Consider the following 57,671-nt stretch of genomic DNA (forward strand, 5'->3'; position numbering starts at 1 on the left):
AAGACTGACGAAGTCAGTTACATATATCTACGGCAAGGTGAAGCTGACGTGGCTTGAAGAGATTTTCGAAGAGTATTAGCGACTAGTTAGCTGGGAAAGGAAGATATTTGTGACAAATAATAAACTGTATTCGTTGATAGAATTTAGAAATAAAATATATGAAGAATTAGAACTTTCCAGAAGTGATTTAGCGATTTTACTATGTGCCATGCTTATCGCCTCTATCGGATTAAATATGGATTCGACTCCCGTGATTATTGGAGCCATGTTAATCTCTCCTTTGATGACACCTATTCTGGGAGTGGGGCTCTCTCTAGCTATATTTGATTTTAAATTGTTAAGAAAATCTTTTAAAATATTAGCTATTCAAATTCTTGCCAGTCTAATAGCTTCAACACTTTATTTTTATCTTTCTCCCATTTCGTATGCTAGTTCGGAGATTGTTGCTAGAACCTCTCCGACTATTTGGGATGTTCTCATTGCTTTTGTAGGAGGGATAGCAGGTATTATTGGTGCTAGGAAAAAAGAGACCAATAATATTGTTCCTGGTGTTGCTATTGCAACCGCCTTGATGCCTCCTCTTTGTACAGTAGGTTATGCTATTGCTTCTGCTAATCTAAAATTTATCATAGGCTCCTCTTACCTATTCCTCATCAATTGTAGCTTTATTGTCATTGCGACTTATATAGGTGTTAGGTTGATGATGGTTAAGAAACATTATTTTAAAGATAATGAAGAAGACTCTAAAATGCGCAGGATTTTGCTTCTAGTTGCTGTTTTGCTGATGATTCCGAGTTTTATCTCTGCAACGACTTTAGTGAGAGAAACGTTGAAAAAAGAGTCCCTTAAGAAATTTATATCAGAGCAATTTCAGGGGCATAATATTTTGAAAAAAATCTATTCTAAAAAGACTCATACCCTAAAGCTAACCATTTCAGGAAATTATTTGACAGAAGAAGAACTCGATATGATTTCAAGTAAGAGAGGTGACTATGGTTTAAGTGATGTTTCTGTTCAAGTTTCCCAATTGTCTGATTCAGAACAACTTAGTAAGGAAGAACTGGTAGAATATTTCTTCCAGTATATCAAGGATAAGGAAGCAAAAGAAAAGGAAAAAGCCAATAAATTTGATACAGAGTCTGAGGAACAATAATTTCTTGAGAATAGCTGGTTTTTCTCGTGAGTCTTCTATGTATATCAAAGGAAGACTGAGGTCTTAAGTATAAAACTTTTCTTCTATTATAGTAGCTAAGTCTTGACAGGGTTCAAAAAATGGTTTACACTTTATAAAGTTTATTACTTTGAAAAGGTGTGATACTGTGGCTACGGCAACAAAAAAGAAAAAATCAACAGTTAAAAAAAATCTAGTCATCGTGGAGTCGCCTGCTAAGGCCAAGACGATTGAAAAATATCTAGGCAGAAACTACAAGGTTTTAGCCAGTGTCGGGCATATCCGTGATTTGAAGAAATCCAGTATGTCCGTCGATATTGAAAATAATTATGAACCGCAATATATCAATATCCGAGGAAAAGGCCCTCTTATCAATGACTTGAAAAAAGAAGCTAAAAAAGCTAATAAAGTTTTTCTGGCGAGTGACCCGGACCGTGAAGGAGAAGCGATTTCTTGGCATTTGGCCCATATTCTCAACTTGGATGAAAATGATGCTAACCGTGTGGTCTTCAATGAAATCACCAAAGATGCTGTCAAAAATGCTTTTAAAGAACCTCGTAAGATTGATATGGACTTGGTCGATGCCCAACAGGCTCGTCGTGTCCTAGACCGCTTGGTAGGCTATTCGATTTCGCCTATTTTGTGGAAGAAGGTCAAGAAGGGCTTGTCAGCAGGTCGCGTTCAGTCTATTGCGCTTAAACTCATCATTGATCGTGAGAATGAAATCAATGCCTTCCAGCCAGAAGAATACTGGACAATTGATGCTGTCTTTAAAAAGGGAACCAAGCAATTTCAGGCTTCCTTCTATGGAGTAGACGGCAAAAAGTTGAAACTGACTAGCAATGATGAGGTCAAGGAAGTCTTGTCTCGTCTGACTAGCAAAGATTTTTCAGTGGATCAGGTAGATAAGAAAGAGCGCAAGCGCAATGCTCCATTACCCTATACCACTTCATCTATGCAGATGGATGCTGCCAATAAAATTAACTTCCGTACTCGAAAAACCATGATGGTTGCCCAACAGCTCTATGAAGGGATCAATATCGGTTCTGGTGTGCAAGGTTTGATTACCTATATGCGTACTGATTCGACTCGTATCAGTCCAGTGGCACAGAACGAAGCAGCAAGTTTCATTACAGACCGTTTTGGTAGCAAGTATTCTAAGCATGGTAGCAAGGTCAAAAATGCATCAGGTGCTCAGGATGCCCATGAGGCTATTCGTCCGTCAAGTGTCTTTAACACACCGGAAAGTATTGCTAAGTATCTGGATAAGGATCAGCTCAAGCTTTATACTCTTATTTGGAATCGTTTTGTAGCGAGTCAGATGACAGCTGCTGTCTTTGATACCATGGCTGTTAAATTGTCGCAAAATGGTGTTCAATTTGCTGCTAATGGTAGTCAGGTTAAGTTTGATGGTTATCTTGCCATTTATAATGATTCTGACAAGAATAAAATGTTACCAGATATGGCTGTTGGAGATGTGGTTAAGCAGGTGAATAGCAAACCAGAGCAACATTTCACTCAACCGCCTGCTCGTTATTCTGAAGCGACATTGATTAAGACCTTGGAGGAAAATGGTGTTGGACGTCCGTCAACCTACGCACCGACCATTGAAACTATTCAGAAACGTTATTATGTTCGCCTTGCAGCCAAACGCTTTGAACCGACAGAGTTGGGAGAAATTGTTAACAAGCTCATCGTTGAATATTTCCCAGATATCGTAAACGTGACCTTCACAGCTGAAATGGAAGGCAAGCTGGATGATGTCGAAGTCGGAAAAGAGCAGTGGCAACGTGTTATTGATGCCTTTTACAAACCATTCTCTAAAGAAGTGGCCAAGGCTGAAGAAGAAATGGAAAAAATCCAGATTAAGGATGAACCAGCTGGATTTGACTGTGAAGTGTGTGGCAGTCCAATGGTCATTAAACTTGGTCGATTTAGTAAGTTCTACGCTTGTAGCAATTTCCCAGATTGCCGCCATACCCAAGCAATTGTGAAAGAGATTGGTGTTGAGTGTCCAAGTTGTCATCAGGGACAAATCATTGAGCGTAAAACCAAACGCAATCGCCTTTTCTATGGTTGCAATCGCTATCCAGAATGTGAATTTACCTCTTGGGACAAGCCTGTTGGTCGTGACTGTCCAAAATGTGGAAACTTCCTCATGGAGAAAAAAGTCCGTGGTGGTGGCAAGCAGGTTGTTTGTAGCAAGGGTGACTACGAAGAAGAAAAGATTAAATAAGAAGAGAGTCCTGAAAGTGAATTTCAGGCTCTTTTTGGTTAGAACTTGACAAAATTCATCATTGTATGCGAAACTAGAAGAAGATTATTTTAATTAGGAGTAGTTATGCGTCTTATCTATCTGATAATTGGTTTTTTATCACTGGCCTTGGCAATTGTTGGGGTTGTTTTACCCTTGTTGCCTACAACGCCTTTTCTTTTGTTGTCTATTGCTTGTTTCTCCAGAAGTTCCAAGCGCTTCGAAGATTGGTTGTATCATACCAAGCTCTATCAAGCATATGTTGCTGATTTTCGCGAGACTAAGTCTATTGCGCGTGAACGTAAAAAAGAGATTATTGTCTCTATCTACATCTTGATGGGAATTTCCATTTATTTTGCACCTCTTTTACCTGTCAAAATCGGTCTGGGAGCCTTGACCATCTTTATCACCTATTATCTCTTTAAGGTTATTCCAGACAAAGAATAGTTAAAATAGTAGTTATTTGCCTTGATAAAAATAAAAACATATTCACAACAATATGATATAATAAATTCAAAGTAATCTTCAAGGAGAATCAAATGATTTACGAATTTTGTGCTGAAAATGTGACCTTGCTTGAAAAAGCGATGGAGGCTGGAGCTCGTCGAATCGAACTCTGTGATAATCTTGCAGTTGGTGGGACAACACCCAGCTATGGAGTGACTAAGGCAGCAGTTGAACTGGCAGCTAACTACAATACAACCATCATGACCATGATTCGTCCACGTGGTGGCGACTTTGTCTATAATGATATGGAAATTGCTATTATGCTAGAAGACATTCGCTTGACTGCTCAGGCTGGAAGTCAAGGGGTTGTATTTGGTACCTTAACTGCTGATAAAAAGTTGGATAAGCCTAATCTGGAGAAGCTAATTGAGGCTTCAAAAGGAATGGAAATTGTCTTTCATATGGCCTTTGATGAATTGAGCGAAGAAGACCAGTTAGAAGCTATTGACTGGCTTAGTCAAGCTGGAGTCACTCGTATCCTAACTCGTGCTGGTGTATCTGGCGACTCTCTAGACAAACGTTTTGCTCATTATCACAAAATTTTGGAACATGCTAAAGGTAAAATTGAAATTCTACCAGGTGGAGGGATTGACCTTGACAACCGTCAAACCTTTATTGACCAGCTGGGGATAACACAATTGCATGGAACCAAGGTTGTCTTTTAAAAAATAGAAAGGAACTGCTAGCTTTTGATAGCAGTTTTCACTTATGTTTGAAATTTTTAAATCCTATCAATTTAATAAAGAAAAGGCTCATGCTTATGGTTTTGTAGAAAATAGTGGAGTCTGGACCTATAGTTGCCAGATTTTGCAGGGTGACTTTGTCATGACTGTGTCCATTACTGCTGATAATGTGAACTTTCAGGTCTTTGACCAGGAAACCGGTGACCTCTATCCTCAAGTTCATATGGAAAGTATGCGTGGGAGTTTTGTAGGAAGTGTCCGTGAGGCTTGTTTGGAGATTCTTTACCAGATTCGGAAGGCTTGTTTTGATGTGCAAGATTTTATCTTTCCTCAGACTAAGCGTATCATGGTTCAGGTTCAGGAAAAGTATGGAAACCAGTTGGAGTATCTGTGGGAGAAATCGCCTGATACGGCAGTATTAAGACATGAAGGAAATCAAAAGTGGTATGCCGTCTTGATGAAAATCTCTTGGGATAAGCTGGAAAAGGGCAGAGAAGGACAAGTGGAAGCAGTCAATCTCAAACATGATCAAGTAGTGGACCTGCTTTCACAAAAGGGCATTTATCCAGCTTTTCATATGAACAAACGCTACTGGATTAGTGTGGCGCTTGATGATACGTTGTCAGATGAAATGGTACTGGAATTGATAGAAAAAAGTTGGAACTTAACCTCTAAAAAATGAAACATTTCAAGGATTTTCAAGAACTTTCAATTAGCTAAATATTCTCTACTGAAGAAATTTTCAGAAAATATTTGATTTTTTCTTGACAAGTGCTTTTGCCTATGCTAAAATACTTAACAAGATATCAAACGAAGGAGAAAGTCAAACATGAAAACAGCTAAGTTTAATCAATTCGCTTTGTTGTTGAGGTACTCGGGCTAGTGCAAAAAGCATTAGTCCTGTTTGGCTTACCAAGCGGGAGTAAATCAACATCTCGCTTGGGTTTCTGAGCGAGATGTTTTTTTTAAAATCACATTTGGAAAAGGGGAAATCTTATGCGAACAGTTGAATTTCTAGATACCAGCCTTCGGGATGGAGAGCAGACACCCGGTGTTAACTTTTCAATCAAAGAAAAAATTGCCATAGCAAGGCAGCTTGAGAAATGGGGTATTTCAGCCATTGAAGCTGGTTTTCCGGCGGCGAGTCCTGATTCATTCACAGCAGTGCAGGAGATTGCTAAGGCCTTGAAGAAAACGGCGGTAACTGGTCTGGCCCGCTCTGTCAAGTCTGATATTGATGCTTGTTACGAGGCCCTAAAGGACGCCAAGTATCCACAAGTTCACGTCTTTATCGCTACCAGTCCCATTCATCGTAAGTATAAGCTCAATAAGAGCAAGGAAGAGATTTTGGAAGCTATTAAGGAGCATGTTTCTTATGCCCGTTCTAAGTTTGAAGTGGTCGAATTCTCTCCTGAGGATGCGACTAGAACAGAGTTGGATTTCCTCTTACAAGTTGTTCAAACAGCGGTTGATGCAGGGGCGTCTTATATCAATATCCCTGATACGGTTGGATTTACCACGCCAGAGGAGTACGGTGCTATCTTCAAATACTTGATTGAGAATGTCAAGACGGATCGTCAGATTATCTATTCGCCTCACTGCCACGATGACCTTGGAATGGCAGTGGCAAATAGCCTTGCTGCCGTCAAGAATGGGGCAGGACGTGTTGAAGGAACCATCAATGGTATTGGTGAGAGAGCTGGAAATGCTGCTTTGGAAGAAATAGCAGTAGCCCTCAATATTCGCCAAGATTACTACCAAGCAGAAACCAGTATTGTCCTAAATGAGACCATCAATACGTCAGAAATGGTTTCTCGCTTCTCAGGTATCCCAGTTCCTAAAAACAAGGCCGTCGTTGGTGGTAATGCCTTTTCTCACGAATCTGGTATTCACCAAGACGGAGTCCTTAAAAATCCTCTTACCTATGAAATCATCACCCCTGAATTAGTCGGTGTTAAGAGTAATAGCCTCCCACTTGGAAAATTGTCTGGTCGCCATGCCTTTGTCGAGAAACTGAGAGAATTGGCCCTAGATTTTACAGAAGAGGATATCAAACCACTCTTTGCTAAGTTCAAGGCGCTAGCAGACAAGAAGCAAGAAATCACGGATGCAGATATTCGTGCGCTGGTAGCTGGAACTATGGTTGAAAATCCAGAAGGCTTCCACTTTGATGATTTACAACTGCAAACCCATGCAGATAATGACATTGAAGCACTCGTTAGTCTGGCTAATATGGATGGTGAGAAGGTCGAATTTAATGCAACAGGGCAAGGTTCCGTTGAAGCGATTTTTAACGCTATCGACAAATTCTTTAACCAATCCGTCCGCTTGGTGTCCTATACCATTGATGCTGTGACAGATGGAATTGATGCCCAGGCTCGGGTCTTGGTCACTGTTGAAAACAGAGATACAGAAACCATCTTTAACGCAGCAGGCCTTGATTTCGATGTGTTGAAGGCTTCAGCTATTGCCTATATAAACGCTAATACCTTTGTTCAAAAAGAGAATGCTGGTGAGATGGGACCTAGCGTTTCCTATCGCGATATGCCTAGTGTGTAAAGGAGAAGGCTATGACAAAGAAAATAGTAGCTTTAGCAGGGGACGGAATTGGCCCAGAAATCATGGAGGCTGGTTTAGAGGTCCTGGAGGCTCTAGCTAAAAAAACAGGCTTTGTCTATGAAATAGACAAACGACCTTTTGGAGGTGCAGGTATTGATGCTGCAGGGCATCCCTTACCTGATGAAACCCTCAAGGTATGTCGTGAAGCAGATGCCATTCTCCTAGCGGCTATCGGTAGTCCCCAGTATGATAGTGAAACGGTTCGGCCTGAACAAGGCTTGCTAGCTCTCCGTAAGGAACTCAATCTTTACGCTAATATTCGCCCTGCAAAAATCTTTGACAGTCTCAAGCATTTGTCACCACTAAAATCAGAACGAATTGCTGGGGTGGACTTTGTCGTTGTGCGGGAGTTGACAGGCGGGATTTACTTTGGGGATCATATCCTTGAAGAAAGAAAAGCGCGTGATATCAACGACTATAGCTATGAGGAAGTGGAGCGGATTGTTCGCAAAGCCTTTGAAATTGCAAGAAATCGCAGAAAAATCGTTACCAGCATCGATAAACAAAATGTTTTGGCAACATCAAAACTCTGGAGAAAAGTGGCTGAGGAAGTTGCGCATGATTTTCCAGATGTGACCTTGGAACACCAGTTAGTGGACTCAGCTGCCATGCTTATGATTACCAATCCTGCTAAGTTTGATGTCATCGTGACGGAGAATCTTTTCGGAGATATTCTCTCGGATGAATCAAGTGTTCTATCTGGCACACTTGGGGTTATGCCATCAGCCAGTCACTCTGAAAAGGGTCCAAGTCTCTATGAACCTATTCACGGTTCAGCTCCTGATATTGCTGGTCAAGGCATTGCAAATCCTATCTCCATGATTTTATCAGTGGCCATGATGTTGAGAGATAGTTTTGGTCGTTATGAGGATGCAGAGCGTATTGAGCGTGCTGTTGAAGCAAGTTTGGCGGCTGGTGTTTTAACAAGAGATATAGGGGGACAGGCTTCTACCAGGGAAATGACAGAAGCTATTATTGCAAGGTTATGAAGTTAGACGAAAAAATTACTCTAGTCCTTTTAATTTGGAATGTCATGGTTTTCTTGATTTATGGTATTGACAAATCTAAGGCAAGGAGAAGAGCTTGGCGCATCCCAGAGAAAATCTTACTCATTTTAGCCTTTACTTGTGGTGGTTTTGGTGCCTGGTTAGCAGGAATCACTTTTCACCACAAGACTCGAAAATGGTACTTTAAAACAGTTTGGTTTCTTGGGATGGTGACTACACTAGTAGCCTTATATGTTATTTGGAGGTAATAGATGGCAGGAAAATCGATTTTTGATAAATTATGGGACCGTCATGTCATCACAGGAGAAGAGGGGCAGCCCCAACTCATGTATGTGGATCAGCACTATATTCATGAAGTGACCAGCCCTCAGGCTTTTCAAGGTTTGCGAGATGCAGGGCGCAGATTGAGACGACCAGACTTGACATTTGGAACCTTTGACCACAATGTCCCGACGGTCAATATCTACGATATTCGAGATGTGATTTCTAAGGCTCAAATTGATAAGCTGGCTGAAAATGTTGAGGAGTTTGGGATTGAACATGCGGCCCATGGTTCTGAAAAACAAGGAATTGTTCACATGGTTGGTCCAGAAACAGGACGAACCCAACCAGGGAAATTCATCGTCTGTGGAGATAGCCACACAGCAACCCACGGGGCTTTCGGAGCTATCGCCTTTGGGATTGGGACCAGTGAGGTCGAACATGTCTTTGCGACACAGACCCTCTGGCAGGTCAAACCCAAGAAAATGCTGGTGGAATTTACAGGTGTTCCTCAAAAAGGAGTTTATTCCAAGGATTACATTTTAGCCTTGATTGCCAAGTACGGTGTTGCTTGCGGCGTTGGCTACGTGGTGGAATATCGTGGACAGGCGATTGATGCACTGAGCATGGAAGAGCGAATGACCATCTGCAATATGTCCATCGAGTTTGGATCCAAGATGGGAATCATGAATCCGGATCAAACTACCTATGATTATCTCAAGGGACGAGAATGTGTTCCAGAGGACTTTGAAGAGGCTGTGGCGGATTGGAAAACAATTGTCAGTGATGAGGATGCTGTTTATGATAAGGTTATCCAGATGGATGTTTCAGACTTGGCTCCTATGGTGACCTGGGGAACCAACCCTGCTATGGGGGTTGACTTTGACAGTAGCTTCCCAGAAATCAAGGATATGAATGATGAGCGCGCCTACAATTACATGGATTTGGAGCCTGGTCAAAAGCCAGCAGATATTGAACTGGGCTATATCTTTATAGGTTCATGTACTAATGCTCGTCTCAGCGACTTGCAACTGGCTGCGCGATTTGTCAAAGGAAAGAAAATTGCTCCTAATCTAACAGCTATCGTGGTTCCAGGCTCTCGTCCTGTGAAACGAGCTGCTGAGAAGTTGGGCTTGGATAAGGTCTTTCTGGATGCTGGCTTTGAGTGGAGAGACCCAGGTTGCTCCATGTGCCTAGGGATGAATCCGGACAAGGTTCCTGATGGTGTCCACTGCGCCTCAACCAGCAATCGTAACTTTGAAGATAGACAAGGCTTTGGTGCTAAGACCCATCTATGCAGTCCAGCCATGGCAGCAGCAGCAGCTATTGCAGGGCGCTTCGTAGATGTTCGGCAAATGCCAGAAGCCCAGTAAGGAGAGGATATGGAGAAATTTACAGTTTATACGGGAACGACCGTTCCTCTCATGAATGATAACATCGACACCGACCAAATCCTACCCAAGCAGTTTCTTAAGTTAATTGATAAAAAAGGCTTTGGTAAGTACCTCATGTATGCTTGGCGTTATCTGGATGATCTCTATACTGAAGATCCAGACTTTGTCTTTAACCGACCTGAATATCGGAAAGCTAGTATTCTTATCTCAGGGGATAACTTTGGGGCAGGGTCTTCGAGGGAACATGCAGCTTGGGCTCTAGCGGACTATGGTTTTAAGGTCGTGATTGCAGGGTCTTTTGGGGACATTCATTACAATAATGAACTCAATAATAGCATGTTACCTATTGTTCAGCCTAGAGAGGTTAGAGAGAAACTAGCCCAGCTAAAACCAACCGACCAGGTAACTGTGGACTTGGAACAACAGAAAATCATCTCACCAATTGGAGAATTCACTTTCGAAATCGATAGTGAGTGGAAACACAAGCTCTTAAATGGTTTGGATGATATTGGTATTACCTTGCAGTATGAAGATTTGATTGCTGCCTATGAAAAACAACGACCAGCCTACTGGCAGGATTAGAAGAAAAATAGAAAAGGAAATAGAACTATGACAAAACACATTCAATGGAAGGGAACACTTTCACAAGAAGGCTATGATATTTTAAAAGGTGAGGGCGGATGTATCGTTTGCCCTACAAAAGTTGGCTACATTATTATGACTAGCGACAAGGCAGGACTTGAGCGCAAGTTTGAAGCCAAAGAGCGTAACCGTAACAAACCAGGTGTTGTTCTCTGCGGTAGCATGGATGAGCTTCGTGCTTTAGCACAACTTAACCCAGAAATTGAAGCCTTCTACCAAAAACATTGGGATGAAGATATTCTTCTTGGTTGTATCCTTCCTTGGAAACCAGAAGCCTTTGAGAAACTCAAAGCATACGGTGATGGTCGTGAAGAACTCATGACTGACGTGCGTGGTACTAGCTGTTTCGTTATCAAATTTGGGAAAGCTGGTGAACAATTAGCTACCAAACTTTGGGAAGAAGGAAAGATGGTCTACGCCTCATCTGCAAATCCATCTGGAAAAGGAAACCGTGGTAAGGTAGAAGGAATTGGAGAACGCATCGAAGGGGCAGTTGACCTTGTTATCGAGGCAGACGACTATGTGGCATCAATCCAGCCTGACAAAACGATTGAAACACGCTACGAGCAAGGTGTGATGGTGTCTATGGTGGATAAAGACGGCAAACTCATCCCAGAACAAGGGGGAGCTCGCTCAACTTCACCAGCTCCAGTTGTAATCCGCAAAGGGCTTGATATTGATAAGATTATGATGCATCTGTCAGACACCTTTAACTCATGGGACTATCGTCAGGGCGAGTATTATTAATATTTAAAAGAAGTCTAGTGTTATGAGACATTGAAGCTCCTGACACTGGACTTTTTATTTATAATTTCTTTTCTTTTTTATATAGATGTGATATTCTATATGTGAAATGTGTGTTAAGATAGTTATTAAAAATATTTAAACTAACAAATAATATTTAGAACCTTTAATAATCATTTAATAAGCGAGGTAAAGCATTATGATATCTGAATCAACTTTTATTGATAGAATAAAAAAAGAATTCCCAGATGCAATTGAAAATCAAACAAAAAGTTATATTTCTTTTCAGGTTAAAAATATGAAAGGGAAGTTACAAAACTTTATAGAGATTAATTTTCGGAATAAAGGAATAAAGATTGCCATTCTCTCCAAAAGTCTTCGTGATTCAGATTTTTTGATATTTGATAAGAAGCCTGATTCATTTGGTTGGACACTTGATGCTGAGTATTTTATTAAGGACGAAAATTCATTAGACGAGATTTTACCTTTTATAAATAAATCTTATGAGTTTGTAAAAACTGGAACTAACTCAGAGTGTTATAAAGTCTTCAGAGAATTTTTGTCTAAATTTGTGAATCAATCAAATATCTATAATTCGAAAGATATAGAAATGAAACGTTCTCAAAAATTAGATGGAGCTGAACATATTTATCCTGCTCTAACCATCGAAGGTATTCCATACAAAGTTGAAATGCTTAACACAGGTCATTTTGGTCCAAGGAGTGGTAATGGATATATTAAATCACCTTATTTTGGTTATCGATTGAGTGACATTGATAACTCATGGATAAATATAAGATGTGGTTTTCAGAGATTTAAACTCACAGAATTTAAAATAGTAAAATGGTACAGTAATAATCAAGATGAAGATTTAGGTTATAAATACCTTGTCAAAGATTTAGAATTGGAATCAACCGCGGAACCTAATGATATTTTAAAAGAGTTTTACGACAATTTTACTAGTTTCTATGTGAAAAAAGAGAAGAAAGATGTAAACATGTTAGAAAATATCAACGAGTATAAAAATATTTTACTATCATCCAAAAACCTCATCCTCCGCGGTGCTCCTGGCACAGGAAAAACTTACCTTACTAAAGAAATTGCTAAAGAATTAACGGATGGCAACGAAGACCAAATCGGCTTTGTACAGTTTCACCCATCTTATGATTATACGGATTTTGTAGAGGGTTTGAGACCGGTATCAAATGTGGATGGATCTATTGGATTTAAGCCTCAAGACGGTATTTTTAAGAAGTTCTGTCAGAAAGCGAAAGAAGCTCAGAAAACTGGAGGACAAGATAATTTTGAAGAAACGTGGGCTAAGCTAACGGATGCTATCAATGAAAAGCAAGGACAATACTTCTTCCCTCGTAGTTCGGTTCCAGCCAGTTTAAATAGTCAAGGGAATGTGAAGTTTGATTCTCCTGTTGCTACCAAAGAAAAAGTGTATCTTTTGTACAAGGGTGAGGAGACTAAGTTAAAGTACGAAACTTATCAAAAAATCGTTTTAGATCACATGAAAGAAAGTTATGGCTTATGTGATTATGTGTTTCCAACAATTGATACAGACAAAAAATTCGTCTTTATCATTGATGAAATCAACCGTGGTGAGATTTCTAAGATTTTTGGAGAACTCTTTTTTTCTATTGACCCTGGCTATCGTGGTGAAAAGGGAAGTGTATCTACCCAGTATGCTAATTTACATGAGACTGATGAGAAATTTTATATCCCTGAAAATGTCTATATCATCGGAACCATGAATGATATTGACCGCTCAGTGGACACCTTTGATTTTGCTATGCGCCGTCGCTTCCGCTTTGTTGAAGTTACTGCCGAGAGTCAGGTTGAAATGTTGGATAAAGAGCTGAATATCCATGCAGAAGAAGCAAAAACTCGTCTAAGAAACTTGAATACTTCTATAGAAAACGTTCAGGAATTAAACAGTCATTATCATATTGGACCAAGTTATTTCCTAAAGTTGAAGGATGTAGATTTTGACTATGAATTACTCTGGTCTGATTACCTCAAACCACTTTTGGAAGATTATCTACGTGGTTCTTATGACGAGGTTGAAACTCTGGAAACTTTAAAAAAGGCATTTGATCTGACAAAGAATGAGCAAAAAGATCAGGTAGTAGCTGATGACAATGAAGGCGATGAAAACGATGATGCGGATCACTGATAATCAGCACAAGATTGTTAAAGAAGAATTTGTTGAAGAATATCCTAAACTAAGCAATCTTCTTTTAGACAGAACCTTGGAAAGTCTATCCCAATATGAACGTGTTTTCATTTTTCCAAATGATTTGACTCATACTCCTGATTTGGATAAGGACCAAAAGATTTTTGAAACAGTTAACCAGAAAATCAAGACTGGGAATGTGATTGGTTTTCTGGGGTGTGGTCAGGAAAGATTAACGATTTCCTCTCGCTTTTCTAATGAGAGTAATGACCATTTTTTGCATTATCTTTTACAAAAGGTTCTTCATATCAATCTCACTAGTTTAGATGTTGCTTTGTCTCGTGAAGAGAGGCTTTATCAACTTTTGATGTATCTCTTCCCCAAGTATCTACAAGCTGCTATTCGAAAAGGTCTTTATAAGGAATATCATCGATTTTCTCATAACGACAGTCATGTTAAGGGAGTGATTGATGTAAGAAGCAATCTCAAGAAAAATCTTCCTTTCACGGGAAATATTGCCTACACAACGAGAGAGTTCACCTATGATAATCCCCTCATGCAGTTGGTCCGTCACACTATTGAATACATTAAGAATCAGAAAAGCATTGGTCAAGGGGTACTAGATAATCTCTCAACTAGTCGTGAAAACGTATCTGAAATCGTGCGTGTAACGCCCTCTTATAAACTAGCTGATCGTGCTAAGATTATTCGGGGAAATCAATCTAAACCTATACGTCATGCATACTTTCACGAGTACAGAAAGTTACAAGAACTTTGTCTGATGATCCTAAACCAAGAAAAGCACGGTTTAGGGTATCAAGATCAAAAAATCTATGGTATTCTCTTTGATGTTGCCTGGCTTTGGGAAGAGTATGTTTACACCTTGTTGCCAAAAGGTTTCATCCATCCACGAAATAAAGATAAGACGGACGGAATTTCAGTATTTTCTAGTCGAGAACGAAAAGTTTATCCAGATTTCTATAATAGAGATTTAAAAATTATGTTAGACGCTAAATATAAAAAGCTTGAAGATACTGAAAAAGGAATTAACCGTGAGGACTTGTTCCAGTTGATTTCCTATTCTTATATTTTAAAAGCTGAGAAGGCTGGTCTTGTTTTTCCGAGCAAGGACAAGGTTGTTGATAATGAGATAGGAAAGCTAGCAGGTTATGGAGCTTTGTTGAAGAAATGGTCTATCCAAATTCCTCAGAAGTCTTCATCTTATCGTGAATTTTGTGAAATGCTGGAAAACTCCGAAGAAATATTTAAAAGTAATATTACTAAAGAACTGGGGAGATAATAATCTCTCCTTTCTTTTGTTATTTACACAATAAAAACCGAACGATATATTTTAATTTATAAAATAATTTGACAAAAACCTTACTTTGTTTTATAATTGATTAAGGAAACGTCGGAAAAGGCGTAGTGATGCGAGAGCATAGGTAGGTCATTACAAAAGAAACGAGACATCGATATGTTAAATGAATTTCCCATTTTTGATTACGAAGATATTCAATTGATTCCAAATAAATGTGTGATTAAAAGCCGTGCAGAAGCGGATACAAGTGTCACTTTAGGAAATCACACCTTTAAACTACCTGTTGTGCCAGCTAATATGCAGACGATTTTGGATGAAAATGTAGCAGAGCAACTGGCTAAAGGTGGTTACTTCTACATTATGCACCGTTTTGATGAGGCAGGACGCATTCCTTTTATTAAACGAATGCATGAGCAAGGGCTTATTGCCTCTATCTCTGTCGGTGTTAAGGACTATGAGTATGATTTTGTTAGCCAGCTCAAGGCTGATGCTCCTGAGTACATCACGATTGATATTGCCCATGGTCATGCGGATAGCGTGATTTCTATGATTCAACACATCAAGAAAGAATTACCAGATACTTTTGTTATTGCAGGAAATGTGGGAACACCAGAAGCTGTGCGTGAATTGGAAAATGCTGGTGCGGATGCCACTAAGGTCGGAATTGGTCCTGGTAAGGTTTGTATCACCAAGGTCAAGACAGGTTTTGGTACAGGTGGTTGGCAGTTGGCTGCTCTCCGTTGGTGTGCCAAGGCTGCCCGTAAACCGATTATCGCTGATGGAGGAATTCGTACTCACGGCGATATTGCCAAGTCTATCCGCTTCGGTGCTAACATGGTCATGATTGGTTCCCTCTTTGCAGGACACATCGAAAGTCCAGGGAAAACGATTGAAGTCGATGGTGAACAATTCAAAGAATACTATGGTTCAGCTTCCCAATACCAAAAAGGTGCTTACAAAAATGTGGAGGGCAAACGCATCTTGCTTCCTGCCAAAGGTCATCTGCAAGATACTTTAACGGAGATGGAACAAGACCTTCAAAGTGCCATTTCATACGCAGGTGGACGTCAGGTTGCTGACCTTAAACACGTTGATTATGTTATCGTGAAAAACTCTATCTGGAATGGGGATGCTTCCCACTAAGACGGGCCATCTGACCAGAAAAAAACTTGTTATTAGAGCAAATTTTTGTTATAATAAAACAAGTTTCCACCCTTAGTGTAATGGATATCACGTAAGATTCCGGTTCTTGAGATGGGGGTTCGATTCCCTCAGGGTGGATGTAAACATCCTAAAAAGCCTTTAATAGGGCTTTTTTCTTTATCCTGACCCAAATTTGCCGCTAAAACTGAGAATCTCTGTCTAAAGAATTCCCAAATGCTTTCCAGTCCCGTTTTAGAGTGACTCAGGGGGCTTTTTTTGATATAATAAAAAGGACTATTATCAGTTAGAAAGAGGTTGGTATGAAAGAATTACAAACTGTACTAAAGAATCATTTTGCAATCGAATTTGCAGACAAAAATTTACTGGAAACTGCCTTTACTCATACGAGTTATGCCAATGAGCACCGCCTCTTAAAAATTTCACACAATGAACGCTTGGAATTTTTAGGAGACGCTGTTCTACAGTTATTGATTTCAGAATATCTATATAAAAAATATCCTAAAAAGCCTGAAGGTGACCTATCAAAACTCCGTGCTATGATTGTCCGTGAGGAGAGTTTAGCTGGTTTTGCGCGTGATTGCCAGTTTGACCAGTTTATCAAGTTGGGTAAAGGGGAAGAAAAATCTGGTGGTCGTAATCGTGACACCATTCTTGGTGATGCTTTTGAAGCCTTTCTTGGTGCCCTTCTTTTGGATAAGGATGTGGCCAAGGTCAAGGAATTTATCTATCAAGTCATGATTCCTAAGGTTGAAGCAGGCGAATTTGAGATGATTACAGACTATAAAACCCATCTCCAAGAGTTACTTCAGGTCAATGGTGATGTGGCTATTCGTTATCAGGTGATTTCTGAAACAGGGCCTGCTCACGATAAGGTCTTTGATGTAGAAGTTCTTGTTGAAGGTAAGAGCATCGGTCAAGGCCAAGGTCGTTCTAAGAAATTAGCAGAGCAGGAAGCTGCCAAAAATGCCGTTGAGAAGGGGCTGGATTCATGTATTTAAAGGAAATCGAAATTCAGGGGTTCAAGTCTTTTGCTGATAAGACCAAGGTCGTTTTTGACCAAGGTGTGACGGCAGTTGTTGGACCCAATGGATCTGGAAAGTCCAATATTACAGAAAGTCTGCGTTGGGCCTTGGGGGAGTCAAGTGTCAAGAGTCTCCGTGGGGGCAAGATGCCGGATGTCATCTTTGCTGGGACCGAAAGTCGCAAACCGCTCAATTATGCTTCTGTAGTTGTGACTCTGGATAATCATGACGGATTTATCAAGGATGCAGGCCAAGAAATCAGGGTAGAACGTCATATCTATCGTAGTGGAGATAGCGAATACAAGATTGACGGCAAGAAAGTCCGTCTGCGTGATATTCATGATCTTTTCTTGGATACTGGATTGGGACGAGATTCCTTCTCTATCATTTCCCAAGGGAAGGTTGAGGAAATTTTCAACTCCAAGCCTGAAGAACGCAGAGCTATTTTTGAAGAGGCTGCTGGAGTTTTGAAATACAAAACTCGTAGAAAAGAGACTGAGAGCAAATTGCAACAAACTCAGGATAATCTAGACCGCTTAGAGGACATTATCTATGAGTTGGATAATCAAATCAAGCCTCTTGAGAAGCAAGCAGAAAATGCTCGTAAGTTTTTAGATTTGGAAGGTCAACGCAAGGCTATTTACTTGGATGTCCTTGTTGCTCAAATCAAGGAAAATAAGTCTGAACTAGAGTCGACAGAAGAAGAGTTGGTACAGGTTCAGGAACTCTTGACAAGCTATTACCAAAAGCGTGAAAAATTAGAAGAAGAAAATCAAACTCTTAAAAAGCAACGCCAAGATTTACAGGCTGAAATGGCTAAAGACCAAGGCAGTTTGATGGATTTGACCAGTCTGATTAGTGATTTAGAGAGAAAATTAGCCCTATCGAAATTAGAATCTGAGCAAGTAGCCCTCAATCAACAGGAAGCACAAGCTCGTTTGGCTGCTTTGGAGGATAAGAGAAATTTACTCAGCCAAGAAAAATCTGATAAAGAAAGCTCTTTAGCTCTGTTAGAGGAAAATCTAGTCCAAAATAATCAAAAACTCAATCGTTTAGAAGCTGAATTGCTAGCTTTTTCAGATGATCCTGATCAAATGATTGAGCTCTTACGCGAACGCTTTGTAGCTCTTTTACAAGAAGAAGCGGATGTCTCAAACCAACTGACCCGCATCGAGAATGAGTTGGAAAATAGTCGTCAGCTTTCTCAAAAACAAGCAGATCAATTACAAAAACTCAAAGAACAGCTGGCTACAGCTAAAGAGAAGGCTAGTCAGCAAAAGGCGGAGCTTGAAACTGCTAAGGAGCAGGTTCAAAAATTATTGGCTGACTATCAAGCTATTGCCAAGGAGCAAGAGGAGCAGAAATCTTCCTATCAAGCTCAACAAAGTCAACTATTTGACCGTCTGGATAATCTCAAAAACAAGCAGGCCAGAGCTCAAAGTTTGGAAAATATCCTTAGAAATCACAGTAACTTTTATGCAGGTGTTAAGACTGTTCTCCAAGAAAAAGTCCGCCTTGGTGGTATTATTGGTGCTGTTAGTGAGCACCTGACCTTTGATGTGCATTATCAAACTGCCTTGGAAATTGCGCTTGGAGCAAGCAGTCAGCACATCATTGTAGAAGATGAGAACGCGGCGACTAAGGCGATTGATTTCCTCAAACGAAACAGAGCAGGTCGTGCAACCTTCCTTCCTTTGACAACGATCAAGGCGCGTACGATTTCTAGTCAGAACCAAGGTGCTATCGCTGCAAGTCTGGGATTTCTGGGCATGGCAGATGAGTTGGTGACATTCGATACTAGACTGGAAGCTATTTTCAAGAATTTGCTAGCTACGACGGCTATCTTTGATACCGTAGAACATGCGCGTGCAGCAGCGCGCCAGGTTCGTTATCAGGTGCGCATGGTGACACTAGATGGGACAGAGCTTCGTACAGGTGGTTCCTATGCGGGTGGTGCCAATCGCCAAAATAACAGTATTTTTATCAAGCCAGAACTGGAGCAATTACAAAAAGAAATTGTTGAAGAAGAAGCAAGTTTGCGTTCAGAAGAAGCGACTTTGAAGTCCTTGCAAGATGAGATGGCTAGATTGACCGAATCATTAGAAGCCATCAAATCTCAAGGGGAGCAGACTCGTATTCAGGAGCAAGGCTTGTCCCTCGCCTATCAGCAAATCAGTCAGCAAGTTGAAGAGTTAGAAACTCTTTGGAAACTCCAAGAAGAGGAATTAGATCGTCTTTCTGACGGAGATTGGCAAGCAGATAAGGAAAAATGCCAAGAGCGCCTTGCTACAATCGCCAGTGATAAGCAAAATCTGGAAGCTGAGATTGAAGAAATTAAGTCTAATAAAAACGCCATCCAAGAACGCTATCAAAACTTGCAGGAAGAGCTAGCGCAAGCTCGCCTGCTTAAGACAGAACTGCAAGGGCAAAAACGTTATGAAGTGGCTGATATTGACCGTCTAGGCAAGGAATTGGATAATCTGAATATCGAACAAGAGGAAATCCAGCGCCTTCTTCAAGAAAAGGTTGATAATCTGGAGAAGGTTGATACAGAATTGCTCAGTCAACAGGCCGAAGAAGCCAAAATGCAGAAAACAAACCTCCAACAAGGTTTGATTCGTAAGCAGTTTGAATTAGATGATATTGAAGGTCAACTGGATGATATTGCTAGTCATTTGGATCAGGCTCGCCAGCAGAATGAGGAATGGATTCGCAAGCAAACACGTGCTGAAGCCGAAAAAGAAAAGGTCAGCGAGCGTTTGCGTCATCTACAAAGCCAATTAACAGACCAGTACCAGATTAGCTATACAGAAGCTATCGAAAAGGCACATGAGTTGGAAAATCTCAATCTGACAGAGCAAGAGGTTAAGGATTTAGAGAAGGCTATTCGCTCGCTGGGTCCTGTCAACTTGGAAGCTATTGACCAGTATGAAGAAGTTCACAATCGTCTGGATTTCCTCAATAGCCAGCGAGATGACATTTTGTCAGCGAAAAATCTGCTTCTTGAGACTATCACAGAGATGAATGATGAGGTTAAGGAACGCTTTAAATCAACCTTTGAGGCTATTCGTGAGTCCTTTAAAGTGACCTTCAAGCAGATGTTTGGCGGAGGTCAGGCTGACCTGATTTTGACTGAAGGAGACTTGCTGACAGCTGGGGTTGAGATTTCAGTCCAACCACCAGGAAAGAAAATCCAGTCGCTTAATCTCATGAGTGGTGGGGAAAAAGCCTTATCAGCTCTTGCCTTGCTCTTCTCCATTATCCGTGTCAAGACCATTCCATTTGTTATCTTGGATGAGGTGGAAGCTGCGCTGGACGAAGCTAATGTTAAACGCTTTGGAGATTACCTCAATCGATTTGACAAGGATAGCCAGTTTATAGTTGTGACCCACCGTAAGGGAACCATGGCAGCGGCTGATTCTATCTATGGAGTGACCATGCAAGAATCAGGTGTCTCAAAAATTGTTTCGGTTAAGTTAAAAGATTTAGAAAGTATTGAAGGATGACAATTAAACTAGTAGCAACAGAAATCGGAATAAGTAAATTGATACAATAGCATATAAAGAAAGCCTTGAAATTTAGCTGATTTCAGGGCTTTTTAACTGTCTATTGCTATTAGGGTAAAATCATTAGAGATGTTGTGAGTTTATGGAGACACCCTTGATTTGTAAAATGTTAAATAGTAGAGAATCATTTCATCTATTCTTTGTTTACCAGTTTATCGAAATGGCTAGTATAGTGTAATTTTAACTTGTCTTCTCCTAAAATATCAAGCACTTGTATGGCATGTTTCATTTTTTCAATTCCGCTATCTGAATGACGCTTAAATTCAAAGTAACCAGTTGCATAGAGAAAAACTGTCTGTTCATAAAAGTTTAATTCATTATCTAATAATGCTTTTATTTCGGTGATTAGATAAGTACAGTTTGAAAATTCTTCCTTATCTACGCTCAGAATTAGACAATTGATGGCCAATTGAGTGACAATTCGCTTATTTGTTTTATTCAATGAAGAGTAGATGTAATTGTTCATCATTTCCTTTGTTAATAGGAAGTAGGAGTTGTAGTTTATTGTTCGTACACAGTTACCTAATAAAGTGATTTCATAGTAACCCCATTTTTCAACTTTAAAGAGATAATCTGTCAATTGAAGTAATTCTTTATTTGATGGAATAATGCTGGAATCCATTGTATGTAGAATGGATTTTATCATTGTTTTCTCGAAAGAATTTAAAGTGTAATGTGATGAGTCAGAAAGTAGAGCAGCTATATTTTTGATGTTATATGATGAATATTGCTTACGAATATATTGAACCAAATTAGCGAATAATTCAGCATTAGTATAATCTTCATTATGTAAAACAAGAAACTCATCTAAAGTAATGTGTAATTTGTCTAAAATATTGATAAGTCGAATACAAGATATCTCTGATTCCCCACGTTCGAATCTAGATATTTGAGATTTTGAAAGATGTTCATCTGCTACAGAGCATAGACTAATTTGTTTTCCTTTACGAACTTTTCTAAGTGTGATGCCAAGTTTTGATTTCATAATTTCCCATTTTCCCAACAAAAATTAAATCCGTTTTTATTTATTGTACAATAAATAAAAACGGAAAGGAAGTCTAATTATGAAAAAAATTTCGAAAATTTTGCCGATTGTAATTTTGGTGATGGATATTATCATAATTGTTGGTGGGTAAAATGCTTAGGTGTACACCTAAGTCTTTAGAGTATCTAAAGACTTAAGATTTTATAGATACATAGTATAAAATACGGTATTTATAATTTGGGAGGCTTTAATTGAAAAAACAGAATTTATTTAAAATATCAAATAATGTACAAGAGTATTCGAATGCTTTTAATACTATGGGTTTAAATTTTCAAGGAGAAATTCCTATTTTTGTTGACCACAAAAGAGAAGATTTACTTCATAATATCAAGCGAATTAACAATGAATATTCCGAATGCTATAAAACAACGCCAATTTACCAATGCGATGCAGGGATCACTCTATCTTCTGATTTAGAGTTTTATAAAAACTGTAGGTTATTTTGTAAGAAGTGGGTGACCTCTTTAAATGAGATGATAAACATAGAAAATCTGGTAGTAATAGGACTATATAAAGATTTTTCACAATATAAAATTTTGACTATATTAGAATATTGTAAGAAAAATAATATTGAACTGTACATACTGACAGGAAGAGATCTATCTTCATTGTCTTGGATGATAGGAAAGCAGTTTTACTCAAAAAGTGAAAAAGAAGTACGAAAAGCAGTCTTTTCGCATAAAAAGTTAAATGAATTTAGTGAAACAAAAAACAAATGGGATATTTTTGATATAAAAAGGCTTGAAAATGAAAATATAAAAAATCTTTTGGAAGAAAAATCTTGGTCAGAATTAGTTTTTCATGGACATGGAAAAGAAGATCATCTAAATTTAGCTGATTTCACTTTGCATGGTTTTAATAAATTAATTCCTCAACAAGAAAAATTTGCTCCTTCTTGGGGCCATCAAGGGCAATCTTTTTTTAAGGATGAGAGTAAAGCAATACGTATTAGCTCTATAAATGTTGAAACATTATTTTTATTATCTTGTAGTAATTTTCCGTTTAATGATTGTAGATTGTATGATTCTAGATTCAACTTAACATTAGATGCTATCGATGGAATAGCAAGAAATATTGTTGCTTCTATTGCTGTTCAATCGATTGATAATCCAGAGATATATGAAATTTTTTCAGATTCAAATTTGACAAATATTGGAACCAAACTTCATAATAAATTAAATGATGTACAGCCGTTTGTTTCAATTGTTAATATTGGACTCCCAAATACTAGAAAAGTAGATCAATCACTTGAAAATATAAATGGGATTGTCCGATTAACCCAAAGTAGCAAAATGATTTTATCGCGACTTGCTTCATATGTTTCGTCTGGGTTATTAAGTAGTGAACATGAGGTAAAAAAGTTATCTAATAATGTTTTAGCAGATTACATGCAAATGACACGCAGAGGTACCTATGGAGTGACAGAAGAAAAATATTTAAATTTTGAACAAAATTTAATAAATAGAGTAAATCCTATTTCTAAAAAGATAGCTGAAATAATGATTCAGAACCAAAATGACGAGCTTTTCGAATTTGATCGATATAATATTTTTAGGTCTATAATTGATGAAAGTAGTATTTTCAAAAAAATATGTTGTTGTGGAAGTTCGGGTGTTGGTTGCAACTATATTCCAGAAACTAACAATTTATTCAATATTAATTCTTTCTATTGTTATAGGTGCGGTGATAAAAATACTTCAATGACAGGCATGCCAGAAGTAGATTTTATGTGTGATAATTATGATAGAGAAAGATTAAGAATAAAATATAAGATTGTTATTACTCCACAACATAGAGGAGATGTTTACTTAGGAGTACAGCTACCAATATATGTAGAAAAGTCATCAAATACCTCACCAGAGTTGAAAAGAATACGTTTTAAAAATATTGGAACTAAAGTAGTTGAAGGAGAGATCTGTTTTAACGAGGATACTTTACTTCAAAGCTATTATCTTAAGCTATTTATTATTCAGAATGGGGGAATAGCTATTAGTAGATGTTTCTTCAATTTAATAAATAATTGTGAGGGAAAGTTTGAAAAAATATAAATGTAATATATTTATTATTTACTCTAATTTTGAGTAATTGAAACACGAGGAGTATTCCTTCACCAAATTTGAGAAAGGCCTATTTCTTTTTATAAACAAGTCGCTTATCTAATAATAAATTTACTAATTATAATCTTAAGAAATCGTAAAGCAATACAAGATATCAGATATTTATCTGTAAATCTATTAATTAGCATTCTAGTCTTATCTTCATTATAAAATCAGTATTTTGAGATGTACAAGACAAGCTTCCTAGTTTTCTCTTTGATTTTTTTAGTATTATGGTCACAGTTGGTTGTACCTAATAGGATGAACTACAGTTATAATGATGGATTTTTTCAAATGTATTGGCTGAAGCACTCACTTAATCGCCTCGTCGCGATTTGTAATAGTGATATGTTTTCACGTTTTATATTATAGTTTTAAACAAAGAGCACAATACTTTTTAACTCAGTGTTGTGCATTGAATGAAACGAAAGAAAGGAATGAATAACAATGGATATTTTTTTAGGTACACCAATCACAGGAATAATTAATCCGAACTTGAAAAGTCCGTTAGAAACTGCGACAAAGTCCAGAATTAAGGGGATTATTTCTGATTTGAGATCGTATGGTCATAATGTGTTTTGTGCTCTAGAGGAAGAAGAATTTGGCAAAAAGATTGCAGATTCTTTAGAATGTACCCTTAGAGATTATTCGCTACTGAAACAAAGTAATGTATATATTACTTTTCCAAATAATAGTTATGGATGTGCTGTGGAACTTGGTTGGGCTTCAGCGCACTCTATTCCTATTGTCTTAGGAATTAACAAAAGAATCGGTTCAAAAACACCATTGTATGAAGGTTTACACACAACAGGTACTCAGGTTCATGTTATTTATTATGATTCTGAAGATGAGTTTCCAGATAAACTTGAATGGTTAAAAATATTAAAGTACATAGAAAAGCATATATTTATTAGGTGATTGTTATGAGAATTTTGACAGTAACTACAAATTTTGGTTTTGGTCCGTCTTCCAAATTATATTCTATTATCAAAGAGCTATTGAAGATGGGATATAAAGAGATTACATTTTGCGGAAATGGAGAATCTATAAATTTTTTTAAGACCAACTTTGGTAATAGATTAGAATACATCGAGTGTGATACTGATGAAATTAGGTCTGAAAGCTTTTTGAAAATAGTAGATATTAAGAATTATGAACTCTTAATTAATGTTATGAATCTGAATATTCCTAAAATTCAACGAGATACAAATTTAAATGTAAAAAGTGTATTTGTTGATAGTCTAAGTTGGATGTGGGAAAAACCCCTAGATGGGATTAACGAATATGATATTTATTTTGTTCAAAATGCTTTTATTGATCCCAATAATTTATCGCAGTATAAGAATATCCAAACAATAAATCCTATTATTAATACGGAAGGAATAACAAAAACAAAAGATTTCAAAAACAATAAAATTCTATTAAATTTCGCTGGTATAGTTACTCCATATGAAAATGATGTATTTTTCAAAAAGTACATGTTATTTTATCTAAAACTTTTTTCAAAAATACCTAATATTGATAAATATGAGATTGATTGTGCTTGTAACATGACGCAGAAAAAATGGATTGAATCAAACAACCGTTTTGACTACAATGTTACATTTAAAGTAATGTCCCATAAAGAGTTTCTATCAGCGTCATGTGAAGCAAGTAGGATATTTACAACACCTGGTTTGACATTTTATTTAGAGAGTTTAGAATTAGGCTTAAAACCACATTATTTTTTGCCTTCAAATTATTCTCAGGCATTATTGCTTGAAAAATATAATCAAATCTCTGGGAATTGTAATACCTTATCTAAGTATGGATATTTATTTTCAACAGATGAGTTACTTGAAGAAAGTGAAGGTGTGACTAAAGTAAGAGAAGCATTTTCTAATATTAGTACAAGATATAAAGAAGAAATCTTCGACAATATAATATCATATATTAATGAAGGTTCGGTGTATGAATCAAAAAATGAAATTCAATATAAGGAAGAGAGCGGTATTCGTTCAATTATTAGAATTATGCTTGAAAAAGGACTATTGAAAGGAAGATAATACATGCCTGTGATTGAAGATATTGATTTTTCCAATTTACTAGTGAAAAAAATGTATAAAAAAGATTTAAATCAGATAATTTCATTAAATGACTTAAATTATGATGCTAGTTTTAGGGATAATTTAATAGTTTTTGATGAAACAAGTAATTTTTCTCCAAATAACAGTCTTGTTGTTGGGGGGGCTTGTATTGATCGCTGTGATGCAAAAATTGATAATCTGGCTATCAATTTTTACTTTGATATACTGATGCCTATTAATGAGGCCATCATGAAAAATTTAAATTGTGCAATATATGTGGATACACCTATTGAATCATGTAAAGATGATTGTGAAAAAGAAAGATGGCAACAATTTGTTAAACGCTTAGAAATATTTTTTGAACAGCTAGGAAAACGTGTAGGCATTGAAATAAAAATAATTCGAAGAGATTTATCTTATAAAATGATTGATAAGATATTAAAAAAACATAACTTTAGTGATGATGAATTAAAAGGTTTGTATGATTTAGTGCCTAGTGCAAAGAATATTGTATTTGGACCAGAACTATTACTTCATTTTCGTAGATCAATCATTTCGTATTTACCAGAATTCATTTCAGAATATTTTGAAGAAAATTTTGAAGAAATTATAGTTTGTGAAGAGTTAAGTCAGTGTAAAGCAATTGGCAAAGCCTGGAGAATCAGTAATAACATATATCCTAAAATATATATAGATATGCCATCTCTTAGTTGTAGAAATCGCATGCATAGGAGTAATAATGGGAAAATAGGTATTTTTGAATCAGCATCTTTGAATAAAACTAGAAAATCTGATCCATTGTTTCATGAATTTATGAATAGAATAGAATTGGAAGCTATTTTTAAATCTTTTGATGTTGATAATTTTTGGTTAGTAAAAGATGAATTAGAAGGAATGTGGTATGAGAAGCAATAAAATTTCATCAGAGTTAAAATATTATCTATATATCATTTTTACAAATTTACGATTTACTAGAATAGTAAATATTATCTTTATTGTTCAGTTTTTGGGATTATCTTTAGTACAATTTGCATTTTTTCAATCTATTTTTCTATTTTCACAATTAGTTTCAGAGATTCCCTCCGGAATTTTAGGAGATAGGTTTAGTAAGAAGAAAATCGTTCTATTGGGACTAGTTCTGTTATCAATTACTCCATTATTAACTCTTTCATCAATCTTGCTAATGAAGGACTATGTTTACTATGTTATACTAGGTGCATTTGTTTTAGAAGGAGTAGGAAATGCTTTTTTAAGTGGAGCTGATGATGCCTTGTTTTTTGAATCTCTAAGAAGTGAAGGCAAGGAGGAGAGTTATGGGAAAATACGAGGAAAGTTACAATTAATCAGCGCTCTGACTTTGGGGATTGCTACATTTATAGGAGGTGGTTTATATAGCATTACAAGATGTTTACCATATTTTATACAATCTTTTACACTTATAGGTTCAATGATAATCATCATATCTATTCCAGATAATCAGAAACACTCTATAGAAGATCTTAATCAAAATGGTGTTCCGAAATTTAAAGAATTATTTTCAGTTTTTCATAGGTTGCTAAAATCTACTAAAATTCTTTTCATGTTCGCTTTTACTACGGTTATTGTCTCAGCAATTAACGTAGTATTTGCTTTATTACCAGATTATTTTTCTAAAATAGGATTTTCTACATCTATTAATGGAGCTATGTTTATGATTTATAGTATCATTGGTGGCATAGTAGCAACTCAAGCTTATAAAATATCAAAAATAAGAGTTTCTAAATTAATTATGCTGCTATCATTGATACTAATGATTTCCATTATTTTTCAAATTTTGCCTTTCAATGCCACATTTATATTTAGTTTTCTACTGTTGTACATTATCATAGATATTCTTGATCCTATTATCATGGAGATGTTACATCTTTGGGTTGATGACAATTCAAGAGCAACAGTTATATCAGGACTATCCTTTTCAATTAGTCTTGTTACAATGTTGGTAAATCCGATAATTGGTGTAGGAATTCAAATATTTAATATGAGAATAACTATCTTATTGATTTCTTGTTTTATGATTGTAATGATATTAATCTCGTATATGTTAATAGAAAAAACTAAAAGGAGTAAAAAACATGAAAACAGAGAATAAGGCTTATTTAGGTGATTCCAGAGCTATGGAAGATGTAGAAAATGATTCTGTTGATTTAATAATCACTTCTCCACCATATTTTAATTTAGTTGATTATCAACACGATGATCAGATTGGGTTAACAGAAACATATAAAGGCTATATTCAGAGTCTAAATAGTGTTTGGGAAAGATGTAGTAAAATATTAAAAGAAACAGGAACAATTTGCATCAATATTTGCAGTTCTGTAGAAATTAGCAGAAAAAATCAAAATATGTATTACGATATCAAACATGAAATTGAAAAATTCTTTGCGGAGCATAATTTCTATATTGAAGGGACAATAATATGGAATTTGAATAATACTTCATATATCAAAAATCAAGTTGAAAAATATCCTTCAAGTTATTCGAATAATGAGTCTTTGATTCTAAATAACTATGAATACATATTGATTTTTAAGAAAAAGTCAGAATTTATAGTGTGGGATAGAAACATTGAGGGCACTAAATTTATTGACTGCATTTGGAATATACCTTGGGATTATTCTACAAGACCACCAGCTTTTCCAGAACAAATTGTCAATCAACTTATTGATATTTATTCTCTGGAAGGTGATGTTGTGTTGGATCCGTTTATGGGGCAAGCGACTACATCTTTGTGTGCTTTTAAGAAAAATAGAAAGTTCATTACCTATGAATTAAATCCAACCACTTATAAATTAGGTTTAAAAAAACTAAATCAAGTGGGTGCGCTGAATGTAAACAGATAAGAAAGTAGTAGAAGGTCTATTATGAAAATAACTACAGTTGGTATGGGGTACGTCGGTTTGACTTTATCTGTCCTGTTATCTCAGGAACATGACGTGGTTGGATTAGACATTAATTTACAGAAAGTCGAACAGCTTAATAATAAAATTTGTCCATTTATCGACTATGAGTTGGAGAGATATTTTTTAAATAAAGATTTGAAATTCGAAGCTTGTATTTATGATGAGAAGTACTTTGAAAAAGTTGATTGTATCATAATAGCAATACCAACAGACTTTGATGAAAATAAAGGAGTATTAGATACTGAGGGTATAGAATCAGTTATAGCTGATTGCCTAAGTATTAATCCTGTTGCATATATAGTTATAAAATCTACAGTGCCAATCGGATTTACGAATTATTTGAATACAAAATTTCACACAGATCGGATCATTTTTTCTCCAGAGTTTTTGCGTGAAGGAAAAGCATTATTAGATAACTTATTTCCATCTAGAATTATTTTGGGAGGGAGAGCTGAATATTGTCAAAGATTTGGAAGATTATTATCGGAGTTCTCGTTAAATGAAGTTGCCCCGATTCTACTGACAAATTCAGCTGAAGCTGAAGCAATTAAGTTATTTTCAAATTCATACCTTGCAATGAGAATTGCGTTCTTCAATGAAATTGATAGTTTTTCCATTATGAAAGGGTTAAATACTAAAAATATCATTGAAGGAATTTGTTCTGAAGAAAGAATCGGAGAATTTTACAATAATCCTAGTTTTGGTTATGGAGGATACTGTTTACCTAAAGATACAAAACATATGTTAAGTGAATGTGAAGGCCTTCCAACTGTTTTGTTAGATTCTATTGTATTAAGTAACCAAAAAAGATCAGAGTTTATAGCAATACAAATAACAAAAAATAATATATACAATGTAGGCATTTATCGTTTGCTAGCTAAAAAAGATTCTGATAATATTCGTGATTCGTCAACTGAAAATGTGATTAAACAATTAACGAAATATAATGTAAATATTATTATTTATGAACCGTTTTTGTCTTCAAAAGAGATTTTTGATGCTAAAGTTGTAACGAATCTGGAAGAATTTAAAAAAACATCGGATGTTATTATTTCAAATAGAATTTCAGATGAATTGTCTGATGTATTAGAAAAAGTTTATACAAGAGATATATTTAATAGGGATTAAATAATAATATTTTACTTTTGAGAAGTTGCGATAACATAATATTTGAGAAAATCAAAGTATATTACGATTTATAGCGAAATGAAATAAAAATTGAACAAATTTATTGGGGAAGTTAAACCAATTTCTAACAATGTTTTAGAAACAACGGTGTACTATTTCAATGTCAATATACTATGTTATAACATGTTTTTTATAAGATAAGTAACTATAGAAGAAAAGTTTCTATAACAACCTCTTCCTCATCCGAAAGAAACCTCTTATTGGGTCTTAAAAAGTGATAGCCAGCAGACCTATTATTAGACTTTTTTGTCAGGGAAAGATGAGCAACAAGGTATCACGCTTTACCATCATGATCAGCGACGGAGTGGTTTAGTAGTGCAGGAATCTCAGGGAGCTTATTCTGCTTATGCGATAGCAGTCCAAGGTTTAGGAGCAAAGCGATGCTAAGCTTGGTAAACTGCGAGATGCTCGTCCGCTTATCGTCAACTGGAAGAAGCTGCACTTGTTGGTTGTTGGGCACATGTGAGAAAGGAGTTTTTTGAAGCGACGCCCAAGCAAGTGGGGAAATCATCGTTAGGTGCTAAAGGCTTAGCTTATTGATGGGATACATTGTCGATTGATGAACGACTACAGAAACGTCAAGAAAAGCTCCAACCCTGAATGGAAGACTTCTTTGTTTGGTGCCGGATCCAGTCAGTTTTACAGGGTTCAGAACTAGGGAAGGCTATTGAATACAGGCTCAATTCTGAAGAAACCTTTAAGACAATTTTGAAAGACGAGCATCTCTTCCTTGTTATTGGACGATAAACAAGTGGAACTTACTCTGACTTGGAATTCCACTTGTTTTTTCGATTTTTATCAGATTAATTTCAACTTTTATTGGCGGTGGAAGTTAGTTTGGGAATTTAGAAAAAATCCAGTTATACTAAAGGGTTAAGTAATATTGGATAAAAATTAAGTGATAAAGTCGGGAGTTTATCAAGCGTCTAATCTCAAATGGATTAGGCGCTATTTGCTTTTTCTATGGTATAATAGAAGGTGGATTTATTAATTGGAGTATGAAGAATTTATGATTAAATTAGTAGCAACGGATATGGACGGAACCTTCCTAGATGGGAATGGACGCTTTGATATGGATCGCCTCAAGTCTCTTTTGGCTTCCTACAAGGAAAAAGGGATTTACTTTGCGGTGGCTTCGGGGCGCGGATTTCTATCCTTAGAAAAATTATTTGCTGATGTTCGTGATGACATTATTTTCATCGCGGAAAATGGCAGTTTGGTCGAATATCAAGGTCAGGACTTGTATGAAGCGACCATGTCTCGTGAGTTCTATCTATCAACTTTTGAAAAGCTGAAAACGTCACCTTATGTAGATATTAATAAATTGCTCTTGACGGGGAAAAAAGGCTCTTATGTGCTAGATACGGTTGATGAGACCTATTTAAAAGTGAGTCAGCACTATAATGAAAATATTCAAAAAGTAGCGAGTCTAGAAGATATTACAGATGACATTTTCAAATTTACAACCAACTTCACAGAAGAAACGCTAGAAGCTGGGGAAGCTTGGGTTAATGAACATGTTCCTGGTGTTAAGGCCATGACAACTGGCTTTGAATCCATTGATATTGTTCTGGACTATGTCGATAAGGGTGTGGCTATTGTTGAATTAGCTAAAAAACTTGGTATCACAATGGATCAGGTTATGGCTTTTGGAGACAATCTAAATGACTTGCATATGATGCAGGTTGTGGGACATCCTGTAGCTCCTGAAAATGCACGACCAGAAATTTTAGAATTAGCAGAGACTGTGATTGGTCACCATAAGGACCAGTCGGTTATAGCTTATATGGAGGGCTTATAATGGCAGATATAAAATTGATTGCATTGGACTTGGACGGGACCTTGTTGACTACTGATAAAAGGCTGACGGATCGTACCAAGGCAACTTTGAAAGCTGCGCGTGATCGTGGTATTAAGGTTGTATTGACAACTGGTCGTCCCTTAAAAGCCATGGATTTCTTTCTCCATGAGCTAGGGACTGACGGCCAAGAAGATGAGTATACGATTACTTTTAATGGTGGTTTGGTTCAGAAAAATACAGGAGAAATCCTTGATAAAACAGTCTTTTCATATGATGATGTGGCACGCTTGTATGAGGAAACAGAGAAATTATCACTGCCTCTTGATGCTATCTCAGAAGGAACTGTTTATCAAATCCAATCCGACCAAGAAAGTCTTTATGCCAAATTTAATCCAGCTTTGACTTTTGTTCCAGTGGACTTTGAAGACTTGTCTAGTCAAATGACCTACAATAAATGCGTGACTGCCTTTGCTCAAGAACCCTTGGATGCAGCCATTCAAAAGATTTCTCCAGAATTGTTTGACCAATATGAAATCTTTAAATCACGTGAAATGTTGCTAGAATGGTCACCAAAGAATGTTCATAAAGCAACAGGTTTGGCAAAACTAATCAGCCATCTAGGAATCGACCAAAGCCAAGTTATGGCCTGTGGTGATGAAGCCAATGACCTTTCTATGATTGAATGGGCAGGGCTTGGTGTTGCCATGCAAAACGCTGTTCCTGAAGTCAAGGCAGTCGCAAATGTAGTGACGCCAATGACCAACGATGAAGAGGCTGTCGCCTGGGCTATCGAAGAATATGTGCTAAAGGAGAACTAAGATATGGGATTATTTGACCGTCTATTCGGAAAAAAAGAAGAACCTAAAATCGAAGAAGTTGTAAAAGAAGCTCTGGAAAATCTTGATTTGTCTGAAGATGTTGAGCATGCCTTAACAGAAGCTGAGGAAATTTCTCAGGAAGAAGCAGAGGTTGAAAGTTCTGAAGAAGCTGTGTTTGAAGAAGAGAAAATCCAAGACACAGTTGAAGAAAGTCTGGATTTAGAGCCAGTTGTAGAAGTTTCTCAAAAAGAAGTCGCAGAATTTCCACACTCAGAAGAAGAGAATACTGAGTTTCTAGAGACTGTAGAAGAAAATAATTCTGAAATTCTTGAAGCACAAACGCCTCAAGCAGAAGAAACTGTTCAGGAAAAATATGACCGCAGTCTTAAGAAAACTCGTACAGGCTTCGGAGCTCGCTTGAACGCCTTCTTTGCTAATTTCCGCTCTGTTGACGAAGAATTTTTCGAGGAACTGGAAGAACTGCTGATCATGAGTGACGTTGGTGTACAGGTCGCTTCTAACTTAACAGATGAGTTACGCTACGAAGCCAAGCTTGAAAACGCCAAGAAACCTGATGCACTGCGCCGTGTCATCATTGAGAAATTGGTTGAGCTTTATGAAAAGGATGGTAGCTACGATGAAAGCATCCACTTCCAAGATGGCTTGACAGTCATGCTCTTTGTTGGTGTGAATGGTGTTGGGAAAACAACTTCTATCGGGAAACTAGCCCACCGCTACAAACAAGCAGGTAAGAAAGTCATGTTGGTTGCGGCAGACACCTTCCGTGCAGGGGCGGTAGCCCAGCTTGCTGAATGGGGCCGTCGTGTGGACGTTCCAGTTGTGACTGGATCTGAAAAAGCTGATCCAGCCAGTGTGGTCTTTGATGGCATGGAACGTGCCGTGGCTGAAGGTATCGATATTCTCATGATCGATACTGCTGGTCGTTTGCAAAACAAGGACAACCTCATGGCTGAGTTGGAAAAGATTGGTCGTATTATCAAACGTATTGTGCCAGAAGCTCCTCATGAAACCTTCTTGGCACTTGATGCATCAACAGGTCAAAATGCCTTGGTACAGGCCAAAGAATTTTCAAAAATCACTCCTTTAACAGGAATTGTCTTGACTAAGATTGATGGAACTGCTCGAGGTGGTGTTGTTCTAGCCATCCGTGAAGAACTCAATATTCCTGTAAAATTGATTGGTTTTGGTGAAAAAATCGATGATATTGGAGAGTTTAACTCAGAAAACTTTATGAAAGGTCTCTTGGAAGGCTTAATCTAATCAGAAGCAAAAATCCTGCAAGGCATAAACTTGCAGGAAATTTTTTTATTCTAAACGATCATCTTGACGATAGGCGATATCTGGTTGCCAAGTCCATTTGGCACCGAATTTTTCAAGTAAGTCAAAGCTTGCTTGAGGTCCCATGCTTCCAGCTTTATAGTCATGAAGTGGGGCACCATTTTCAGCCCAGAGCTCTTCGATACGGTCAATCAATTTCCATGACGCACCAACTTCATCCCAGTGGCTAAAGTTAGTTGAGTTGTTATTTAGGACATCATAAATCAATTTCTCGTATGGTTCTGGAGAAGCACCAGTTGCGGTCGCATCTGTACGGTAATCCAGTGAGTTAGGAGCCAAGTTAAATTCTTCTCCTACTTGCTTCCCATTTAGACTGAGAGAGAAGCCTTCTGTGGGTTGGATATAGATGGTCAAAATGTTTGGAGCAAGTGGTTCTCCAAAGATAGAGTCCATTTGTTTAAAGACGATGTTGACATGAGTGCCTTTTTCAGTCAGACGTTTACCAGTACGGAAGAAGAAAGGAACACCACGGAATCGATCGCTGTCTACAAAGAAAGCACCAGATGCAAAGGTTTCAGTTGTTGATTCTGGATTCACATTTGGCTCGCTACGATAAGAGATGTATTTCATGCCATCAATCTTACCAGAACGGTATTGACCACGGATAAAGTGTTCTTTAAGCTCTTCATCCGTTGGATGATAGAGGTTTTTAAAGACCTTAATCTTCTCAGCACGAATCTCGTCTTTTGTGAAGCTGGCTGGTTTGTCCATAGCAAGGAGCGAAAGAAGTTGTAGAGTGTGGTTCTGTACCATGTCGCGGAGGGCACCAGATTCATCATAATAGCCACCACGTTCTTCTACACCCAAGCGCTCCGCAAAGGTAATTTGAACATTATCGATAAAATCCTTGTTCCAAACGTTTTCAAAAATCAGGTTGGCAAAGCGAACTGCAAAGATACTTTGAATCATTTCCTTACCAAGATAATGGTCGATACGGAAAATTTGTTCTTCGTCAAATGTTGCTAGGAGCTCGTCATTCAACTTGCTTGCAGTTGCGTAATCTGTACCAAATGGTTTTTCAACGATTAAGCGTTCAAAACCTTTACCATCTACGATATTTTCAGACTTGAGGTGTTTGGCAATAGTTCCAAAGAACTGAGGTGCCATAGATAAGAAGAAGAGCTTGTTGTGTTCAGCTTGGTACTTGTCATTTAGTTCAGCCTGCAATTGACGCAAAGCAATGTAGTGTTCTGTATCGTTGACATCATGACTTTGATAGTAGAAGTGGCTAGCGAACTCTTGAGCCTGTTCGGTACTATCTGCCAAATCAAGGATAGATTCGACTACAACAGATTCAAAATATTCCTTGCTCCAAGGACGACGGGCAGTTCCAATGACGGCAAAATGTTTGGAAAGATTGCCGGATTTATATAGTCTAAATAGGGAAGGGTAGAGCTTGCGTTTAGCCAGGTCTCCACTCGCACCGAAAATTGTAACAATAACCTTAGATGACATCTAGCTACCTAATTTCTATTTTTATTCCTAGTCTTGCTAGGTATGAGGAAACCTCATTTCATAAACTTAATTCTAACATAATTTTCCGAAAAATCAAAAATTCCAATACGAGATAGAAAAAAACTGCAAGGAAGTCCTTACAGTTTGAGTTTAAACGTTTAAAACCTTATCTAAAAATTCTTTCAGACGTGGGTGTTGTGGGTTGTCAAAGATTTGATCAGGTGTCCCATCTTCAAGGAACTCGCCATCTGCAGTAAAGATAACGCGGTTGGCAACCTGACGGGCAAATCCCATCTCGTGGGTTACAATGATCATGGTCATGCCTTGCTCCGCTAATTCCTTCATAACGTTTAGTACGTCTCCGACCATCTCAGGGTCAAGGGCAGAAGTTGGTTCATCAAAGAGCATGATGTCTGGATTCATTGCTAGACCACGAGCGATGGCTACACGTTGTTTTTGACCACCTGATAGGCTATCTGGACATGCCTTAGCCTTATCTGCTAGCCCAACCTTGTCAAGCAACTCCATTCCCAATTTCTCAGCTTCTTCCTTAGTCATCAACTTGTGCTCAATAGGAGCAAAGGTGATGTTGTCCAATACAGACATGTGTGGGAAGAGATTGAAGTGTTGGAACACCATTCCGATATTTTCACGGACGTGGTCAACGTTGGTTGTTTTTTCAGTTAAGTCATAACCGTTCACAGTGATGTGACCACTAGTTACTTCTTCTAGAAGATTGAGGCTACGAAGGAAGGTCGATTTACCAGAACCTGAAGGACCGATGATACAAACAACATCTCCTTCATAGAACTTAGTCGTAATTCCTTTTAAAACCTCATTTTTTCCGTAGCTTTTGTGTAAATCATTTACATCAATTTTTAATTTTGCCATTAACGAATCCTCTTTTCTAAGCGTTTCGCTAGTTTAGTCAAAAGCGTGATAATTACAAGATAGAAGATAGCAAGGATTGCATACATCTTGAAACTTTGGTAGTTACGGGCAATGATAATCTTACCAGTTTGGAAGAGTTCAACCAAACCGATAGCAGATACGATAGTTGTATCTTTCAGAGCGATAACGAATTGGTTAACAAAGTTTGGCAACATCAATTTAGTTGCTTGTGGCAAGATAATCTTACGCATGGTTTTTCCATAAGAGATACCCAAGCTTCGGCTGGCTTCCATTTGGCCAACTGGAACGGCCTGAATACCACCACGAACGATTTCAGCGATATAAGCGGCTGCATTGAGCGATAGGGCAATGGTTCCAGCTACAAAGTCGTTAATTGGACTTTGTTGGCCTGTGATAGACTCGAGGAAGTTTGGAATTCCCCAGAAGATGAAGGCTGCAAGAATCATCAATGGAATACCACGGATAACGTCAACGAAAATCTCAGAAATCACACGAAGAGATTTGTAGGGGCTAACGCTAAACATACCGAAGATAATCCCGATAACAATAGCAATAGCAAATGAGATAAGAGCTAGAGCAAGAGTGATACCAAGCCCGCTAAGGAGTTGTTTGTAGTTGTTTTGAAGCAAGCCCCAGATAGTTGTTTCATCAACAGTGCTTGTTGAAGCGGTTGAAGACTCACTAGCTAGGTATTTATCAAGAATCTTTTGGAATTCTCCGTTTGCTTTAAGGTTTGCAAGTCCGTTATTGAACATTTCAATCAATTCTGGATTTGTGCCTTTTTTAACGGCAAAGGCTGTTTCACCGATTGGAGTTCCAGCGATTGGTGTTTTCAATTTTTGTCCTTGGCTGATAGAATATTTGAGAACAGGCTCATCATCCATAACGGCATCAATGGCACCAGTGTTTAAACTGTCATACATTGACGAACCATCAGCGAAGGTTTTGATTTTGTAGCCGTATTTGCTTTGATTTTCTGTTAGGAAGGTTTGAGAAGCAGTTCCGTTTTTAACACCGACTGTCTTCCCTTTCAAATCTTCATAAGAAGCAATGGTACTTGATTCTTTGACACCAAGGATAGTATTGGCAGTGTAGTATGATTCTGAGAAGTCAAAAGTTGCCTTACGAGCATCTGTAACAGACATACCAGCAATGATACCATCAGCTTGTCCAGCTTGAACAGCACTGATAGCAGCATCAAAACCAGGGTTGGTGATTTCAATTTCAAAACCTTGGTCTTTAGCGATTGCCTTAATCAATTCCATATCAATACCAGTGTATTGGTTGCTTGAATTTTGGAAAACAAAAGGTGCAAAAGAAGAATCGCTGGCAATAATGTATTTAGCCTTAACAGGAATAGCTTTTAAGCCCGCTAGAGTAGTTGTAGTTGGCACTGCTGAAGATGATGAAGCAGTCCATTTCTTGATGATTTTATCAAGACTACCATCTTTTTTCATTTCAGCCAAGGCTTGGTTAAATTCAGTGACTAAGTGCTCGTATTTGCTACCTTTTTTAACACCGAAAGCAAAGCTACCTACAGCTTCACCATCCATTTCAATATGGAGGTCTTGACCTTGGTTAATGGCATATTCGATAACAGGTTTGTCATCCATCATGGCATCGATGGCACCAGCACTCAAGCTGTTGTTCATCAAATCACTAGTGTCAAATGTTTTAATAGTAAAACCGTATTTATCCTTGATACTTTCAAGGAAACGTTGAGCGGCTGTTCCGTTTTTAACACCAACAGTTTTTCCTTTTAATTGGTCATATTTACTAATCTTGTGTGACTTAGTAGTTGCAATGACAACTTTTGTATCATAGTAAGTATCAGACATGGTGAAAACTTTTTCACGTTCTTTCGTCTTTGTCATCCCTGCCATGATAGCATCAGCTTGACCAGCTTGAACCGCATTGACCGCTGCGTCAAATCCAGGATAGGACATCTGAATGTTCCATCCTTTAATCTCAGCGACTTTGTTAATAATGTCAACATCAATTCCTTTATAAGTTTGATCTGAATCTTTAAACTCAAAAGGCGCATAGGCGGTATCAGAAACAATCTTAATCGTCTCAGCTTTTGCAATACCTAATGAGAAAATTGGGAATAAAATTAGCAAAAATGCTAGAAATTTTTTCTTCATTTTTAGTCTCCTTTTCCGAATATTTTCCCATTATATCAGAAAAAGTAAAAAAAGGCAAATTTTTATATTTCTGTGTTAGAAAATATAACATCCATAATTCTTGTTTTGTCTTGAATCACACAACAGAAGTGCTATAATAAAGGTATATCATATAGTAAAAGAGGATAAAGTTATGAAAGACAAAAGAATCTTAAAAGACTTTGAAACTTCTAAAATGAGTTTAAACATTTACACAAGCCCCTTGTTAGCTCTATTTTTCGTCTATATATCTGAGTTCATATCTTCTCTATTTTTTGGCCTTAGTTTTTTAGCATTGATCGGGCTATTTAGCAATCTTGGTATGGGTGGTCAAAGAATTGCAGATTTCCTTCAAATGTTATTTCAGAATTTATCTGATAAAACAAGTGACATCCATTTAATATTTGAATTATTGTCCTTTGGTTTTATCATCTTAACTGTGTTTAGATGGACTAGAAAAGTAGAGAAAAGACCGATTCGAACCTTGGGATTCTATAAAGAAAATTTTTTAAGTGCCTTATTTAAAGGATACGGTCTTGGTCTATCCCTCTTTATACTTGCTTTGGCTGGACTAGTAGCCTTGGGGCAGTATCAATTTGACTCCATTCACTTGGATACTTATTCGCTAGCTTTTACTTTATTTACAATACCTTTTTGGATTTTACAAGGAACGGCAGAAGAATTGGTTACTCGTGCTTGGCTGATTCCACAATTGGCTAAGAGAACTAATCTTAAAGTCGCTATTATCATATCTAGTAGTCTCTTTACCTTACTTCATTTAGGAAATCCAGGCATAACTTTCTTATCTGCAATTGATCTCTTTTTATTCGGAGTTGCCATGTCCCTATATCTTCTTAAAACAGATACTATATGGGGTATAGGTGGTATTCATGGAGCCTGGAATTTCGCACAGGGAAACCTCTTTGGAGTATTAGTTAGTGGTCAGTCTTCAGGAACATCAATCATGAAATTTACTCCACAAGGCAATCAAGACTGGCTATCTGGTGGGTCTTTTGGTATTGAGGGTTCCATCGTGTCCAGTATTATTTTGTTTCTGCTGATTCTTTATCTCGCTTATCAATTAAAGAAAGAAAATGAAAGGATGTGACTTCGGTCCGTCCTTTTCTTCGTGAAAATGCTACAAGTATGCTAAAATAGGAATAGCACATGGAGAGAGGATTCTTATGATTAACCGCATTACAGATAATCAATTTAAACTAGTATCAAAATATCAACCATCAGGAGATCAACCCCAAGCTATCGAGCAGTTGGTTGATAATATCGAGGGTGGAGAAAAAGCTCAGATTCTGATGGGGGCGACCGGAACAGGGAAGACCTATACCATGAGTCAGGTCATTTCCAAAGTCAATAAACCAACTCTGGTCATTGCCCACAATAAAACTCTGGCAGGACAGCTCTATGGGGAGTTTAAAGAATTTTTCCCTGAAAATGCAGTTGAGTACTTCGTATCCTACTATGATTATTACCAGCCAGAGGCCTATGTCCCTTCTAGCGATACCTATATTGAGAAGGATAGTTCTGTCAATGACGAGATTGACAAGCTTCGCCACTCCGCTACTTCGGCCCTTTTGGAGCGTAATGATGTTATTGTCGTGGCCTCAGTCTCTTGTATCTATGGTTTGGGTTCGCCCAAGGAATACGCTGACAGTGTCGTTAGTCTCCGTCCTGGTCTAGAGATTTCTCGTGATAAACTCTTGAATGACTTAGTTGACATCCAGTTTGAGCGAAACGATATTGATTTCCAACGGGGAAGATTTCGTGTGCGTGGGGATGTGGTAGAGATTTTCCCAGCCTCTCGTGATGAGCACGCTTTTCGAGTAGAATTTTTTGGAGACGAAATTGACCGTATTCGTGAGGTTGAGGCTCTGACAGGACAGGTCTTAGGAGAAGTGGATCATTTGGCGATTTTTCCAGCGACACACTTTGTGACCAATGACGACCACATGGAAGTTGCCATTGCAAAGATTCAAGCAGAATTAGAAGAGCAACTAGCTGTCTTTGAGAAGAAAGGCAAACTGCTTGAAGCCCAGCGCTTGAAACAACGGACAGAGTACGATATCGAAATGCTACGTGAGATGGGCTATACCAACGGGGTTGAGAACTATTCACGTCACATGGATGGACGTAGTGAAGGAGAGCCTCCTTATACCCTTCTCGACTTTTTCCCAGATGATTTCTTAATCATGATTGACGAGAGCCACATGACCATGGGGCAAATCAAGGGCATGTACAATGGAGACCGTTCTCGTAAGGAAATGCTGGTTAATTATGGTTTCCGTTTACCGTCTGCTCTGGACAATCGTCCTCTCCGTCGTGAAGAGTTTGAAAGCCATGTCCATCAGATTGTCTACGTTTCAGCGACACCAGGTGATTATGAAAATGAACAAACTGAGACAGTGATTGAGCAAATTATTCGTCCGACAGGGCTATTGGATCCAGAGGTGGAAGTCCGTCCGACTATGGGACAGATTGATGACCTCTTAGGTGAAATCAATGCCCGTGTTGAAAAGAATGAACGAACCTTTATCACCACCTTGACCAAGAAAATGGCAGAGGACTTGACCGACTACTTTAAGGAAATGGGAATCAAGGTCAAGTACATGCACTCGGATATCAAGACTTTAGAGCGGACGGAGATTATCCGTGACCTGCGCTTGGGTGTCTTTGATGTCTTGGTCGGAATCAACCTCCTTCGTGAAGGGATTGACGTTCCCGAGGTAAGCTTGGTTGCTATTCTCGATGCTGACAAGGAAGGTTTCCTTCGTAACGAACGTGGACTCATCCAGACCATTGGTCGTGCTGCCCGTAACAGTGAAGGGCATGTCATCATGTATGCGGACACGGTTACCCAGTCTATGCAACGTGCTATCGATGAAACTGCCCGTCGTCGCAAAATCCAGATGGCTTATAATGAAGAACACGGTATTGTGCCTCAGACAATCAAGAAAGAAATCCGTGACCTGATTGCTGTGACCAAGGCAGTTGCTAAGGAAGAGGACAAGGAAGTCGACATCAATAGCCTCAACAAACAAGAGTGCAAAGAACTAGTCAAAAAGCTTGAGAAACAAATGCAAGAAGCAGTTGAAGTGCTTGACTTTGAACTAGCAGCTCAGATTCGTGATATGATGCTGGAAGTCAAGGCCTTGGATTAGGGGAATAGTATGATTTATTTAAGAAAGTTAAAGAAAGAAGATTTGATGTCTTTATGGGAAATGGCTTATTCACAGCTTAATCCAGTTTGGAAACAGTATGATGCTCCCTATTATGATGATTATCAGTATTTTTCAAATTTTAAAGAATTCGAACTACAAAAATCAGAATCCATTTTAAGCCACTCAAATCGCCTTGGTATTTTTGTTGATGATAAACTAGTTGGGACTGTTTCGCGTTATTGGGTATGTAAAGAAACAAGATGGATGGAATTGGGAATTGGTATTTATGATAAAAAATTCTGGAACACTGGTATTGGGAAAGTTGCTATGTTGCAGTGGATAGATAGGACGTTTCAGGATTACTTGGAGTTGGAGCATCTGGGTTTGACAACTTGGTCAGGAAATATTGGTATGATGAAACTTGCTGAAAAATTAAGAATGAAAAAAGAAGCTCATATTCCAAAAGTTCGTTATTATCAAGGTAAATATTTTGACAGTATTAAATATGGTATTTTGAGAGAAGACTGGGAGAAAATAAATGACGGTTATTATCAAATCAATGGAAACTCCTGAAGAGATAGAAGGTAAATCCTTCGTTCACTGGCAAACGTGGAGAGAGGCTTATGATGACCTTTTGCCTGCGGAATTTCAGGAGACAATGACATTAGAAAGATGTCGACTCTTTAGTCAAAAGTATCCAGAAAATACATTGATTGCGATGGATGGTGTGAAGATAGTTGGTTTTATAAGTTATGGCAACTGTCGTGATGAGACTATTCAAGCTGGTGAAATTATTGCTTTCTATGTTTTAAAAGACTATTATGGAAAAGGAATCGCACAAAAGTTAGTGAAAGCAGCTTTGACTGATCTTAATCATTTTTCTGAAATTTTCTTATGGGTATTGAAAGATAACAAGCGCGCCATTGCTTTCTATCAAAAAATGGGTTTTACTTTTGATGGACAAGAAAAAATACTTGAACTTGGAAAACCTATAAATGAAAAACGAATGGTGTTCTATTCTAAATAATTTTAAAAAAGTAAAAGCTAATATGGTACCAAGTCTAAAAATTTAATAAATTAGAAAGCGAGTAAATTTATGTCCCGTTCCCAATTAACGATTTTAACAAACATTTGTCTGATTGAAGACCTAGAAACCCAGCGCGTGGTGATGCAGTATCGCTCTCCTGAAACCAATCGCTGGTCAGGTTATGCCTTTCCAGGAGGCCATGTAGAAAATGGCGAATCTTTAGCAGAGTCTGTCATTCGTGAAATCTATGAAGAAACAGGGTTGACTATCCAAAATCCTCAACTTGTCGGCATTAAAAATTGGCCACTAGATACAGGTGGGCGCTATATTGTCATTTGTTATAAGGCAACTGAGTTCTCTGGTACCCTTCGCTCTTCAGAAGAGGGAGAGGTTTCTTGGGTGCAAAAAGACCAGATTCCAAACTTGGATCTGGCCTATGATATGCTACCTTTGATGGAGATGATGGAAGCTCCGGACAAGTCTGAATTTTTCTACCCTCGCCGTACAGAAGACGATTGGGAAAAGAAAATTTTCTAATCCTTTACTAAATAACCTAGCTGATCCAAGGCCTCCTCGATATAGTGGAGGTCTTGTTGTGTTTCCTGTCTAATAGTAATAGAAGATTAGGAAAAAATATATGTACTCTGAAATAAATTTAAAATATTTTTAGAAAAGTATTGACAAATCAAAAGAAAACGTTTACTATAGAATAAGGGAACGGTTCCACAACGTGAGAAGGAGGAGTGATGACTACAATAAAACAGGTTGCTGAAGAAGCTGGAGTATCAAAATCAACGGTTTCAAGATATATATCAAAAAAAGGTTATGTTGGAGATGATGCGAGAGAAAAAATAAAAAATGCGATTAAAAAATTAAATTACACACCAAATGTATTAGCACAATCTTTGAAAACCAAAAAAAACCAAATGGTAGGACTCTTACTGCCAGATATTTCAAATCCCTTCTTCCCAAGATTGGTTCGAGGCGCTGAATCATATTTGAAAGATAAAGGTTATAGAATTATGGTTGGTACGATTTCAGACCAAGAATCTTTGAGTGAATATGTTAATTTACTGTTGAAAACAAATGCTGCTGGAATTATTACTACACATGACTTCACAAAAGAATATCCAGATTTATCATTACCTGTTGTTGTGGTTGACCGAATTAGTAAAGATACAGGTTACGGTGTTTTTTCTGATAATCAGTCAGGTGGTCGTTTGGCTGCTGAAGCAATCTGTAATGCAGGTGCTAAACAAGTTCTGATTATTAAAGTTTTAGATGATAAAGCCGAGAATATCGCGGAACGGTTTGAAGCAAGTTTAAACTATTTGAGGAATAAATCTTTAGAAATTTGTATTGAAGAAAGTGAAACGTTTGACTTTGAAAAAATTCAAAAAGAAGCTAAAGAGAATCTAAAAAGAAATCCAAATATCGATAGTATTATAGCACCTTCTGATATTCATGCGATAGCTTATATTCATGAAATTTTAGCAATTGGTAAAAAAATTCCAGATGATATTCAAATCATTGGTTATGACGATATTGTACTTAGTCAATTTATTTACCCTTCTTTATCAACTATTCACCAATCATCATATAAAATGGGAGAACAGGCTGCAAAACTAATCTATAATATGGCAAATAAGTTCTCTATAGATGAAGCTAAAATTAAACTACCTGTTAGATACGTAGAAAGAAATACATTAAGGAGAAAGTAATGAGTAAAATTGTTGTTGTTGGAAGTATTTCAATGGACTTAGTTATGAGAACAAAAAGGATTCCAGAAGGAGGTGAAACGATTTTTGGGGATTCATTTAATATAGTTCCAGGTGGAAAAGGTGCAAATCAAGCGGTAGCTATTGGTAGATTATCAAGTGTAGAAGATAATATTTACATATTTGGAAACGTCGGAGAAGATATTTTTTCAGCAGATTTACTAAGTAATCTGCAAAATAATAATATTTCTACAGAACATGTGGGAACGGTACCACAATCTACAGGAGTTGCACAAATTACTTTATATGGAGGTGATAATAGGATTATTTATTATCCCGGAGCGAATAATTTAGTTAAAACAAATGATTGGAAAAATGAGTGGGAATTGATTAGTGATGCAAGTATTGTTGTATTACAGAATGAAATACCACATGAAGCCAACCTATCTATAGCTAAATTTTGTCAAGAAAATCAAGTTAAGGTGCTTTACAATCCTGCACCAGCTAGAGAAACAGACATAGAGATGATTCCTTTTTGTGATTTTATTACTCCTAATGAGCATGAATGTTCAGAGCTTTTTCCAGATAAGAAATTAGAAGAAATTATTAAAATTTATCCTAATAAAATGATTGTGACATTAGGAGTTGAAGGTTCCATTTATTATGATGGGGCAGTAGTTCAGAAGATTCCTGCTATAAAAGCAGAAGTAGTGGATACTACAGGAGCAGGAGATACATTTAATGGTGCTTTTGCTTATGCTATCTCAAAAGGAAAAGAGATGAATGTTGCATTGTCCTTTGCAACGATTGCTTCACATCTGTCTGTTCAAAGATTTGGAGCGCAAGGAGGCATGCCGAGTTTGAAAGAAATAAAGGAGCATTCAGGATATGAAGAAATATGGGATTTTAAATAGTAATATAGCAAAACTAGCTGATGATTTAGGTCATATGGATTTGGTTTGTATCGGAGATTTAGGATTGCCAGTTCCAAAAGGTGTTGACAAAATTGATTTAGCATTAAGAAAAGGTAGTCCAAGTTTTTTAGAAGTTTTAAAAGAATATTCAGATCATGTACTTATTGAAAAAATTTTCTTAGCAGAAGAAATTAAGGAAAAAAACAAAGAACAGTGGCAAGCAGTTTTAGATCTTTTAGAATCGAATATAATTATTGAATATATTAGTCACGAAGAATTGAAAGCTATGAATACTAAAGTTAAGGCAGTTATTCGCACTGGGGAAGATACACCATATTCGAATATAATCTTGCAATCAGGAGTTATTATTTAGAAGGGGGTTGCCTATGAAAATTGAAATGAAGAACATTTCAAAATCTTTTGGGAATAATCGTGTTTTAGAAAGTATTGATTTGGTTCTTAATTCAGGAGAAGTTCATGCTTTAATGGGAGAGAATGGTGCAGGCAAATCAACCTTAATGAATATTTTAACTGGACTTTTTCCAGCTACTTCAGGAACTATTTTTATTGATGGAAAAGAAAAAACATTTTCTAATCCTCAAGAGGCAGAACGGTTTGGACTGAGTTTTATTCATCAAGAAATGAATACTTGGCCAGATATGACTGTACTTGATAATCTTTTTTTAGGAAGAGAAATTAAAAATTCGATTGGGTTTCTAGATAAAGCTAGTATGGAAAGGAAAGCTAAAGAAGCATTTAAACGTCTTAATATCTCTATTCCTCTTGATGCAATCATTGGTCAATTATCAGTCGGACAACAACAAATGATAGAAATAGCAAAATGTTTATTATCAGAAGTTTCCTTGTTAATTATGGATGAACCCACAGCAGCTTTAACTGATCGTGAAACTGAAACACTTTTTAAAGTGATAGAAGGATTAAAATCTGATGGTGTAGGTATTGTGTATATTTCACATCGGATGGAAGAAATCTTTAAGATTACAGATCTTATAACTGTTATGAGGGATGGGTTTGTAATTGATACCAAGAAAACGAACTTAACTAATGCGGATGAATTAGTTCAGAAGATGGTAGGTCGTGAATTAGAAGATTATTATCCAGAAAAAAAGGCTGAGATTGGGAATATTGTTTTTCAAGCTAAGAATCTTTCTGGTGATGCTTTTACGGATATTTCTTTCTATGTACGTCAAGGGGAAATTCTTGGTTTTTCTGGTTTGATGGGTGCTGGTCGTACTGAAATAATGCGAGCAATTTTTGGAATTGATTCTTTAAAATCTGGTCAAATTATAATAAACGAAGAACAACTGATAATTAAAAATCCTTTTGAAGCAATTAAGCATGGAATTGGTTTCTTAACAGAAGATCGTAAAGATGAGGGATTGATTTTAGATTTTTCTATTAAAGATAATATGACTTTACCTAGTACTCGAGATTTTGTTAAAAATGGTATTTTTGATAATAAAACAAGTGATATATTTGTACAACGTTTAATTGATAGGCTACGAATTAAATCAGGTTATCCAGATAAGGAAGTTGGAACACTTTCTGGTGGTAATCAACAGAAAGTAGTTTTAGCAAAATGGATAGGTATTGCTCCAAAAGTACTGATTCTAGATGAGCCAACTCGTGGGGTAGATGTTGGTGCTAAGCGTGAAATTTACCAATTAATGAATGAATTGGCTGAACGAGGTGTGCCGATTATTATGGTATCTTCAGATTTACCAGAAGTGATCGGAGTCAGTGATCGCATTATGGTCATGCATGAAGGAAGAATTAGTGGAGAATTAACACGTCAAGAAGCTACACAAGAAAAAGTTATGCAACTAGCTACAGGAGGACAATAGTGTGAAAAATACTATGAAGTATATGTCAGAATTGACAACAGTAATAGCATTGATAATTTTAATGGCTGTCATCACTATTATCAATTCAAATTTTTTAACAGCAAATAATCTGTTAAATTTACTATTGCAAGTAACATCAAATGCACTGATCGCTTTTGGAATGACCTTTGTTATTCTAACAGGTGGAATTGATTTATCAGTTGGATCAATTTTAGCCTTATCCAGTGCGCTCACAGCTGGCCTATTAGGATCTGGAATGCCTGTTACATTAGCAATTCTCATCTCTTTAATTTTGGGTTGCATTCTGGGGATGATGAATGGGTTATTGATTTCCTACGGGAAATTAGCTCCATTTATCGTTACTTTAGCAACTATGACTATTTTTAGAGGCGCAACACTTGTTTATACAAATGGGAATCCTATTACAAAAGGATTAAGTGATACATTCTTATTTCAATTTTTGGGGCAAGGTTACATAGTCGGAATTCCATTTCCTGTAATTATTATGTTTATTGTATTTATTGTTTTATATGTTTTACTTCATAAAACAGCATTTGGTAAATCTGTGTATGCTATAGGGGGGAATGAAAAAGCAGCATATATATCAGGTGTGAAACTAAATAAAGTGAAAATTATCATTTATTCAATTTCAGGTATTATGGCTTCAATTTCTGGATTGATTATAACATCACGCTTAAGTTCTGCTCAACCAACAGCAGGTGCTAGTTATGAAATGGATGCTATTGCAGCTGTTGTTCTTGGGGGAACCTCATTATCAGGAGGTAAAGGTCGTATACTGGGGACTCTAATAGGTGCTTTAATTATTGGAGTTTTGAATAATGGACTTAATATTATTGGTGTTTCAGCATTTTGGCAGCAAGTAGTAAAAGGAGTTGTAATCTTAATTGCTGTTCTGATTGATCGTTTTAAAGTTGTAAAACAGTAGAATCATTTTCAATTTTTTTGGAAATAGTAACAATTTATTAGATGACATACAATAATCGGGATTGAAACTATCCCTATAGATATATATATTACGAGGAGTAATAACATGAAAAATATTAAAAAAATTAGCATTTTTGCTTTGTTTGTAACATTTATTTTTGCTTTAGTAGCTTGTGGAAAAACTGGTTTAGGAAATTCATCAAATGATAATAAATCTACGACTCAAAAGTCGGCAAAAGAATTAAAATTAGGAGTTTCTATTTCGACTACTAATAATCCCTATTTTGTGGCTATGAAAGATGGTCTTGAAAAAGCCGCAGGAGAAAAAGAAGTAACTTTGAAGATAGCAGATGCACAAGATGATGCTGCTAGACAAGCAGATGATATTCAAAATTTTATTAGTCAAAATGTAGATGCTTTACTAATTAATCCAGTTGATTCTGATGCAATTGTTACATCTATTAAAGCTGCTAATAATGCAAATATTCCAGTAATCTTAATTGACCGCGGTAGTAATGGTGGTGAAGTCTTGACAACTGTTGCTTCTGATAACGTAGAAGCAGGTAAAATGGCTGCCGAATTTATTACCAAGCAATTGGGAGAAAAAGCAAAAACTTTTGAATTATCAGGAGTCCCTGGTGCTTCTGCAACAGTAGATAGAGGTAAAGGATTTGAACAAATTTCAAAGACAAATTTAGATGTTCTTTCTAGTCAATCCGCTAATTTTGATCGCGCAAAAGCTTTGAATACAGCGCAAAATATGATTCAAGGAAACAAAGAAGTACAAGCAATCTTTGCACAGAATGATGAGATGGCGTTAGGAGCTGCACAAGCAGTAAAAGCAGCTGGTCTTAGCAATGTATTAATTGTTGGTATTGATGGTCAACCAGATGCACATGATGCTATTGCAAAAGGTGATATTACTGCCACTATTGCTCAGCAACCAGCTAAGATGGGTGAAATTGCTATTCAATCAGCAATAGATCATTATCAAGGGAAAAAACTGGAAAAAGAAACAGTTTCTCCAATTTATCTTGTGACTAAGGATAATGTTGATCAACATAACTGGTGATATATTTTTAGTAAGTAGGTAGTTGTTAATTTTCATTCCATGTGGTTTTTAAATATCATTGTTACTATTTGAGCTATTGGATTCAAAAAGACCAGATTCCAAACTTGGATCTGGCCTATGATATGCTACCTCTGATGGAGATGATGGAAGCTCCGGACAAATCTGAATTTTTCTACCCTCGCCGTACAGAAGACGATTGGGAGAAGAAAACCTTCTAGTCTTTTACTAAATAACCTAGCTGATCCAAGGCCTCCTCGATATAGCGGAGGTCTTGTTGTGTTTCGGCTTCAACTAGGTGGTAATGGATACCATCTGTTAATTCAGACAGAGGTCTAAAATCTGAATGCTCGACTTGTTTTAGAAAATGTTGCACATCTCTGCGACAAGACAGTTTCAGCAAGGTTTCAATTTCTCCATAGACGGGATGGTCAATCAAGGTGTTTTGAACACGCCCTCCATTATCAACGATAGCGAGGAGCTCCTGCCCGATTTCTTTAACTTCATGTTTGACTTTGAAAAGTTTGTGGACGTATGGATTGACATCAACTTGCTTATAGACGTAGCCACGATTAGTGGATAGGATAGGAGCGCCATCGGCTCTCAAAATTGCAATGTCCTGTACAATGACCTGACGTGTGACATGAAAATGCTCCGCCAAACTTTGGCCATTGAGGGCTTTAGGAGCTTCTTTCAAGAGTTGGAGGAGGGCTTGTTTGCGATCTTTTGTCATAGTTTTTCCTTTTAACGGCGTTTTCGAAGCACTTTATAGACAGCTAGTGCTAATGTATAGTCTACCATACTATGGATAATTGTGCCAAATCCAACTAGCACAAAGAGAACATAAAACATATTTTCTACATTGGTACCGGAAGTTGCATAAAAAACGACACAGGCTAATACTTCAGCAAGGGCATGGACAAGCGCTAACACAAAGTTGAAAATCCAGGAAGCTTTTGGTTTATCTAGGGTATCGGGGAATTTTTGTAGGTAAAGAGCCCCCAAAGTCCCAAAAAAGATATGGGAAAAAGCTCGAAAAACGATAACCATGGGATAGCCAGCCATCAAAAATCCAAAACTAGAGGCTAGGATGACAAAAACAGCCATTAAGGGCGACAAGAACATAGCTATAAAAATAGCAATGTGGCTTCCCAAAGTGTAAGAAGCTGGAGGAATGACAATTTTAAAAGGCATAACAATTGGAATCAAAATCGCAATAGCCGTTAAGAGGGCCGTCATTGTCATAAATTGTGTCTTTTTCCGTGTGTTCATAAGAATCTCCTTTTTAACTGTATATACACTAGTATAGTACTATAAACAAGACAATAAAGCAAGGATTTACTTGGGTTTATAGGTTGTTTTTAAGTTAATACTCTTCGAAAACCTCTTCAAACTACGTCAGCTTCCATCTGCAATCTCAAAACCGTGTTTTGAGCAACCTGCGGCTAGCTTCCTAGTTTACTTTTTGATTTTCATTGAGTATAAATATTGGTAAAGAGTTCACTAAAAAGAAACTGTATAGAGCAAAATCTCCACCTTCAATCTTGAAAGCGGAGATTGTTTTTATTTCTTCAAGGTTTGTAGTCTTGGAACAATGGCTAGGGTTAGAACTGCGGAAATAACTAATTCGGCAATCGAATTTGTTGAGATAACGGTTGCTAGGAGTTTTTGGATATTACCATCAAAGACATTTCCAAAAAGGTAGAAAATTCCACCAAGGACAAAGACTGTGTTGGTAAGTGAACCAAGGGCACCAGCTAAAATCAGACCAGTTTTATTTTCCATCAGTTTATAGACTAGATAAGGAGTTAAACCAATCAAAATACGTGGAACGATGGCAATGATAGCTGAGTAGATGTTTCCGTTTGGTACAAATGGGGAGAAGAGGTAGCTTGTCGGTAGAATTGTAATCGTGTTAACCGTTAAGCTAAGCAGCCCCATCAAAAATCCAAGTGTAACCCCAACTCGTGGACCGTAGATAATGCTGGCAATAATGACAGGAATATGAACAATGGTCGGTTTGATTGGAAATGGAAAAAGGTTAAAGATAAGTGAGCTTAGAAAATGAATCACAAGCATGGTTGCAAAAAAGATAGCAATAGGTGCAATATTAGAGCGTTTTTTCATCGAGAGTTTCCTTTATTCTTTCTAAAATAATTGTGAGGTCGGCTAAAGCTCCTCGTCCGTGGTCTCCGCAAGCTAGTAGGGATTCCTTTGGAGCAATCAGCTGATAGCCGTAGTTTTCTAATGTTTTCAGATTAGCCTGAGTTGCTGGATGGTCATACATTTTTGTATTCATAGCTGGTGCGATGAGTTTGGGAATATGACTTGGCAAGGCTAGAGCCATACAAGTTACCATGTTGTCCGCAAAGCCGTGGGCTAGTTTTGCAATAGTGTTAGCTGTTGCAGGGGCCACGATAAATAAATCTACTTTTTTTCCAAGTTCGATATGATTGACTTGATCAGGATATGGTTCCTTCATGACATCTAAGTGGACGTAATTCTGTGAGAGTACCTGTAGTGTCAAAGGTTGGATAAACTCTGTAGCAGCCTGAGTCATTAAGACAGTGACTTGATGACCTTGTTTTTTTAGAGAACTGACTAAATCTGCCGACTTGTAAGAGGCGATTGAGCCCGTTACAGCCAAGAGAATATGTGTCATAGCTTTCCTTTCTATGAATGATAGGCTTTAATTTTTTCAAGGAGGAGTTTTGCAATTTCTTCTTTAGTCTGGACTGTTTGAAGCTGATCTTTCTCAACAAAGATTGCTCGATGTTGATTTGCTGAAATTTGAGTCAGGTCATTCGCAATGATTAAGTCAGCTTGGTTCTTGATAAGACTTTTTCTAGCAATGTCAACCAGATAGTCTTCGTTAACATCAACCAGCAGTTTGAAACCAATCAGATGAATAGCAGGATTCCACTCCTTGACTAGAGAGATGATTTTGGGTGTCTTTTTTAGGAACAAAACCTGAACCTCGTCAGTTGAAGAAATCTTAGTCTGATGATTCTGCTTGTTTAAAAATTCTTCTAGATTGGAGCTAGCCTGAACCTCCTCAAGCCCCGTCATATAAACAGGAGTGTAGTCAGATACGGCCATTGAGTGAATCAAGACCTGATAATCCTGAATACGTTCTTGCATTTCAAGGAGAAGGTCGTTTGTATTGTTAATTTCTTGAATGCTTAGGTTGGGATGGGCTTTTGGCTTCAAAGCTCGTTTTGTCGTCATTAAACAAACTTCATGTCCTGAAGCAAGCAAAGTCTCTGTGATGATTTTGCCCAAGCGACCTGTAGAATGGTTAGTGATAGAGCGGACGCTATCGATAGCTTCGCTGGTACCGCCCGATGTAACTAAAATTTTCATAGCACTATTGTACACAAAAATAAACGGTAAGTAAAATGAAAGTGATAAATTTTTGGTAGAAACGAATATTTACTATAGTTTCAAACTATAAAGCCATATAAAATTTAAGAAAGGGCTCTAAAAACCTTAAAAAAATGGATATTTACGAACGTTTAGAGAGTTTGAGGATGTTAAAAATCTTGTTTTGTGATATAATGAATTATCATATAAGAGGTTAGAGGAGTTTTGAATGAAAACAGATATTGAAATCGCACAGAGTATTGAGTTGAAGCCAATCGTTGATGTTGTAGAGAAACTTGGTATTTCTTACGATGATTTGGAGTTGTATGGAAAGTACAAGGCTAAGCTTAGCTTTGATAAAATTCGTGCAGTTGAGAGCAATCCAGTTGGGAAATTGATTTTGGTTACTGCCATCAATCCAACACCTGCAGGTGAAGGAAAATCAACTATTACCATTGGTCTTGCGGATGCCTTGAACAAGATTGGCAAGAAAACCATGATTGCTATCCGCGAACCGTCTCTTGGTCCAGTCATGGGGATCAAGGGGGGTGCTGCTGGTGGTGGGTATGCACAAGTTCTGCCAATGGAAGACATCAACCTCCACTTTACTGGAGATATGCATGCTATTACAACTGCCAACAATGCCCTTTCTGCCTTGATTGACAACCACTTGCACCAAGGGAATGAGCTGGGAATTGATCAACGTCGTATCCTCTGGAAACGCGTTGTGGACTTGAACGACCGTGCGCTCCGCCATGTGACTGTTGGTCTTGGTGGTCCTCTAAACGGTATTCCACGTGAGGACGGTTTTGATATTACAGTTGCTTCAGAAATCATGGCAATTCTTTGCTTGGCAACGGACATCGAGGACTTGAAACGTCGTTTGGCGAATATCGTTATTGGTTATCGCTATGACCGTACGCCTGTTTCTGTAGGTGATTTGCAGGTTGAGGGTGCCTTGGCTTTGATTTTGAAGGATGCTATTAAGCCAAACTTGGTTCAGACAATTTACGGTACACCTGCCTTTGTACACGGTGGTCCATTTGCCAATATCGCTCATGGCTGTAACTCTGTTTTGGCGACGACAACAGCCCTTCACTTGGCTGATTACACTGTTACTGAAGCTGGTTTTGGTGCGGACCTTGGTGCTGAGAAATTCCTTGATATCAAGACACCAAACTTGCCAACATCTCCAGATGCAGTTGTTATTGTCGCAACCCTTCGTGCCCTTAAGATGAATGGTGGTGTGGCTAAAGACGCTCTGACTGAAGAAAATGTAGAGGCAGTTCGTGCAGGTTTTGCTAACTTGAAACGCCACGTTGAAAATATCCGTAAGTTCGGTATTCCAGCAGTTGTAGCTATTAACGAATTTGTATCTGATACAGAAGCTGAAATTGCAGTCTTAAAAGAACTCTGTGCCTCAATCGATGTACCAGTTGAATTGGCTAGTGTCTGGGCTGATGGAGCAGAAGGTGGAGTAGCACTTGCCGAAACAGTTGTTAAGACAATTGCTGAAAATCCAGCTAACTATAAACGTTTGTATGATAATGACCTTTCTGTCCAAGAAAAGATTGAAAAAATTGTCACTGAAATCTATCGTGGTAGCAAAGTGAACTTTGAGAAGAAATCTCAAACACAAATTGCTCAAATCGTTCAAAACGGTTGGGACAAATTGCCAATCTGTATGGCTAAAACTCAATACAGTTTCTCAGACAATCCAAATGCGCTTGGAGCACCAGAAAACTTTGAAATTACCATTCGTGAATTGGTACCAAAATTAGGTGCAGGCTTCATCGTTGCCTTAACTGGTGATGTTATGACCATGCCAGGTCTTCCAAAACGTCCAGCAGCTCTCAACATGGATGTTGAAAGCGATGGAACTGTACTAGGCTTGTTCTAGTGGATTGAAATTGACTTTGAGAGACTGGGTAAAAACTCAATTTCAGGAGAAAATGAAGTAAATTTTCCCATAATAGAGCGCATAATATCAAGGTTTTTCAACACCGGATATTATGCGTTTTTTGAGTTTAAATATTTTTGCCCTACCTATTTCTTATTTGCTGCAAGCAGTTCATCAATAAAATTTAGTCCTCTTTCCCTTGGGAAGAGGCTTTTTATACTCAATGAAAATCAAAGAGCAAACTAGGAAACTAGCCGCAGGTTGCTCAAAGCACTGCTTTGAGGTTGCAGATAAGACTGACGAAGTCAGGAACCATACCTACGGCAAGGCGACGTTGACGTGGTTTGAAGAGATTTTCGAAGAGTATTAATACTAGGAAAAGGACAGTTAAAACCTTCTGTGTTATACTAGAGATATGTTAGATTTGAAAGAATACGGTATTGTCATGTGGCCGGAGGAGAAGATTATTTCTTTCCGTGAGAAACTTCTCAGTTGGTATGATGAAAACAAAAGAGATTTACCGTGGCGTAGAAGTAAAAATCCTTATCATATCTGGGTTTCTGAAATTATGCTCCAGCAGACCAGGGTGGATACAGTTATCCCTTACTACGAAAGATTCCTGGACTGGTTTCCAACTGTCGAAAGTTTGGCGAATGCGCCTGAAGAGCGTTTGTTGAAGGCTTGGGAGGGACTGGGATATTATTCTCGAGTACGCAATATGCAGGCTGCAGCCCAGCAGATTATGACTGATTTTGGTGGCCAATTTCCAAATACCTATGAAGGAATTTCCAGTTTGAAAGGGATTGGCCCTTACACAGCAGGAGCTATTTCCAGTATCGCTTTTAACTTGCCTGAGCCAGCTGTAGATGGTAATGTCATGCGGGTCTTGGCGCGTCTGTTTGAAGTCAACCATGATATTGGGATTCCAAGTAATCGCAAAATTTTTCAGGCAATGATGGAGATCTTGATTGACCCAGAGCGTCCGGGTGATTTTAATCAAGCCTTGATGGACTTGGGGTCTGATATTGAGTCTCCTGTAAATCCCAGACCTGAAGAAAGCCCAGTCAAGGACTTTAGTGCGGCATATCAGAATGGAACCATGGACCGTTATCCAATCAAGGCTCCCAAGAAAAAGCCAGTTCCCATTTATCTAAAAGCCTTGGTGGTCAAAAATACTCAGGGACAATTTTTACTTGAAAAAAATGAAAGTGAAAAGCTATTGGCAGGTTTTTGGCATTTCCCATTGATAGAAGTTGATAACTTTTCGCAAGAAGAGCAGTTTGACCTCTTTCATCAGGTTGCAGAAGAAAGTGTGAATTTTGGCCCCAGTCCAGAGGAGAGTTTCCAGCAGGACTATGACCTAGATGTTGCTTGGCTTGATGTTTATTTTGAGACTGTCAAGCATGTCTTTAGCCATCGCAAGTGGTATGTTCAAATTGTAGCCGGTCAGGTGACTGACTTCCATGATTTTTCAGATAGGGAAGTTCGGTGGCTTTCACCAGAAGAATTTAAGAATTACCCACTTGCCAAACCCCAACAAAAAATCTGGCAGGCTTATGCAAAAGCCAACTTAGACAGTAACAAAGACTAGCTATCGTGTCTTCTTGTTATTTTTTTGGTATAATAGTAGAGAAAAAGGTGAACATATGAAAAAAATACTAATTGTAGATGATGAGAAACCAATCTCGGATATTATCAAGTTTAATATGACCAAGGAAGGTTACGAAGTTGTAACTGCTTTTAATGGTCGTGAAGCGCTAGAGCAATTTGAAGCAGAGCAACCAGATATTATTATTCTGGATTTGATGCTTCCGGAAATTGATGGTTTAGAAGTTGCTAAGACCATTCGTAAGACAAGTAGTGTACCTATTATCATGCTGTCGGCTAAAGACAGCGAATTTGATAAGGTTATCGGTTTGGAGCTTGGGGCGGATGACTATGTAACCAAACCCTTCTCAAATCGTGAGTTGCAGGCGCGTGTTAAAGCTCTTCTGCGTCGTTCTCAACCTATGCCAGTAGATGGGCAGGAAGCAGAAAGTAAACCTCAACCTATCCAAATTGGGGATTTAGAAATTGTTCCAGACGCCTACGTGGCTAAAAAATATGGAGAAGAACTAGACTTAACCCACCGTGAGTTTGAGCTTTTGTATCATTTGGCATCGCATGCAGGTCAAGTCATTACGCGCGAACACTTGCTTGAGACTGTCTGGGGTTATGACTATTTTGGTGATGTCCGTACAGTTGATGTGACTGTCCGACGTCTGCGTGAGAAGATTGAAGATACGCCCAGCCGACCAGAGTATATCTTGACGCGCCGTGGTGTAGGGTATTACATGAGAAATAATGCTTGATTTACTGAAACAAACCATTTTTACCAGAGATTTTATCTTTATTCTGATTTTGTTAGGTTTCATCCTTGTTGTGACCCTCTTATTACTGGAGAATAGACGTGATAATATTCGATTGAAGCAAGTCAATCAAAAGGTTAAAGATTTGATTGCAGGAGATTATTCCAAGGTTCTTGATATGCAAGGTGGGTCTGAAATCACCAATATTACCAATAATTTGAATGACTTGTCGGAGGTTATTCGTCTCACTCAGGAAAATCTAGAACAAGAAAGTAAGCGGCTAAATAGTATTCTGTTTTATATGACAGATGGGGTCCTTGCGACCAATCGTCGGGGGCAGATTATCATGATTAACGATACAGCCAAGAAGCAACTGGGGCTGGTTCAGGAAGATGTTCTGAATAGAAGCATTTTGGAAGTACTCAAGATAGAAGAAGACTATGAATTGCGTGATTTGATTACCCAAAGTCCAGAATTGTTGCTAGATTCCCAAGATATCAATGGCGAATATTTGAACCTTCGAGTTCGCTTTGCCTTGATACGTCGAGAGTCTGGCTTTATTTCAGGTTTGGTGGCTGTTTTGCATGATACGACGGAGCAGGAGAAGGAAGAACGCGAACGGAGACTCTTTGTTTCCAATGTTAGCCATGAGTTACGGACTCCTTTAACCAGCGTGAAATCCTATCTTGAAGCCTTGGATGAGGGGGCTTTGTGTGAAACTGTAGCACCAGACTTTATCAAGGTGTCTCTGGACGAAACCAACCGTATGATGCGCATGGTGACGGATCTCCTCCATCTTTCACGGATTGATAATGCCACCAGTCACTTGGATGTGGAACTGATTAACTTTACTGCTTTTATTACCTTTATCCTCAATCGTTTTGACAAGATGAAAGGACAGGAAAAGGAGAAAAAATATGAGTTGGTGAGAGATTATCCCATCAATTCTATCTGGATGGAAATTGATACAGATA

The 57,671-nt window shown here is 37.7% G+C and carries 53 protein-coding genes, 1 tRNA gene and 2 pseudogenes (1 of these 56 running past the window's edge); 46 read left to right on the top strand and 10 right to left on the bottom strand.

Annotation, left to right across the window (positions count from 1 at the left end; translation table 11 throughout):
- Window positions 1-109: 109 nt before the first annotated feature.
- The 17 genes from HT729_RS04845 (at window position 110) to smc (ending at window position 20,474) form a co-directional block, all read left to right on the top strand.
- Window positions 110-1,153, top strand: a complete 1,044-nt coding sequence (locus tag HT729_RS04845) for a TIGR00341 family protein (protein ID WP_007284808.1) — start codon at window positions 110-112, stop codon at window positions 1,151-1,153.
- Between the two features lie 166 nt (window positions 1,154-1,319).
- Window positions 1,320-3,407 carry a type I DNA topoisomerase gene (topA, locus tag HT729_RS04850; protein WP_172931742.1) on the top strand — a complete coding sequence of 696 codons (2,088 nt, stop codon included), beginning with the start codon at window positions 1,320-1,322 and terminating at the stop codon, window positions 3,405-3,407.
- 105 nt (window positions 3,408-3,512) lie between these two features.
- Complete coding sequence (locus HT729_RS04855; protein WP_023936524.1) at window positions 3,513-3,872, top strand: YbaN family protein; 360 nt, start codon at window positions 3,513-3,515, stop codon at window positions 3,870-3,872.
- Window positions 3,873-3,964: 92 nt separating this feature from the next.
- Window positions 3,965-4,597, top strand: coding sequence for a copper homeostasis protein CutC (locus HT729_RS04860; protein ID WP_023936523.1), 633 nt, complete (start codon window positions 3,965-3,967; stop codon window positions 4,595-4,597).
- 43 nt (window positions 4,598-4,640) lie between these two features.
- Window positions 4,641-5,297: an MmcQ/YjbR family DNA-binding protein gene (locus HT729_RS04865; RefSeq protein WP_023936522.1), complete on the top strand. Its 657-nt coding sequence runs from the start codon at window positions 4,641-4,643 to the stop codon at window positions 5,295-5,297.
- A gap of 314 nt (window positions 5,298-5,611) precedes the next feature.
- On the top strand, window positions 5,612-7,174 hold the full coding sequence (locus tag HT729_RS04870) for a 2-isopropylmalate synthase (protein WP_119947856.1): 1,563 nt from the start codon (window positions 5,612-5,614) through the stop codon (window positions 7,172-7,174).
- Window positions 7,175-7,185: 11 nt separating this feature from the next.
- A complete protein-coding gene (gene leuB, locus HT729_RS04875; RefSeq protein WP_119947855.1) occupies window positions 7,186-8,223 on the top strand; it encodes a 3-isopropylmalate dehydrogenase in 1,038 nt (345 codons plus the stop codon).
- On the top strand, window positions 8,220-8,489 hold the full coding sequence (locus HT729_RS04880; RefSeq protein ID WP_023936517.1) for a DUF1294 domain-containing protein: 270 nt from the start codon (window positions 8,220-8,222) through the stop codon (window positions 8,487-8,489). The genes leuB and HT729_RS04880 overlap by 4 nt, the downstream gene beginning before the upstream one ends.
- 3 nt (window positions 8,490-8,492) lie before the next feature.
- Window positions 8,493-9,875 carry a 3-isopropylmalate dehydratase large subunit gene (gene leuC, locus HT729_RS04885; protein WP_050208154.1) on the top strand — a complete coding sequence of 461 codons (1,383 nt, stop codon included), beginning with the start codon at window positions 8,493-8,495 and terminating at the stop codon, window positions 9,873-9,875.
- A gap of 9 nt (window positions 9,876-9,884) precedes the next feature.
- Window positions 9,885-10,478 carry a 3-isopropylmalate dehydratase small subunit gene (gene leuD / locus HT729_RS04890; protein ID WP_055356791.1) on the top strand — a complete coding sequence of 198 codons (594 nt, stop codon included), beginning with the start codon at window positions 9,885-9,887 and terminating at the stop codon, window positions 10,476-10,478.
- Between the two features lie 27 nt (window positions 10,479-10,505).
- Window positions 10,506-11,285, top strand: a complete 780-nt coding sequence (locus tag HT729_RS04895; protein WP_172931743.1) for a Sua5/YciO/YrdC/YwlC family protein — start codon at window positions 10,506-10,508, stop codon at window positions 11,283-11,285.
- Window positions 11,286-11,481: 196 nt separating this feature from the next.
- On the top strand, window positions 11,482-13,464 hold the full coding sequence (locus HT729_RS04900) for an AAA family ATPase (RefSeq protein ID WP_138707191.1): 1,983 nt from the start codon (window positions 11,482-11,484) through the stop codon (window positions 13,462-13,464).
- Window positions 13,451-14,764: an McrC family protein gene (locus HT729_RS04905; RefSeq protein WP_171043140.1), complete on the top strand. Its 1,314-nt coding sequence runs from the start codon at window positions 13,451-13,453 to the stop codon at window positions 14,762-14,764. The genes HT729_RS04900 and HT729_RS04905 overlap by 14 nt, the downstream gene beginning before the upstream one ends.
- A 174-nt stretch (window positions 14,765-14,938) precedes the next feature.
- Complete coding sequence (locus HT729_RS04910) at window positions 14,939-15,925, top strand: GMP reductase (protein WP_023933066.1); 987 nt, start codon at window positions 14,939-14,941, stop codon at window positions 15,923-15,925.
- A 66-nt stretch (window positions 15,926-15,991) separates the two neighbouring features.
- A tRNA-Arg gene (locus tag HT729_RS04915) sits at window positions 15,992-16,063 on the top strand.
- Between the two features lie 182 nt (window positions 16,064-16,245).
- Window positions 16,246-16,944 carry a ribonuclease III gene (gene rnc, locus HT729_RS04920; protein WP_000661487.1) on the top strand — a complete coding sequence of 233 codons (699 nt, stop codon included), beginning with the start codon at window positions 16,246-16,248 and terminating at the stop codon, window positions 16,942-16,944.
- Window positions 16,935-20,474, top strand: a complete 3,540-nt coding sequence (smc, locus tag HT729_RS04925) for a chromosome segregation protein SMC (protein WP_023933069.1) — start codon at window positions 16,935-16,937, stop codon at window positions 20,472-20,474. The genes rnc and smc overlap by 10 nt, the downstream gene beginning before the upstream one ends.
- Window positions 20,475-20,667: 193 nt before the next feature.
- Here the strand turns inward: smc and HT729_RS04930 are convergent, their stop codons facing one another.
- Window positions 20,668-21,519, bottom strand: a complete 852-nt coding sequence (locus HT729_RS04930; protein ID WP_172931744.1) for an Rgg/GadR/MutR family transcriptional regulator — start codon at window positions 21,517-21,519, stop codon at window positions 20,668-20,670.
- 79 nt (window positions 21,520-21,598) lie between these two features.
- Here HT729_RS04930 and HT729_RS04935 point away from each other — a divergent pair, with 79 nt between their 5' ends.
- The 12 genes from HT729_RS04935 (at window position 21,599) to ftsY (ending at window position 33,768) form a co-directional block, all read left to right on the top strand.
- Complete coding sequence (locus HT729_RS04935) at window positions 21,599-21,670, top strand: SHP2/SHP3 family peptide pheromone (protein WP_142246351.1); 72 nt, start codon at window positions 21,599-21,601, stop codon at window positions 21,668-21,670.
- 100 nt (window positions 21,671-21,770) lie between these two features.
- Window positions 21,771-23,627: a hypothetical protein gene (locus HT729_RS04940; RefSeq protein ID WP_172931745.1), complete on the top strand. Its 1,857-nt coding sequence runs from the start codon at window positions 21,771-21,773 to the stop codon at window positions 23,625-23,627.
- Window positions 23,628-24,122: 495 nt separating this feature from the next.
- The gene (locus HT729_RS04945; RefSeq protein ID WP_138704664.1) at window positions 24,123-24,593 is read left to right on the top strand and encodes a hypothetical protein; all 471 of its coding nucleotides are present in this window, start codon (window positions 24,123-24,125) and stop codon (window positions 24,591-24,593) included.
- Between the two features lie 5 nt (window positions 24,594-24,598).
- Window positions 24,599-25,720, top strand: coding sequence for a hypothetical protein (locus tag HT729_RS04950; protein ID WP_001221832.1), 1,122 nt, complete (start codon window positions 24,599-24,601; stop codon window positions 25,718-25,720).
- A gap of 3 nt (window positions 25,721-25,723) precedes the next feature.
- Window positions 25,724-26,656 (top strand): hypothetical protein, encoded by a 933-nt coding sequence (locus tag HT729_RS04955; protein ID WP_172931746.1) that lies wholly within the window; start codon window positions 25,724-25,726, stop codon window positions 26,654-26,656.
- Window positions 26,643-27,869, top strand: coding sequence for an MFS transporter (locus HT729_RS04960; protein ID WP_001257305.1), 1,227 nt, complete (start codon window positions 26,643-26,645; stop codon window positions 27,867-27,869). Before HT729_RS04955 ends, HT729_RS04960 begins: the two co-directional genes overlap by 14 nt.
- The gene (locus tag HT729_RS04965) at window positions 27,853-28,620 is read left to right on the top strand and encodes a site-specific DNA-methyltransferase (RefSeq protein WP_000846118.1); all 768 of its coding nucleotides are present in this window, start codon (window positions 27,853-27,855) and stop codon (window positions 28,618-28,620) included. The genes HT729_RS04960 and HT729_RS04965 overlap by 17 nt, the downstream gene beginning before the upstream one ends.
- Before the next feature lie 21 nt (window positions 28,621-28,641).
- Entirely contained in the window at window positions 28,642-29,808 is a 1,167-nt protein-coding gene (locus tag HT729_RS04970) for a nucleotide sugar dehydrogenase (RefSeq protein ID WP_172931747.1), read from the top strand.
- Window positions 29,809-30,114: 306 nt separating this feature from the next.
- A complete protein-coding gene (locus HT729_RS12380; protein WP_212750423.1) occupies window positions 30,115-30,255 on the top strand; it encodes a hypothetical protein in 141 nt (46 codons plus the stop codon).
- Window positions 30,256-30,877: 622 nt separating this feature from the next.
- Window positions 30,878-31,669, top strand: coding sequence for an HAD family hydrolase (locus HT729_RS04985; RefSeq protein WP_031243444.1), 792 nt, complete (start codon window positions 30,878-30,880; stop codon window positions 31,667-31,669).
- Complete coding sequence (locus tag HT729_RS04990; RefSeq protein WP_000763444.1) at window positions 31,669-32,487, top strand: Cof-type HAD-IIB family hydrolase; 819 nt, start codon at window positions 31,669-31,671, stop codon at window positions 32,485-32,487. Before HT729_RS04985 ends, HT729_RS04990 begins: the two co-directional genes overlap by 1 nt.
- Window positions 32,488-32,490: 3 nt before the next feature.
- Window positions 32,491-33,768 carry a signal recognition particle-docking protein FtsY gene (ftsY, locus tag HT729_RS04995; protein ID WP_050261510.1) on the top strand — a complete coding sequence of 426 codons (1,278 nt, stop codon included), beginning with the start codon at window positions 32,491-32,493 and terminating at the stop codon, window positions 33,766-33,768.
- Between the two features lie 45 nt (window positions 33,769-33,813).
- Here the strand turns inward: ftsY and zwf are convergent, their stop codons facing one another.
- From zwf to HT729_RS05010, 3 genes are all read right to left on the bottom strand, one after another.
- Window positions 33,814-35,301, bottom strand: coding sequence for a glucose-6-phosphate dehydrogenase (gene zwf / locus HT729_RS05000; RefSeq protein ID WP_172931748.1), 1,488 nt, complete (start codon window positions 35,299-35,301; stop codon window positions 33,814-33,816).
- 150 nt (window positions 35,302-35,451) lie between these two features.
- The gene (locus HT729_RS05005; protein ID WP_050251490.1) at window positions 35,452-36,192 is read right to left on the bottom strand and encodes an amino acid ABC transporter ATP-binding protein; all 741 of its coding nucleotides are present in this window, start codon (window positions 36,190-36,192) and stop codon (window positions 35,452-35,454) included.
- A complete protein-coding gene (locus HT729_RS05010) occupies window positions 36,192-38,357 on the bottom strand; it encodes an ABC transporter substrate-binding protein/permease (protein ID WP_172931749.1) in 2,166 nt (721 codons plus the stop codon). The genes HT729_RS05005 and HT729_RS05010 overlap by 1 nt, the downstream gene beginning before the upstream one ends.
- 172 nt (window positions 38,358-38,529) lie before the next feature.
- Between HT729_RS05010 and HT729_RS05015 the strand changes: the two genes are divergently transcribed.
- The 5 genes from HT729_RS05015 (at window position 38,530) to HT729_RS05035 (ending at window position 43,112) form a co-directional block, all read left to right on the top strand.
- Window positions 38,530-39,483, top strand: coding sequence for a CPBP family intramembrane glutamic endopeptidase (locus HT729_RS05015; RefSeq protein WP_023940195.1), 954 nt, complete (start codon window positions 38,530-38,532; stop codon window positions 39,481-39,483).
- A 76-nt stretch (window positions 39,484-39,559) separates the two neighbouring features.
- Complete coding sequence (gene uvrB / locus HT729_RS05020) at window positions 39,560-41,548, top strand: excinuclease ABC subunit UvrB (protein WP_172931750.1); 1,989 nt, start codon at window positions 39,560-39,562, stop codon at window positions 41,546-41,548.
- A gap of 9 nt (window positions 41,549-41,557) precedes the next feature.
- Window positions 41,558-42,121 carry a GNAT family protein gene (locus HT729_RS05025; RefSeq protein WP_050207923.1) on the top strand — a complete coding sequence of 188 codons (564 nt, stop codon included), beginning with the start codon at window positions 41,558-41,560 and terminating at the stop codon, window positions 42,119-42,121.
- The gene (locus tag HT729_RS05030) at window positions 42,087-42,575 is read left to right on the top strand and encodes a GNAT family N-acetyltransferase (RefSeq protein WP_172931751.1); all 489 of its coding nucleotides are present in this window, start codon (window positions 42,087-42,089) and stop codon (window positions 42,573-42,575) included. The genes HT729_RS05025 and HT729_RS05030 overlap by 35 nt, the downstream gene beginning before the upstream one ends.
- A gap of 69 nt (window positions 42,576-42,644) precedes the next feature.
- On the top strand, window positions 42,645-43,112 hold the full coding sequence (locus HT729_RS05035) for an 8-oxo-dGTP diphosphatase (RefSeq protein ID WP_172922836.1): 468 nt from the start codon (window positions 42,645-42,647) through the stop codon (window positions 43,110-43,112).
- Here HT729_RS05035 and HT729_RS05040 read toward each other — a convergent pair.
- A pseudogene (locus HT729_RS05040) lies at window positions 43,109-43,177 on the bottom strand (DNA-binding transcriptional regulator); the annotation flags it as partial. The gene HT729_RS05035 and the pseudogene HT729_RS05040 sit on opposite strands and share 4 nt — an antisense overlap.
- A 144-nt stretch (window positions 43,178-43,321) precedes the next feature.
- Between HT729_RS05040 and HT729_RS05045 the strand changes: the two are divergent.
- The 7 genes and pseudogenes from HT729_RS05045 to HT729_RS05075 all read left to right on the top strand — a co-directional run.
- Entirely contained in the window at window positions 43,322-44,296 is a 975-nt protein-coding gene (locus HT729_RS05045; RefSeq protein WP_000207600.1) for a LacI family DNA-binding transcriptional regulator, read from the top strand.
- A complete protein-coding gene (gene rbsK, locus HT729_RS05050; protein WP_166727464.1) occupies window positions 44,296-45,207 on the top strand; it encodes a ribokinase in 912 nt (303 codons plus the stop codon). Before HT729_RS05045 ends, rbsK begins: the two co-directional genes overlap by 1 nt.
- Window positions 45,182-45,580, top strand: coding sequence for a D-ribose pyranase (rbsD, locus tag HT729_RS05055; protein ID WP_000759834.1), 399 nt, complete (start codon window positions 45,182-45,184; stop codon window positions 45,578-45,580). The genes rbsK and rbsD overlap by 26 nt, the downstream gene beginning before the upstream one ends.
- Window positions 45,581-45,593: 13 nt before the next feature.
- Entirely contained in the window at window positions 45,594-47,072 is a 1,479-nt protein-coding gene (locus HT729_RS05060; RefSeq protein WP_112443746.1) for a sugar ABC transporter ATP-binding protein, read from the top strand.
- A 1-nt stretch (window position 47,073) separates the two neighbouring features.
- A complete protein-coding gene (gene rbsC / locus HT729_RS05065) occupies window positions 47,074-48,018 on the top strand; it encodes a ribose ABC transporter permease (RefSeq protein ID WP_004248623.1) in 945 nt (314 codons plus the stop codon).
- Between the two features lie 105 nt (window positions 48,019-48,123).
- Window positions 48,124-49,089, top strand: a complete 966-nt coding sequence (locus HT729_RS05070; protein WP_000789622.1) for a substrate-binding domain-containing protein — start codon at window positions 48,124-48,126, stop codon at window positions 49,087-49,089.
- A gap of 77 nt (window positions 49,090-49,166) precedes the next feature.
- A pseudogene (locus HT729_RS05075) lies at window positions 49,167-49,307 on the top strand (NUDIX hydrolase); the annotation flags it as partial.
- Here HT729_RS05075 and HT729_RS05080 read toward each other — a convergent pair.
- The 5 genes from HT729_RS05080 to coaB form a co-directional block, all read right to left on the bottom strand.
- On the bottom strand, window positions 49,304-49,819 hold the full coding sequence (locus tag HT729_RS05080; RefSeq protein WP_138702447.1) for a transcription repressor NadR: 516 nt from the start codon (window positions 49,817-49,819) through the stop codon (window positions 49,304-49,306). The pseudogene HT729_RS05075 and the gene HT729_RS05080 sit on opposite strands and share 4 nt — an antisense overlap.
- 11 nt (window positions 49,820-49,830) lie before the next feature.
- Window positions 49,831-50,358: an ECF transporter S component gene (locus HT729_RS05085; RefSeq protein WP_001097393.1), complete on the bottom strand. Its 528-nt coding sequence runs from the start codon at window positions 50,356-50,358 to the stop codon at window positions 49,831-49,833.
- Between the two features lie 291 nt (window positions 50,359-50,649).
- Window positions 50,650-51,213 (bottom strand): ECF transporter S component, encoded by a 564-nt coding sequence (locus tag HT729_RS05090; protein ID WP_023940179.1) that lies wholly within the window; start codon window positions 51,211-51,213, stop codon window positions 50,650-50,652.
- Window positions 51,197-51,748: a phosphopantothenoylcysteine decarboxylase gene (gene coaC, locus HT729_RS05095; RefSeq protein WP_119943471.1), complete on the bottom strand. Its 552-nt coding sequence runs from the start codon at window positions 51,746-51,748 to the stop codon at window positions 51,197-51,199. The genes HT729_RS05090 and coaC overlap by 17 nt, the downstream gene beginning before the upstream one ends.
- An 11-nt stretch (window positions 51,749-51,759) precedes the next feature.
- Window positions 51,760-52,449: a phosphopantothenate--cysteine ligase gene (coaB, locus tag HT729_RS05100; protein ID WP_172931752.1), complete on the bottom strand. Its 690-nt coding sequence runs from the start codon at window positions 52,447-52,449 to the stop codon at window positions 51,760-51,762.
- A 229-nt stretch (window positions 52,450-52,678) separates the two neighbouring features.
- Between coaB and HT729_RS05105 the strand changes: the two genes are divergently transcribed.
- From HT729_RS05105 to vicK, 5 genes are all read left to right on the top strand, one after another.
- The gene (locus HT729_RS05105; protein ID WP_172931753.1) at window positions 52,679-54,349 is read left to right on the top strand and encodes a formate--tetrahydrofolate ligase; all 1,671 of its coding nucleotides are present in this window, start codon (window positions 52,679-52,681) and stop codon (window positions 54,347-54,349) included.
- A gap of 223 nt (window positions 54,350-54,572) precedes the next feature.
- Window positions 54,573-54,719, top strand: coding sequence for a hypothetical protein (locus tag HT729_RS11990; RefSeq protein WP_023933630.1), 147 nt, complete (start codon window positions 54,573-54,575; stop codon window positions 54,717-54,719).
- A 45-nt stretch (window positions 54,720-54,764) separates the two neighbouring features.
- Window positions 54,765-55,940, top strand: a complete 1,176-nt coding sequence (gene mutY / locus HT729_RS05115) for an A/G-specific adenine glycosylase (protein ID WP_172928502.1) — start codon at window positions 54,765-54,767, stop codon at window positions 55,938-55,940.
- A 55-nt stretch (window positions 55,941-55,995) separates the two neighbouring features.
- Window positions 55,996-56,700 carry a response regulator YycF gene (yycF, locus tag HT729_RS05120; RefSeq protein ID WP_000722069.1) on the top strand — a complete coding sequence of 235 codons (705 nt, stop codon included), beginning with the start codon at window positions 55,996-55,998 and terminating at the stop codon, window positions 56,698-56,700.
- Window positions 56,693-57,671, top strand: partial view of a cell wall metabolism sensor histidine kinase VicK gene (gene vicK, locus HT729_RS05125; protein WP_000886221.1) — the 5' portion only. Its footprint extends 371 nt past the window's final position; 979 of the gene's 1,350 nt are visible here — the first part of the coding sequence; the start codon lies at window positions 56,693-56,695; its stop codon lies beyond the right edge, outside the window. The genes yycF and vicK overlap by 8 nt, the downstream gene beginning before the upstream one ends.

Source organism: Streptococcus sp. 79 (assembly GCF_013277425.1).
GTDB lineage: Bacteria > Bacillota > Bacilli > Lactobacillales > Streptococcaceae > Streptococcus > Streptococcus pseudopneumoniae.

What these genes read in the sequence shown, in the direction of transcription:
- mutY (WP_172928502.1), top strand. Translation starts at nt 54,765, where the DNA reads ATGTTAGATTTGAAAGAATACGGTATTGTCATGTGGCCGGAGGAGAAG.
- HT729_RS04970 (WP_172931747.1), top strand. Translation starts at nt 28,642, where the DNA reads ATGAAAATAACTACAGTTGGTATGGGGTACGTCGGTTTGACTTTATCT.
- smc (WP_023933069.1), top strand. Translation starts at nt 16,935, where the DNA reads ATGTATTTAAAGGAAATCGAAATTCAGGGGTTCAAGTCTTTTGCTGAT.
- HT729_RS05015 (WP_023940195.1), top strand. Translation starts at nt 38,530, where the DNA reads ATGAAAGACAAAAGAATCTTAAAAGACTTTGAAACTTCTAAAATGAGT.
- HT729_RS05085 (WP_001097393.1), bottom strand. Translation starts at nt 50,358, where the DNA reads ATGAACACACGGAAAAAGACACAATTTATGACAATGACGGCCCTCTTA.
- leuD (WP_055356791.1), top strand. Translation starts at nt 9,885, where the DNA reads ATGGAGAAATTTACAGTTTATACGGGAACGACCGTTCCTCTCATGAAT.
- HT729_RS05010 (WP_172931749.1), bottom strand. Translation starts at nt 38,357, where the DNA reads ATGAAGAAAAAATTTCTAGCATTTTTGCTAATTTTATTCCCAATTTTC.
- zwf (WP_172931748.1), bottom strand. Translation starts at nt 35,301, where the DNA reads ATGTCATCTAAGGTTATTGTTACAATTTTCGGTGCGAGTGGAGACCTG.
- coaC (WP_119943471.1), bottom strand. Translation starts at nt 51,748, where the DNA reads ATGACACATATTCTCTTGGCTGTAACGGGCTCAATCGCCTCTTACAAG.
- HT729_RS04905 (WP_171043140.1), top strand. Translation starts at nt 13,451, where the DNA reads ATGCGGATCACTGATAATCAGCACAAGATTGTTAAAGAAGAATTTGTT.
- uvrB (WP_172931750.1), top strand. Translation starts at nt 39,560, where the DNA reads ATGATTAACCGCATTACAGATAATCAATTTAAACTAGTATCAAAATAT.
- HT729_RS05070 (WP_000789622.1), top strand. Translation starts at nt 48,124, where the DNA reads ATGAAAAATATTAAAAAAATTAGCATTTTTGCTTTGTTTGTAACATTT.
- HT729_RS04900 (WP_138707191.1), top strand. Translation starts at nt 11,482, where the DNA reads ATGATATCTGAATCAACTTTTATTGATAGAATAAAAAAAGAATTCCCA.
- rbsD (WP_000759834.1), top strand. Translation starts at nt 45,182, where the DNA reads ATGAAGAAATATGGGATTTTAAATAGTAATATAGCAAAACTAGCTGAT.
- HT729_RS04950 (WP_001221832.1), top strand. Translation starts at nt 24,599, where the DNA reads ATGAGAATTTTGACAGTAACTACAAATTTTGGTTTTGGTCCGTCTTCC.
- coaB (WP_172931752.1), bottom strand. Translation starts at nt 52,449, where the DNA reads ATGAAAATTTTAGTTACATCGGGCGGTACCAGCGAAGCTATCGATAGC.
- HT729_RS04960 (WP_001257305.1), top strand. Translation starts at nt 26,643, where the DNA reads ATGAGAAGCAATAAAATTTCATCAGAGTTAAAATATTATCTATATATC.
- rnc (WP_000661487.1), top strand. Translation starts at nt 16,246, where the DNA reads ATGAAAGAATTACAAACTGTACTAAAGAATCATTTTGCAATCGAATTT.
- HT729_RS05080 (WP_138702447.1), bottom strand. Translation starts at nt 49,819, where the DNA reads ATGACAAAAGATCGCAAACAAGCCCTCCTCCAACTCTTGAAAGAAGCT.
- HT729_RS05105 (WP_172931753.1), top strand. Translation starts at nt 52,679, where the DNA reads ATGAAAACAGATATTGAAATCGCACAGAGTATTGAGTTGAAGCCAATC.
- HT729_RS04860 (WP_023936523.1), top strand. Translation starts at nt 3,965, where the DNA reads ATGATTTACGAATTTTGTGCTGAAAATGTGACCTTGCTTGAAAAAGCG.
- HT729_RS05090 (WP_023940179.1), bottom strand. Translation starts at nt 51,213, where the DNA reads ATGAAAAAACGCTCTAATATTGCACCTATTGCTATCTTTTTTGCAACC.
- HT729_RS04870 (WP_119947856.1), top strand. Translation starts at nt 5,612, where the DNA reads ATGCGAACAGTTGAATTTCTAGATACCAGCCTTCGGGATGGAGAGCAG.
- HT729_RS04930 (WP_172931744.1), bottom strand. Translation starts at nt 21,519, where the DNA reads ATGAAATCAAAACTTGGCATCACACTTAGAAAAGTTCGTAAAGGAAAA.
- HT729_RS05025 (WP_050207923.1), top strand. Translation starts at nt 41,558, where the DNA reads ATGATTTATTTAAGAAAGTTAAAGAAAGAAGATTTGATGTCTTTATGG.
- HT729_RS04965 (WP_000846118.1), top strand. Translation starts at nt 27,853, where the DNA reads ATGAAAACAGAGAATAAGGCTTATTTAGGTGATTCCAGAGCTATGGAA.
- HT729_RS05035 (WP_172922836.1), top strand. Translation starts at nt 42,645, where the DNA reads ATGTCCCGTTCCCAATTAACGATTTTAACAAACATTTGTCTGATTGAA.
- HT729_RS05005 (WP_050251490.1), bottom strand. Translation starts at nt 36,192, where the DNA reads ATGGCAAAATTAAAAATTGATGTAAATGATTTACACAAAAGCTACGGA.
- HT729_RS04880 (WP_023936517.1), top strand. Translation starts at nt 8,220, where the DNA reads ATGAAGTTAGACGAAAAAATTACTCTAGTCCTTTTAATTTGGAATGTC.
- HT729_RS11990 (WP_023933630.1), top strand. Translation starts at nt 54,573, where the DNA reads ATGAAAATCAAAGAGCAAACTAGGAAACTAGCCGCAGGTTGCTCAAAG.
- yycF (WP_000722069.1), top strand. Translation starts at nt 55,996, where the DNA reads ATGAAAAAAATACTAATTGTAGATGATGAGAAACCAATCTCGGATATT.
- HT729_RS05045 (WP_000207600.1), top strand. Translation starts at nt 43,322, where the DNA reads ATGACTACAATAAAACAGGTTGCTGAAGAAGCTGGAGTATCAAAATCA.
- HT729_RS04955 (WP_172931746.1), top strand. Translation starts at nt 25,724, where the DNA reads ATGCCTGTGATTGAAGATATTGATTTTTCCAATTTACTAGTGAAAAAA.
- HT729_RS05030 (WP_172931751.1), top strand. Translation starts at nt 42,087, where the DNA reads ATGACGGTTATTATCAAATCAATGGAAACTCCTGAAGAGATAGAAGGT.
- HT729_RS04895 (WP_172931743.1), top strand. Translation starts at nt 10,506, where the DNA reads ATGACAAAACACATTCAATGGAAGGGAACACTTTCACAAGAAGGCTAT.
- HT729_RS04865 (WP_023936522.1), top strand. Translation starts at nt 4,641, where the DNA reads ATGTTTGAAATTTTTAAATCCTATCAATTTAATAAAGAAAAGGCTCAT.
- leuB (WP_119947855.1), top strand. Translation starts at nt 7,186, where the DNA reads ATGACAAAGAAAATAGTAGCTTTAGCAGGGGACGGAATTGGCCCAGAA.
- ftsY (WP_050261510.1), top strand. Translation starts at nt 32,491, where the DNA reads ATGGGATTATTTGACCGTCTATTCGGAAAAAAAGAAGAACCTAAAATC.
- HT729_RS04855 (WP_023936524.1), top strand. Translation starts at nt 3,513, where the DNA reads ATGCGTCTTATCTATCTGATAATTGGTTTTTTATCACTGGCCTTGGCA.
- leuC (WP_050208154.1), top strand. Translation starts at nt 8,493, where the DNA reads ATGGCAGGAAAATCGATTTTTGATAAATTATGGGACCGTCATGTCATC.
- rbsK (WP_166727464.1), top strand. Translation starts at nt 44,296, where the DNA reads ATGAGTAAAATTGTTGTTGTTGGAAGTATTTCAATGGACTTAGTTATG.
- HT729_RS04945 (WP_138704664.1), top strand. Translation starts at nt 24,123, where the DNA reads ATGGATATTTTTTTAGGTACACCAATCACAGGAATAATTAATCCGAAC.
- HT729_RS04910 (WP_023933066.1), top strand. Translation starts at nt 14,939, where the DNA reads ATGTTAAATGAATTTCCCATTTTTGATTACGAAGATATTCAATTGATT.
- HT729_RS05060 (WP_112443746.1), top strand. Translation starts at nt 45,594, where the DNA reads ATGAAAATTGAAATGAAGAACATTTCAAAATCTTTTGGGAATAATCGT.
- HT729_RS04990 (WP_000763444.1), top strand. Translation starts at nt 31,669, where the DNA reads ATGGCAGATATAAAATTGATTGCATTGGACTTGGACGGGACCTTGTTG.
- HT729_RS04985 (WP_031243444.1), top strand. Translation starts at nt 30,878, where the DNA reads ATGATTAAATTAGTAGCAACGGATATGGACGGAACCTTCCTAGATGGG.